Below are 44,835 nucleotides of genomic sequence, written 5' to 3'. Positions count from 1 at the left end.
CACCCCAACCCTCCCCTTGAAGGGGAGGGAGTGACCGTGCCGCCTCCAACGTGCTACTCAATCTGACCGAATCCCAATTGGAGATCCGCCCGTGAATATGAGACTCGAATCGCCGGCCCTCGACCCGGCCGCCCTCGACGCCCAGTGTGCCAACGCGTTGCGCTTTCTCGCGATCGACGCGGTCGAGCAGGCCAATTCCGGCCACCCCGGCATGCCGATGGGCATGGCGGAGATCGCCGTCGCGCTGTGGCGCCGGCACCTGCGCCACGACCCGGCCGACCCGCAGTGGCCCGACCGCGACCGCTTCGTGCTGTCGAACGGTCACGGCTCGATGCTGTTGTACGCGCTGCTGCACCTGACCGGCTATGACCTGCCGCTCGACGAGTTGAAGCGCTTCCGTCAGCTGCACTCGAAGACGCCCGGCCACCCCGAACACGGGCTGACGCCGGGTGTCGAGACCACGACCGGCCCGCTCGGACAGGGGCTGACCAACGCCGTCGGCATGGCGTTGGCCGAGAAGCTGCTGGCGCACACCTTCAACCGGCCCGGACACGACATCGTCGACCACCGCACCTGGGTGTTTCTCGGTGACGGCTGCCTGATGGAGGGCGTGAGCCACGAGGCGGCGTCGTTCGCGGGTGTGCAGCGCCTGTCGAAGCTCGTCGCGTTGTGGGACGACAACCGCATCTCGATCGACGGCGATGTCGGCGGCTGGTTCGGCGACGATACGCCGCAGCGCTTCCGCGCCTACGGCTGGAACGTGATCGAGGGCGTCGAGGGGCACGAGGTCGAGGCGGTCGACCGTGCGATCCGCGAGGCACTCGCGAACGCCGAGAACGACGTTGGCCCGACGCTGATCTGCTGCCGCACGACAATCGGCCACGGCAGCCCAGCGCGTGCCGGTACCGCGGCGGTGCACGGTGCGCCGCTCGGCAGGGACGAAGTCGCCGCGACGCGTGCCGCGCTCGGCTGGCCGCATGCGCCGTTCGACGTGCCGGCGGAGGTGCGCGCGGCGTTCGACGCCCGCGACGCCGGGGCGGCCCGGCGCTGCGAATGGAACGCCCGCTTCGCTGCCTACCGCTCGCAATGGCCCGACGCGGCGAAGGAGTTCGAGCGCCGGGTCGCGGGCGATCTGCCGGCGGATTTCGCGGAGCAGGCCGACGCGTTCCTCGCCGAGGTGCAGGGCGAGCGCCCCAACGTCGCGACGCGCAAGGCGAGCCAGCAGGCCATCGGACGACTCGCGCAGGCGTTGCCCGAGCTGCTCGGCGGCTCGGCGGATCTGACGCATTCCAACCTTACCGACTGGCCGGGCTGCGGCGCGGTGCGCGCAGACGCGGGCGGGCGCCACATCAACTGGGGCGTGCGCGAGTTCGGCATGGCTGCGGCGCTCAACGGTGTCGCGCTGCACGGCGGCTTCGTGCCCTTCGGCGCGACCTTCCTGGTGTTCTCGGACTACGCGCGCAACGCGATCCGCATGAGCGCGCTGCTTCGGCAGCGGGTCGTTCATGTGATGACGCACGACTCGATCGGCCTCGGAGAGGACGGCCCCACGCACCAGCCGGTCGAGCATATCCCGTCGCTGCGCCTGATTCCGGGGCTGGACGTCTGGCGTCCGTGCGACGCCGCCGAGACGCAGGCCGCGTGGAATGCCGCGGTGATGCGCACGGACGGCCCGAGCCTGCTCGCGCTGTCGCGCCAGAACCTGCCGACCCAGGCGCGCAGCGCCGGGCAGCTCGCGGCGATCGCGCGCGGCGGCTATGTGCTCGCAGAGGCCGGGAACGGCAAGCCGGCCGTCGTGCTGATCGCGACCGGCTCCGAAGTCGAACTGGCGATGGCAGCCCGCGCGCGTCTCGCGGACGACGGCATCCACGCACGTGTCGTGTCGATGCCGTGCACGAGCCGCTTCGACGCGCAGGACGCCGACTGGCGCGACGCGGTGCTGCCGCCGGGCGTGCCGCGCGTCGCGGTCGAGGCGGCCCGGCCCGACGGCTGGTGGAAATACGTCGCCGGCCGCGACGGACGCACGCGCGGCGAGGTCGTCGGCATCGAGCGCTTCGGCGAATCGGCCCCCGCGGCCGAGCTCGCGGCGCTCTTCGGGCTGACGCCGGAGCGGGTTGCCGACGCCGCGCGGCGCTTGATCGCCGGCTGAAGGGAATCGCCGACGCGACGACGTGAGAAGGAGTAGGGCGGAAAAGCGCAGCGCCTTCCGCCGAATGCCGGCTTTCGGCCTTTGCCCATGCGGCGGAAGGCGCCCTCGGCTTTTCCGCCCTACGAAAACCGTGCTCCGCGCGTCGCACCCATGAATTCGTAACACCATCGAGGAGACCGCATTGACCATCCGAGTCGCAATCAATGGCTACGGCCGCATCGGGCGCAACGTGCTGCGCGCCCATTACGAAGGAGGGCGACGCCACCCGATCAGCATCGTCGCGGTGAACGCCCCGCGCGGCACGCCCGAGGCGAACGCCCACCTCACGCGCTACGACAGCCTGCAGGGCCCGTTCCCGCACGCGATCGACGTGGACGGCGACAACTGGATCGTCGGCGACGACCGCATCCGCGTCATCAGCGAGCGCGACCCGGCGAAGCTGCCGTGGCGCGACATGGGCATCGACGTCGTGCTCGAATGCACCGGCCGCTTCCGCTCGAAGGCGGGCGCGCAGCCGCATCTCGACGCCGGCGCCGGCAAGGTGCTGATCTCGGCGCCGGGCGGTACCGACGTCGATGCGACGGTCGTCTACGGCGTCAATCACCGCACGCTGCGCCGCGAGCATCGCGTCGTGTCGAACGCGAGCTGCACGACCAACTGCCTTGCGCCCATCGTCTACGCGCTGCACCGCCCGCTCGGCATCGTGCGCGGAAAGATGACGACCGTGCATTCCTACACCAACGACCAGGTGCTGCTCGACGTCTATCACGAGGACGCCCGCCGCGCCCGCAGCGCGACGCAGTCGATGATCCCGACCAAGACCGGCGCCGCCGCCGCGGTCGGCCTCGTGCTGCCCGAGCTCGCCGGCCGGCTCGACGGCTACGCGATCCGCGTGCCGACGCCGAACGTGTCCTTCACCGACTTCACCTTCGTCGCCGCGCGCGAGACCACCAAGAACGAGGTGAACAACCTCGTCCGCGAAGCCGCGCACGGCGCGCTGAAAGGCATCCTCGCGGTCAACGACCTGCCGCTGGTGTCCTGCGACTTCAACCACAACCCGCATTCGAGCATCTTCGACGCCACGCTGACGCGGGTCGACCACGACCTCGTCACCGTCACCGCGTGGTACGACAACGAATGGGGGTTTTCGCACCGCATGCTCGACACGACCGTCGCGATGATGGAGGCCGACTGACATGATGATGAACGAGTCCTCAGCCTTGCGCTGCCCGTCGCTCTCCGCCTGGCCGGCCGCCGCGCGTGACGCGACCTTGCGCGCCCCCGACGACTTCCTGCGCCTCGAACAGGTGCCGCTGATGGGGCGCCGCGTGTTCATCCGCGCCGACTTCAACGTGCCGCTCACGCCGGACGGCCGCGTCGCCGACGACACGCGCATCCGCGCGACGCTGCCCGGCATCCGCCAGTGTCTCGACGCCGGCGCGACGGTCGCGATCGCCTCGCATCTGGGGCGGCCGAAGGAAGGTGCGCTCGGGCCCGCCGACTCGCTCGCGCCGGTCGCCGACTGCCTGTCGCGGCTGCTCGGCCGGCCCGTGCCGCTCATCCGCGAATGGGTCGACGGCCGCTTTGCGATGCGCGCCGGCGAGCTCGTGCTGCTCGAGAACTGCCGCGCCAATCCGGGCGAGAAGGCCGACGCCCCCGCACTCGCGGCGCGCATCGCGAGCTGGATCGACGTCTACGTGAACGAAGCCTTCGGCACGGCGCATCGCAGGGAATGCACGCTGCATGCCCTCGCGCTCGCCGCGCCGGTCGCCTGCGCCGGACCGCTGCTCGCGGCGGAACTCGACGCCCTCGGGCGCGCGCTCACGCAGCCCGCCCACCCGCTGGTGGCGATCGTGGGCGGCTCGAAGGTATCGACCAAGCTGACGATCCTCGAGAGCCTCGCCGACCAGGTCGATGCGCTCGTCGTCGGCGGCGGCATCGCGAACACCTTTCTCGCGGCGCGCGGGCACGCGGTCGGCACCTCGCTGTACGAGCCCGATCTCCTCGATGCCGCGCGCGCCGTCGAACTGCGCCTCGCCGCGCGCGGTGCGCGACTGTGGCTGCCCGAGGACGTCGTCGTCGCCGACCGTTTCAGCGCCGACGCGCGCGTCGCGGTGCGTTCGGCCTGCGACGTGCAGCCCGGCGAGATGATCCTCGACATCGGCCCGCGCGCGCAGGCGGGCCTCGCCGACGAGCTCGCCAACGCCGGCACGATTGTCTGGAACGGCCCGATCGGCGTGTTCGAACTCGCGCCCTTCGCGGCCGGCACGCAAGCGCTCGCGGCGGCAGTCGCCGCGAGCCGCGGGTATTCGATCGCCGGCGGCGGCGACACGCTCGCGGCGATCGCCGCCTTCGGCGTCGGCGCGCGCATCGACTACATCTCCACCGGCGGCGGCGCCTTCCTCGAGTTCCTCGAAGGGCGCGAGCTGCCCGCGGTAGCGGCGCTGCGCGCCCGCGCGCATCTGAACAGCCGCCGCATCGTGCCGGTGCCGGCCTACGAGCACGAGCCGGAGCCGGGCTGATCCATTCCTCCACCACCGAATCCCCACCCCTACGAGGAGACAGCGATGGCAATGATCGCCCTGAGACAACTGCTCGACCACGCCGCCGAACACGGCTACGGCGTGCCCGCATTCAACATCAACAACATGGAACAGATCCAGGCCATCATGGCCGCGGCCGAGCGCACCGACAGCCCGGTCATCCTGCAGGCCTCGGCCGGCGCGCGCGGCTACGCCGGTGAGGCCTTCCTGCGCAAGATGGTCGAGGCCGCCGCCGAACAGTGGCCGGACATCCCGATCTGCCTGCACCAGGACCATGGCGCGAGCCCCGCGGTGTGCCAGCAGTCGATCCGCTCCGGCTTCACGAGCGTGATGATGGACGGCTCGCTGAAGGAAGACATGAAGACGCCGGCGAGCTACGACTACAACGTCGCCGTCACGCGCCGCGTCGTCGAGATGGCGCATGCGGTCGGCGTGTCGGTCGAGGGCGAGCTCGGCTGCCTCGGCTCGCTCGAAACCGGCCAGGCGGGCGAGGAGGACGGCGTCGGCGCCGAAGGCACGCTGGACCACGCGCAACTGCTCACCGATCCGGCCGAGGCCGCCGACTTCGTCGCCGCGACCGGCGTCGACGCACTCGCGGTCGCGATCGGCACCAGCCACGGCGCCTACAAGTTCACGCGCCCGCCGACCGGTGACATCCTCGCGATCGAGCGCATCGCCGCGATCCACCGCCGCATCCCCGGCACCCACCTCGTGATGCACGGATCGAGCAGCGTGCCGCAGGAATGGCTCGCGATCTTCCGCGAGTTCGGCGGCGAGATCGGCGAAACCTACGGCGTGCCGGTCGAGGCGATCGTCGCCGGCATCCGCAACGGCGTGCGCAAGGTCAATATCGACACCGACCTGCGCCTCGCGATGAGCGCCGCGATCCGCCGGCTCGCGGTGAAAGCGCCGGGCGAATTCGACCCGCGCAAGTTCTTCAAGGTCGCGAAGGAAGGGGCCGAGGCGATCTGCGTCGCGCGCTTCGAAGCCTTCGGCACCGCGGGAAATGCATCGCGGATCAAGCCGCTGCCGCTCTCGATGATCGCGAAGCGCTACGCCTGACGACGGGCCACGTGCGTCGCGAAGCGTACTGCCGCCTCCGACGCACGGTCATTTTCGACGATCGCTGGGTCGTATCGGCCAACGGCGGCCGCCTCTATGCGACGGCGGCGGCCACCCCCCGCGGAAGGTTTCCCAGCGCCTGCAGCGCGCCCTCCGCGGTCGCGTAGCGGCCTCGATAGAACAGCAGCGGCGGGCGCTCGTCGGTCGCGAAGCGCTGCACGCGGCCGACGAGGATCAAGTGGTCGCCGCCCATCGGGTGCCACAGAAAGTGAAAACAGCGTCAAGTAAGCGAAAAATTGGTGACACAGATGAAAAAGGCTCCTTTCGGAGCTTTTTTTTGTCATTCTGGTTGTTCAGGGGCACGCATCTCAGCTTCTGAGGAGCCGAACGCCTGCTCTCGACCCGATGCCGCCCTTCGTCGTCTCGCTCGTGCAACGGCAGGCATCCGAGTGGAGCAGTCACCCGGCGCGGTCACTCATGGACAGCAACTCAGCCGAAGCAATCGGCCAAAAAGAAAGCGCCGGCGAGGCTGCCAGCCGCAGGCTTTGCAGTCGCCACATCCACTTGCGGCTTCAGTCGAATGCCGTTATGGCATATTGATCACGTTTAGCCTGCAGGCCAAGAACAAGAGCTGATGCCCCACTAACTTGCTTCTGCCCAAAATTCTCCAAACGACTCCGCTCTATGACCAGCTCTCTGGACGAATTCATTCAACTCGATCGCACCTTCCATGAGCTCGCCCTCGAGAAAGGCGCGGGCGACGACGTCGATCTGACTCGATTACTTGGACAGCGGGACGCGCTTCGGTGGCCTAGTCTATTGAACGAATATCGTGTCATCTTGCTGTCCGAGGCGGGGTCGGGAAAGACGGAGGAAATCCGCAATATCGCGCGCACGCTTCGGCAAGAAGGCAAGTCTGCTTTCTTCGTGAGAATCGAGCATGTTAGCCAGGATTTCGAGGATGCATTCGAGGAGGGCAGCTTCGAGGAATTCAGAGCCTGGGCAGCGTCGGGCGAGGAAGGTTGGTTGCTTCTCGACTCGGTCGACGAAGCGCGTCTACGCGATCCCAAAGATTTTGAGCGTGCGATCAGGAAGCTGGGGAGATTGTTGGCGCCGGTCCTCCAGCAAGCGCATATTGTCATCACCGGCCGAACGACAGCCTGGCGGGCAAAGACCGATCTGTTGCTATGCCGGACCGCGCTTCCATATCGCCACGCCGAGAAAACCGCCGACGAGGATACGTCAGCGGATGAAACGCTGGACATCGTTACCAAAAAAACAGATACCCGTCCGAACCCAGCCGCGCCATTTAGGATCGTTGCGCTCGATGATCTTCATGGTGCTCAAATTGACGCCTTCCTGCGTGGCAAGAAGGTCCACGATCCAAAGGCATTCCGCGACGGGGTAGATCGCAAGGAGGCTTGGTCGCTGACAACACGCCCGCAAGATCTGGCTGAGCTCGTCGAGTTCTGGAACGACCATCAGCGGATCGGCTCGCGTCTCGAACTCATGCAGAGCAGTATCGCGCGGCGCCTGGAGGAACGTGACCAAAATCGCTCGGAAGCGCGTCCCATCGCTATCGAGAAGCTGCGTCTGGGGGTTCGCCTAGTCGCGGCGGCGACCACTCTCGCCCAGGAATCGGCGATTCGGGTGCCCGATGGTGCCAACAATGCGAAGGGCATTGCGATCCGGGAGGTGCTCACAGACTGGGACGACATCGATTGTGCGACGCTACTAAGCCGGCCGATCTTCGATGAGGGCATCTACGGCACAGTCCGCTTCCACCATAGGTCGGTGCGTGAATATCTGACCGCCGAATGGCTGCATGCGCTAATCGTGGACGAAGGCTCGCGCGCGCGGATTGAAAGCCTGTTCTTCCGCTCGCAATATGGAATCGAGGTGATCGTCCCGACAATGCGTTCGGTGCTGCCTTGGCTCGCCATTCTTGACGAGCGTATTCTGGCCCGCGTTTGCCGTCTGGCACCCGAGGTCGTTTTCGAGGGCGGTGATCCGAGCCAACTACCCCTGGAGACCCGAAGAAATATCCTGCGCCAAGCTTGCGAACAGCTGGCGCAGCCCGCGTACGGCCGATCACTTACCGACTACGCCGCTGTCCAGCGTTTCGCGAATGTCGATCTCTCTGACGAGATCAAGGCGTTGCTCGCACAATATGGAGAGGACGACGACATCGCGTGGTTCCTACTCCGGATGGTGTGGCAGGGCGAGATCGCAGGCGCCGCCGCCGAAGCCAAGAGCTTCGCACTCACCTCGCGCGCAAAATACACGAGGATCGCAGCGTTCCGTGCGCTGGCGGCAGTCGGCTCCGCAGCGGATCAGGCAGAGGTGCATCGGGCTTTCTTAGACGAGGATGGAGAGCTCAACCGCCATTGGCTTGCGGAGCTGATTCCTGGGCTACCAAAGGACGGCGAGGCCGTCACATGGCTACTCGAGGCGCTTGCGCGAACTCCCGCTAAGGAGCAGTACGAGGTCGACGACCTCTTGGGGGCCTTGTCGCAGCTAATCGCCGACTGGCCCCTGCCGGTGCCGCCCAGGCTCATCACCGGGTTCCATACACTGCTGGAAACGCCACCCGTCATTGAGCGGCGCCATTGCGAGATTTCGAAGCGCTACAGCTGGCTAACTCAGGCCGCGGCCCAGTCTGTCCTCCGCCTCATCGAGGCGCGCGATCCGAGCGCGCTCGAGCGAGCATCGCTATCGATTCTCCGCAAGCTCCCGCTCGCCGAGGCGCATGGCGAACACGAATTTCGCGATATTAAGGGCGACCTGTCGAAGCACATCGGAGAATGGCGGGAACTCAACTATGCTCTCTTCTGGCAGGATGCGGTCGAGACACGCGTGGGCCAAGACGTTAGCAAAGGGGAACGCCTCACTCATTATTGGCAGGTCGGCACCTTCGGCCATTTTTGGAGGTTCGGTGCCGACAGCTTCGACCCCATCTGCCAAGACATTGCTAGTCGAACACTGCTCGATGACAGGCTAGTGGCGCTCACCTTGGCCTTCGCTATCTATCGGGAAAATGGCCGCCCCGCAATTTGGCGCAGGCGGCTTAGACACTTGGCCTCCAGCGAGCCCGAGCTCAAATCAGCGCTTGACGGCCTATTTCGTCCGCAAACAAAGGACCTGCAAAGGTGGCGGCAGCAGGAAGCGCGCTGGAAAAAGCGGGCAGCACGAGAGGCCGCACGCCAGGAGGCAAACAAGCGCGAGTGGAAGGAGTATCTCGACGCGAACGTTAAGGCGCTGCGTGATCCGGGCAAGCCAGGCGTTGTCACAAACGCCCAATATTATTTGCACGATCGAATGCGTGATGCCGCCGAGCGTTCGGACAAGTGGAGCGACGGTCGCTGGCGCTCACTGATCCCCGAGTTCGGCGAGCCGATCGCCCGCGCGTTCCGCGACGGCGCCGTCCGCTTTTGGCGCGATCATCGGCCCCAGTTGCTTTCCGAGGGGGCTCAAGCCAACACAACTCCGTTCAGCGTTATTTTCGGACTGGCGGGTCTGGCAATCGAGGCACGAGAGGCAGACGGCTGGCCCAAAGGGCTCTTAAAGGCAGAGGTGGAGGTCGCAACCCGCTATGCGCTTCGTGAACTCAACGGTTTTCCTAGCTGGCTGCCAAGCCTTTACGTCGTCTATCCGGAAACCGTAATTGATCTTGTGATCAACGAGATCGACCATGAGCTCGCAACTGAGGATCCCGAGCGCGAGAGCCACTATGTGCTCTATGACGCAAGCTGGAGCGGCGACTGGATGTGGGACCGGCTCGCGCCGCTCGTCCTCGCACGGCTCCGAAAGCCACCAAAGAGCATCGGTAATCTGCGCTACATGCTCAACATCGTCCAAGGCTCATCGCTTGACGATTCAACTATCGCGAAGCTGGCAGCGCAAAAGGCTAAAGCGACCAAGAACCTCGCAGCAGCGCCGATGTGGTTCGCGATGTGGGCAGGTGTCGATCCGGCAGTCGCGATTCCGGCGCTTGCGGCGAGGCTTGCTGAAATCGAGGAAGACGGCAACAAGACGCTCTTCGCGATGCGATTCATCACTGCGCTCGTAGGCGGTCGGCGCGAAAGCCGGAGTGCGCGCCAAGCCTATCGCACTGTCGAGCATATGAAGACGCTCTACCTACTAATGCACGACTATGTGCGAAAGAAGGACGATATTGATCGCGCCGGAACGGGCGTCTTTTCGCCGGGGCTGCGCGACGATGCTCAGGACGCGCGCAATGCGCTGTTCTCTTTCATTCGCGAGACACCGGGTAAGGAGGCTTTCCTCGCACTGACGGAAATGTCACGCATTCATCCCGCTGAAACAGACCGGCCATGGTTGGCGTTCCATGCCAAGGAAAAGGCGGCGCTCGAGGCGGACTTGTCGGCTTGGTCGCCGCGACAAGTGCGCGATTTCCACGACCGGCTAGAACGTACGCCGGCCAACCATCGTGATCTCTGGTATCTCGCAGTCGACCGACTGCTCGATCTCAAGCACGATCTCGAGGAGGGTGATGCGAGCATCGCGTCGATCCTTAAGCCGGTCGATCGGGAAGTCGAAATCCGCAAATATATCGGCAACTGGTGCCGCGAGCGCTCGGGTGGCCGATATGTGATTCCGCAAGAGGAAGAACTTGCCGACGCCAAGCGACCCGACCTGCGCTTTCATGGCGTCGGCTTCGACGGTCCCGTGCCTGCCGAGCTCAAGCTCGCAGACAAATGGACCGGACCGCATCTCTTTGAGCGCCTCGAGATACAGCTCTGCGGCGATTATTTGCGTGATAGGCGGTCGAGCCGCGGGATCTTCGGGCTCGTTTATCATGGGACCAAGCCTAGTTGGGACCTGCCGAATGGCAAACGCGCTGAGAGCTTCGACGCACTGATCGAAGCGCTTCAAGATCATTGGGCGATCCTCGCGCCGCAATTTCCCGCTGTAGAGGACATCAGGGTGATCGGAATCGACCTGACTAAGCGCGGCGTGGATGCGAAAACGGCGTCCACGAGAAAGACGGCCAAGAAGTAGGAAAGGCACGCGCTACCCAAGGGACTAGATTTCCGCGGCCGGCTTCCGGGTAAGCGGTCTCTCCGGTAGCCCTGGCTGCTGGCTTACGGCCATCCGCGTTGGCCACGTCGTGTGGAATGAACCAGCGGCTGGTTTCCGAGTGAAGTTGCCGTTCCTATGGCTGCTATGTGGCGAGCACGAGATTCCGCTTCTGGCCGGGTGCAGTCAGCAGACCCCCCACGCAAGCTTCGCAAGCGCCTGCGGCTCGCCGTCCGCGGTCGCGTAGCGGCCTCGGTAGAACAGCAATGGCGGCCGCTCGTCGGTCGCGAAGCGCTGCACGCGGCCGACGAGGATCAAGTGGTCGCCGCCGTCATAACAGTGCTCGACCGAGCATTGAAAAACCGCGGCGCAGTGCGGCAGCAGGGGCACGTCCCCGAGTCCGCTCGACGGCCTGACGTCGGCAAACTTGTCGCCGCCGCTGCGCGCGAACCGGTCCGACAGCGCCCGCTGGTCGGCCGCGAGCACATGCACCGCGAATTGCGCTGCACCCTCGAACGCGGCGAGGCTGTGCGACTTCTTCGCGAGACTCCAGAGAATCAGCGGTGGGTCGAGCGACAGCGATGAGAAGCTGTTGATGGTGACGCCGATCGGCGCGCCGGCTGCGTTGCGCGTCGTGACAACGGTGACACCGGTCGCGAAATGGCCCAGTGCGTTGCGAAGCTCGCGGGAGTCGATCACGTTGGTCTCCTTGGGCGACTCTGAACACGCGCCGATGCTAGCCCTCCCGCATAGGACGCCTCGATACCAACTAGGGAGTAGCGCCAAGTAGAAATTTTCCCCCCGGGTACACCTGTCCATACTCGGCTTCGCGATCACAAACCGAAGCGGAGAATTTCCGATGACACGAAATTCGATTCTGAACCCTCGCCATCGCGAGCAGGGTTCGAGTCTGGACGGCGCGACCTGGAACGAAATGCCGATTCCCTGGCGCTATCGGCGCGACCCGCACGACGAGGTCGTCGCGGTACGTACCGCCGCTGGCCTTTATGACATCAGTGCGCTGAACATCGTCCGCGTGTCGGGCGCCGATGCGGCGTCCGTGATAGACCGGATGGTGCCGATCGACGTCCATCGCCTGCGTCCAGGCACCGCGCGCCTCGCAGCCCTGGTCGACGAGCGCGGCGCGATCAGCGACGACCTGATGGTGATCTGCGATGGCGAGTCCTCCTACCGCCTGTCCCACGGCAGCGGCAGCACGCAGGCGCAGCTCGCCGCCTTGTGCGACGGGCGCCGGGTGAGCTGGGAGCAGGACCTCGACATCCACATGCTTTCCCTGCAGGGCCCGCGCTCAGCCGCCGTGCTGCAGCCCCACATCGGCATCGAGCTCGCCTCGCTGCCGTATTTCGAGCATCGCGAAACCACGGTCTGCGGACTGCCGGTGACCGTCTCGCGCGGCGGCTATTCGGGCGAGCAGGGCTTCGAGCTCGCCTGCGCCTCGAAGCACGCGGTGGCCCTGTGGGATGCGATCCTCGAAGTGGGCGCGGCCCACGGCGTGATTCCCTGCTCGTGGGATTCGCTCGACGTGGCGCGCATCGAGGCCGGGCTGCTGTTCTTCCCCTTCGACATGCCCGAGGGCGACACCACACCGTGGGAGGTGAACCTCGGCTGGGCGATCGACGCGGATAAGGCCGCCGACTACGTCGGCAAGGCGCCGCTGCTCGCCGCACGCGGCGAGGAACGCTTCTTCCAGGCGGGCGTCGCCGTGCGTCACGACGCCGCGGTCGAGGCCGGTGCGCCGATCCTGGTCGATGGCAACGAGGCCGGCGTCGTGACCAGCGCCACCTTCAGCCGCTACCTGATGCAATCGCTCGCGCTGGTCCACCTCAAGCCCGAATACAAGGCGCTCGGCACCAAGGTCGAGATCCGCGACGGCAACGGCAATCACGCCGGCGTCGTCGTGCGGACGCCGTTCTACGACCCGCAGCGCCTGCGCGCCCGGGTGCAGGCGGCCTGATTTCAGGCGGCGCAGACCGCCATGCATGTGGAGCTGCCCCGTAGCGGCCCGGTACGACACCGGACGCCGGACGGCGCAGCGCTGCAAACCGACGCCCTGCCACCGCTCCGATAGACGAGCAGGGCGCTTATTCATCACCGGTTGGAGACTTGGAGACTACAAGATGGCCCGCGATCCCCGTTACGACATCCTCTTCGAACCGATCCAGATCGGCCCGAAAACGCTGCGCAACCGCTTCTACCAGGTTCCGCATTGCATCGGCGCCGGCTCGACCCTGCCCGGATTCCAGGCCGCGCACCGCTCGATGAAGGCCGAAGGCGGCTGGGCGGCGATGAACACCGAATACTGCTCGATCCACCCCGAGTCCGATGACACGCACCGCCTGTCGGCGCGCATCTGGGACGAAGGCGACGTGCGCAACCTGCGCGCGATGACGGACGAGGTGCACAAGTACGGCGCGCTCGCCGGCATCGAGATGTGGTACGGCGGCGCCCATGCGCCTTGCATGGAAAGCCGCGCCACGCCGCGCGGGCCCAGCCAGTACGCGTCCGAGTTCGAGACGCTGACCTACTGCAAGGAGATGGACCTCGACGACATCGCCCAGGTGCAGCAGTACTACGTCGATGCGGCACTGCGCGCGCGCGATGCCGGCTTCGACATCGTCTACGTGTATGGCGCGCACTCCTACCTGCCGCTGCAGTTCCTGTCGCCCTACTACAACAAGCGCACCGACAAGTACGGCGGCTCGGTGCAGAACCGCGCCCGTTTCTGGATCGAAACGCTGGAGAAGGTGCGCCGCGCGGTCGGCGACGACTGTGCGATCGCCACGCGCTTCGCGGTCGACTCGCTGTACGGGCAGGCCGGCATCGAGGTCGAAAGGGACGGCATGGCCTTCGTCGAGATGGCCGATTCGCTGCTCGACCTGTGGGACGTCGATGTCGGCGACATCGCCGAGTGGGGCGAGGACGCCGGTCCGTCGCGCTTCTACCAGCAGGGCCACCAGGTGCCCTGGACCAAGTTCATCAAGCAGGTGTCGCGGAAGCCGGTGCTGGGCGTGGGCCGCTACACCGATCCGGAGAAGATGGCCGAGATCGTAACCAAGGGCTATGCAGACATCATCGGCGCCGCGCGCCCCTCGATCGCCGACCCCTTCCTGCCGAAGAAGATCGAGGAGGGGCGCGTCGACGACATCCGCGTATGCATCGGCTGCAACGTGTGCATCTCGCGCTGGGAGATCGGCGGGCCGCCGATGATCTGCACGCAGAACGCGACGGCCGGCGAGGAATACCGCCGCGGCTGGCACCCCGAGAAGTTCGCCAGAGCCAAATCGGATGACGCGGTGCTCGTGGTCGGCGCCGGCCCGTCCGGTTCGGAGTGCGCGCGGGTGCTGATGGAGCGCGGCCACACGGTGCACCTCTACGACACTGCCGAGAAGATCGGCGGCCACCTCAATCAGGTCGTCACGCTGCCCGGCCTGGGCGAGTGGGGCTATCACCGCGACTACCGCGAGACGCAGATCGGCAAGCTGCTGAAAAAGAACAAGCAGAACCAGCTCGCGCTGGGCCAGAAGCCGATGAGCGCGGCCGACATCCTCGACTACGGCGCTGAGAAGATCGTGATCGCGACCGGCGCGCACTGGGTCGGCGACGGCACGAACTGCCTCTCGCACGACATCATCCCGGGCGCGGACGCGAGCCGCGACGACCAGCTCACGCCCGAGCAGGTGATCGCCGGCAAGAAGCGGATCGGCAAGCGTGTCGTGATCCTCAACGCCGACACCTACTTCATGGCGCCCAGCCTCGCCGAGAAGCTCGCGGTGGCGGGACACGAGGTGACGATCGTCAGCGGGGTGCATCTGGCGAACTACATGCACTTCACCCTAGAGTACCCGAACATGATGCGGCGGCTGCACGAGCTCGGGGTCAAGGAGATGGGCGACCACTTCTGCAGCCAGATCAAGCCGGGAGCGCTGGAGGTGTACAACATCTGGGGCGACGGTTCGAAGCGCACCTACCGCGGTCCCGGCAACCTGCCGCGCGATACCAACAAGACGCACCGCTGGGTGGAGTTCGACTCGCTCGTGCTGGTCACCGGGCGGCGCTCCAACGACGGCCTGTTCCGCGAGCTCAAGGCAGCGCAGGACCAGTGGGCGGCGAAGGGCATCAAGGACGTGTATCTCATCGGTGACGCCGAAGCGCCGCGCCTGATCGCCGACGCGACCTTCAGCGGCCACCGTCTCGCGCGCGAGATCGAGGAGGGCAACGCCCAGCTGCCGCTGCCGTACCGCCGCGAGGTGGCGGTGTGGGGGACGCCGCACAAGCCGGGCGGCACCTTCGAGATCCAGTACAAGGTGTAAGCGCCCCCGCCCCCTAGGGGCGGTCCGGTGCCCCGCACCCCCCGCCCGTCCGGCGGGGGGAGGGGAGGGCTTGCCTTCCCCCATGCCGCGGCCCGGCCGTTCCCTGCTAGCGCCGCGCCCCCTTTCCCCGTCCCTCTCCTTGCGGGGAGAGGGGGCACACGCGGCGCCGGCCGCCCGCCCGGCCGGCATTCATCACATCAGACGGACGACCGCCCATGTTCGCTACAGAGAGATTCGATCCGCAACACGTGACGCGCATCCTCTTCGAGGGGTTCTCGTCGCCGGCCATCGCCCTGTTCTATCTCGTCGGCTTTGCCGCCATCGGTGTCTTCTGCTGGGGCACCTGGGTGCAGATCCGCAAGTACCGCCGCGGCCAGCCGCAGGGCGCCGCGCTCGCGCTCGTCCCGCGCTTCATCGACATGTGCCGCACGGTGCTGACCCACCGCACCCTCGTGCGCCGCGACCCGGCCGCCGGGCGCGCGCACCGGCTGATCTTCTTCGGCTTCGCACTGCTCTTCCTCGGCACTTCGACGATCGCGCTCGACTACGACGTCATCGCCCGCGTCATGGGCCGGAGTATCTGGACCGGCAACTTCTACCTGTGGTTTTCGCTGGTGCTCGATCTCGCCGGCGTCGCCCTCATCGGCGGCCTGCTCTACATGATGGCGCGCCGCGGCTGGATCAAGCCGCCCAAGCTCGACTACACGCGCCCCGACCGCCAGCCCGGCGACCCCGACTACGACCGCAGCTTCTATCGCCGCGAGGACTGGGCCTTCCTGTGGACGCTGATCGTCATCGGCGCGACCGGTTTCGTGCTCGAAGCCTCCCGCTTGGTGTGGCTGCAGGCTCGCCCGGAAGTGTGGGAGCTGCGCTGGTGGTCGCCGATCGGTGCCGGCGTCGCCGAGGCGATGCGCGGCGCGGGCCTGGACGCCGATGGAGCAGGGGCCTTGCGTAGCGGCCTGTGGTGGTTCCACGGCGCGCTGGCGCTCACGCTGATCGCGCTCATTCCCTTCACCAAGGTCAAGCACATCGTCACTGCGCCGGCCTCGCTGATGCTGCGCAACCCCCTTGCCGCGCAACGGCTCCCGCGCCAGTCGCCTGACAGCGAGCGCGTCGGCTACTCCACGATCACGGATTTCACCTGGAAGCATCTCCTCAACCTCGACGCCTGCACCAAGTGCGGCCGCTGTCACGAAGCCTGTCCCGCGCGGGCATCGGGCGCTCCGCTGTCGCCGCGCGACGTGATCCTGTCCTTGCGCGAGTTCGCCAACGAGGCGTTGCAGAAGAACGCGCTGCCCGACGAGGCGAAGCTCTCGGTGCATGGCAAGGATGTCGGCCAGGTCTTCATGGAGACGCTGTGGTCCTGCCGCACGTGCATGGCCTGCGTCGAGATCTGCCCGGTGGCGATCGAGCACGTACCCATCATCGTGCAGATGCGGAGAAAACTCGTCGAGGACGGCGCGATGGAGCCGCAGCTGCAGAAGACCCTGCAGACCATCCACAAGACCGGCAACTCGTTCGGCGAATCCAAGCGCAAGCGCGCAGGATGGACCAAGCCGCTCCCCTTCCAGATCAAGGATGCGCGCAAGGACCCGGTCGACGTGCTGTGGTTCGTCGGTGACTACGCCGCCTTCGATCCGCGCAACCAGAAGGTGAGCCAGGCCTTCGCCACGCTGCTGCACGACAAGGGCGTCGATTTCGGCCTGCTCTTCGAGGGCGAATCCAACGCCGGCAACGACGTGCGCCGCGTGGGCGAGGAGGGCCTCTACGAGCTCCTCGCCGAGAACAACATCGCCATGCTCGGCGCCTCGACCTTCAAGCGCATCGTCACCACCGACCCCCATTCATTCAACACGATCCGGAACGAATACCCGGAGTTCGGCGGCAAGTACGAGATCGAGCACTACACCAGCTTCGTGCAGCGCATGCTGGAAGAGGGCACGCTGAAGGTACGGCGCCCGCTCGGGTATCGCGTCACGCTGCACGACCCCTGCCACCTCGGTCGCTACAACAAGGGTTACGACGCTCCCCGCCGGATTCTGCAGGCGCTTGGCTGCGAGCTGGTCGAGATGGCGCGGAACCGCGACAACTCCTTCTGCTGCGGTGCCGGTGGCGGCCGTATCTGGATGCCCGATCCGGTGGGCGCGGAGAAGCCCTCGCAGATACGCATGCGCGAGGCCGGCGACATCGAGGGGCTGGAGGTCTTCGTCGTGTGCTGCCCGAAGGACCTCACGATGTTCGAGGACGCATTGAAGACCAGCGGCTTCGAAGGACGCTTCGTCGTGCGCGAGCTCATCGAGCTCATCACCGAGGCGCTCGCCGAGCCCGCGTCGGTAGCCGGCATGGCGCGCGAGCCTGCAGAAGATGCGCTCCTCGCCTGATCGGAGCGGCACGGCGCGACGCCACTGGCGCGAGCTGGCTGAGCGCGCCTGCACGGACGAGGCGCCCTTCGCTGCAGCCGCGCTCTACCCCTACGCCGCGCCGCGCGAGCGCGCCGGCCTCGAGGCGCGGATGTTCGGGGAGCGCCGCGACCGCCTGCTGCTCGCCTCCGCACCCTTTGTCGCGCCGGCAGTGCTCGCGCGGCTCGCCGCGCTCGATGACGGCGGTGCCGTGCAGTTGCGCCTCGCGCGCAACCCGGCGACGTCTGCGGCGGCCCTCGGCGCGCTGTGGCGCGCGGATGCGAGCCCGCGCCTGCGCCAGCTCATCGCACGCCACGCCCGCACGCCCCGCGCCGTCCTCGGGCAGATCGCCGCAGCCGCCGGCGAGATCGAAACGCTGCGTGCGCTGTGCGAGAACGGCGGGGTGGCGGCCGAGGTGCTGGCGACGGTGAGCGAGCGCCGCATCGGCGTGCTTCAGCGCCTCCTGGCGGTAAACATTGCCACCGCCGAAGACACGCTCCTCGCCTTGTGGGCCGAGGCGGACGACGAGGCGGTGCGCGCCCAGATCCTGTTGCATCCGCACTGCCCGGACGTACTCCTTGCAACGGTTCCGGCATCGCTTCTGGAGCGCCGCTGCCTCGCCCGGCAGCAGCGCGCCCCCCGGGCGCTGCTCGCCGAACTCGCCAACGACCGCGACGCGGCGGTGCGCCGCGCAGCCGCCGAAAACCCCGGCACGCCGCTGGCGGCGCTGGTGGCGAACTGCTTCGACGCCGATGCAACCGTGCGTCACGCCGTCGCTGCCCGTCGCGACCTCCCGCCCGCGCTTGCCGGCTGCCTCGTCGACGACGCCGACGCCCGGGTGCGCCGCGCGCTTGCGCGCAACCCCGCCTGCCCACCGGAACTCCTCGTGCGCCCAGCTACCGATGCCGACGCCGAGGTGCGCCGCGCGGCCGCCCGCCACCCGCACTGCCCACACGAACTGCTCGATCGCCTGAGCCGCGACGAGGTCACGTGGGTGCAGGCAGCGGTGGCCTATCGCGACGAGCTCCCGTACGCCGTCCTGCGGCGCCTCGCCCGCAGCAGCGACGTGGACGTGCTCGCCGGCGTTGCGCGTCACCCCGCCACGGCGCCCTCGCGGCTTGCCCGCCTGGCCATCCACGACTGCCCGGACGTGCGCCGCGCCGTGATCCTGAACCCGCGAACGCCGCGCATGGTGCTGCGACTGTTGCGCCAGGACGGCTACGCCCTGCATCGCGCGATGGCGGTCGACCACCCGCGGTTTGCCGATACTGACCGGTGGCGCATGCGTGACGACCCAGACGTGCAGGTGCGGTTCCGGGTTTTCCAGCACTTCGCGCGGCGCGACGCAATGCCGGCCGCTCACGAGGCGTCCGTCCACGTCACACAGCTGTCGCATTACCAGCCCCACCCACCCAAGGAGCACATGGAGACGACATGAAAATACTAGTGCCGATCAAGCAGGTGGCCACGCTCGACGAGGACTTCGAGTTCCGCGAGGACGGCCGCGACATCGACCCCGACTTTCTCATCCACGACCTCAACGAGTGGGACAACTACACGCTGGAGGAGGCGATGCGCCTGAAGGAGGGGCCCGGCGGCGAGGGCATCGAGGTGGTGGTTGCCACCGTCGGCCCGGAGAGTGCCGACGAGGAACTGCGCAAATGCCTCGCCAAGGGGGCCGACCGCGCCCTGCGGGTGTGGAGCGACGCCCTCGAGGACGCCGATGCGATCGGCGTGGCACGCGTGCTCGCCGCCCTCGCGCGGCGCGAGTCGCCCGACCTCATCTTCGCCGGCGTGCAGGCCACGGACCACGCCTGCGGCGCAACGGGAATGGCACTCGCGGGCCTTCTCGACCTCCCGCACGCCGCCGTGGTGGCGGCGCTGGACTACACGCCGGGCAGCAACAGTGCGACGGTCCGGCGCGAGCTCGAAGGCGGCAGCTACGCCTCGGTGCGCATCGATTGCCCGGCGGTGCTGACCCTGCAGCTGGGTATCAACACGCCGCGCTACGCGTCGCTGCGCGGCATCAAGCAGGCCGCCCAGCGCCCGATCGAGGTGCTCGACGCCGAGGCGCTCGGCGTGACGGCCGACGCCCTCGGCGCCGCGGGCTCGGCATCGCGCGTGCGCCGCATGTATGTGCCGGAGAAGGGGCGCGCACAGATGATCGAGGGAACGCCGGCCGAGCAGGCGGCACGTCTGGCGCAAATCATCAAGGAATTCGGGGGGGCGGCATGATGAGCGGAATTCTCGTAATCAGCGAGCATCGCAATGGCGAACTGCGACCGGTGAGCCGTGAGCTGGTCGGTGCCGCAGTAGCCCTGAAGGACGCGACCGGAGAACCGCTGCGGGTCGCGGTCATCGGTGAGGCGCCCGAGCGCTACGTCGCCGAGCTGAAGCTCGCCGGCGTCGACGAGGTCCTTACGGTGCAGGCCGTCGTAGACGCCTTCGATCCGGAAATCTACGAGGCTTCGGTGCGGGCGCTGATCGAAGCGCGCCAACCCTCGCTCGTGCTGCTCGCCCATTCGGTGGACAGCCTGGGCTACGCAGCGCCGCTCGCGGTGAAGAACGGCTACGGATTCGCCACCGACGTCTTCGGCATCGAACGCGACGCGGACGGCTGGGTGGCGACGCGCGCCGGCTACGGCCAGAAGGTGAACATCGAAGTGGACTTCCCGGGTCGGTCCGTCGTGGTGCTGACGGTCCGCCCCGGCGCCTACAAACCCGTGGAGACTTTCGGCGAGCCCTCGGTTTCAGCCGTCCCGGCACCCGCGGTCACGCCGCGCAGCCAGCATCTCGGTTTCGAGGAGCCGGCCGGGGGCGATGACGTCAACATTCCCGGGGCCGAGTTCATCGTCTCGATCGGCCGCGGCGTGGGCGAGGAGGACAACGTCGAGGAGTTCAAGGAGCTCGCGGACAGCGTCGGCGCGACGCTCGGCTGCTCGCGCCCGATCGCCGACGCCGGCTGGCTGCCGAAGGCCCGGCAGGTGGGCCAGTCCGGCAAGACGGCCGCCGCCTGCAAGCTCTACGTCGCGATGGGCATCTCCGGCTCGGTGCAGCACATGGCGGGGATGAAGCACGTCGAGACCATTGTCGCGGTCAACACCGACCCCGAGGCGTCGATCTTCACGATCGCGCGGTACGGCATCGTCGGCGACATCTTCGACATCGGCCGCGAACTGCGCAACCACTTCTGAGCATGGCGGGGGCGGCAGCCCCCGCAGGGAGATTCCAATGAAAATTCCGCATTCGCCGCGGCGCGTGGCCGGCTGTCTCGCCCTCTGCGCCGCAAGCCTCGCCCCGGCCAGCCGGGCGGACGAGGGCGCGAGCCCGCACACCGTGACGAGCAACGTCGGCTTCTTCAGCAACTACGTGTTCCGCGGCATCACCTATACCCAGAACCGCCCCGCGCTGCAGGGCGGTTTCGACTACGCGCATGCCGGCGGCCTCTACGCGGGGGTCTGGGGCACCAACGTGAGCAGCGACGCCATCAACGACGCGAGCCTGGAGCTCGACTTCTACGGAGGCTACACCGGTACCGCGGATGACTGGAGCTATGACGTGGGCCTGCTCCAGTTCTACTACCCGGAGCACCCGAAGCTCCCCGGCACCAGGGAGAGCTACAACACGCTGGAGGCCTACGGGGCCGTCGGCTGGCGCTGGCTCACGCTGAAGTACTCCCACACCCTGACCGACTATTTCGGTTTCAATCGCGATTCGCTGGGCGGCGGCAGTTCGCGCGGCAGCGGATACCTGGAGCTCAACGCCAAGCTGCCACTGCCGGGCGAAGTGGTCCTGGGGCTGCACGCCGGCCGCCAACGCGTGCGCAACTACAGCCAATTCAGCTACACCGACTGGCGCGCGAGCCTCGCGAAGTCGTTCGGCGCCGGGTGGACCGCGTCGGTGGCGTATACCCGAACGAACGCCGACGACAGCCTGTGGGTGGCCGACGGCAAGGACCTTGGCGAAGGGCACTGGATCGTGGGGCTGTCGCGCTCGTTCTAAGCGCCACGGAAGAGGGGGGCCGCCGCCGGCGCCCCGCTAGCATTCCCGCGCGGCACGCCCCTGGTCGCACATCTGGTCGCTGATGTCGGAAATGAACCCTTCGATCGCGAGCAGCGTGCCGTTGCCGGCAAACACGCCGCGGCTGCGTTCCTCGACCCAGCGCTCGCGGCCTTCACGCGTGCGGATGCGGTAGCGCAGATGAAAGGCATTGCGGCGGGCGAGCTGGCTCTGCACGTAATCCCACACGTAGCTGCGGTCCGCGGGGTGGATCAGCTGGTCGTAGGACGCGTGGTGGTCGAGGAGATCGACCGCCTCGTGGCCGGTCAGCTCGAAGCAGCCTTCGCTGACGAACTCCATTGTCCACGAGCGGTCGTTGCGGCAGCGGAAGGCCATGCCCGGCAGGTGGTCGAGCAGGGTGGAGAGGCTGCGGTCGCGGGCGCGCAGCACCTCCTCGGCGCGCTTGCGCGAGTTGATGTCGGTCATGATCCCGGTGGCACCGTTGAACTCGCCGTGCCGCCCGCGGCGCGGCTTGAGGCGCACGTCCACCCAGCACTGCCGTCCGTCGCGGCAGATCAGGCGGGTCTCGAAGCGGCAGGCGGCCTGGCCGGGCTGCAACACCTTGAGCAACTGCTCGCGGTTGAGCGCCTGGTCGTCCGGATGGACGTAATCGAAGAACGAGTGCCCCACGCAGTCGCGTGCGTCGAGCGCGGTGACGTCCTTCCAGGAGCGGTTGAGAAAGGTGAGCGTGGCCTCGGTGTCGGTCTGGAAGACGATGTCGTCGATGCCGTCGACCAGCGAGTGATCGTCCTGAGCAAGGGGGGGCGGTGAGACGGGCGTGCGGCCGGCAGCCTGCGCCAGCGCGCGGCGGTGGCACAGTTCCGCAGCAAGAATGAGCACCGACGCGATCGTCAGGCTCACCACCGCGAGCGCGGGCGAGGCGGGTATCCACGCCATGCTCGCGCCGAGCGCATATGCACAGGCGGTGGCGGCACCGATAAGATACAGCCATAGGCTCAACATGAGCGGTCCTCCAGAACTCTCCGGTGGCTGCCTGGAATGTCGCGCCGGGTGCAGCGACGTCAGAAGAAACAGGTGGAACGATGACGCACGATCAAACGGATTCCAGCCGCGCCTGGCCATCATACTGGCTTCGATCGACGCGGCAAGGCGTACGGTCGCTGCCCTGGGCCGTCGTGATGACGGTGGCCGCGGGCGCGGCCCTGCTCCTGCTCGCGCAGCCGATCCTCACCGCCGCGTGGACCAACCACGCCGTACGCTTCATTGCGGGTGCCGCGGAGCTGCAGGAACGCGCCGCCATGCTGCCGCCGCAGCCGCAGGACGCGACGACGCACGAATGGCTGGAGGAAAGCCGCAGCTTGCTCGCGGACCTTCCGTTTCGCATCAATCTGCCCGACGCGGTGCCGCCCGACGCATTCGACAGCGTCTCCAGCGCCCTGCCGCTCGTCGAGACGGCGACGCTCGTGGTGGCCGAGGCCTTGCGCCGTCACCTGCGTGTGGACATCGCGGTGCGCATGGCGCTCCTGATCGTCGCCGTGGGCGGCGCCTGGCTCGGCATCCGCCTGCGTCGCAGCGCCGCCGCGCAGGCCGCCCGTGAAGCCGCCGGCAACGGCCAGGCGCCGGCCCCGCCCCCCGACCACTGGCTGCTGCTGCTCGACCGCGTCATGTCCGAACTCACCGGCCCAGCGCCGGGACAGCAGGCACTGACCAAGTTGTCGCAGATCGTGCAGGAGGCGCTCGATGCGAAGGCCTGCGGGGTGTGCCTGAACGAGGAGGTGCGAGAGTCCATGCAGCTGCCGGCGGTCATCCACAGCGGCGAGCTCGGCTGGGCCCAGCTCGAGCAGCTGCGTGCCCTGCCGGTCGCCGGGCGCTACCAGACCTTCGAGCTGCCGCCGGCCGGCCCGGGGCTGGCGGTACCGCTGGGGGACGGCAAGACGCGCTACGGACATCTGTTCGTCGTCGGCCGCGAGGAGCCGGAAGGTCTGTTGCCCCTGTTGCAGGTAGTGGAGCTCGTGAGCCGACACCTCGCCATGGCGATCGGCCATTGCCGGCGCGATCAGGAAGGCCGGCGCATCGCCCTCATCGAAGAGCGCACGTCGATGGCGCGCGAGCTGCACGACTCGCTCGCCCAATCGCTGTCCTACATGAAGATCCAGGTCACCCGCATGCAGAAGCTGCTCCAGCGCGGCGCCCCGCCGGAGGAGGTGACCGGCGCCGCGGAGGAAGTCCGCGAGGGCCTGAACGGCGCCTATCGCAAGTTGCGCGAACTGCTCAACACCTTCCGCATGCAGATCGATTCCGGCGGTCTCGTCGTGGCGCTGGAAGAAGCGCTGGAGGAGTACGGCGCCCGCAGCAGCGTCGCGATGACGCTGGACAACCGCGTCGGCGCGTGCCGGCTCGACGCCAACCAGGAATTCCACGTGGTGCAGATCGTGCGCGAGGCCTTGTCGAACGTCGTGCGCCACGCCGGTGCCACTCAGGCCACGGTGCGGCTGTCGCTGCTCGACGGTGGCCTGACCGCGGTGACGGTCGAGGACGACGGGCAGGGCTTCGAGCCGGTAACCGACAGCCGCAACCATCATGGCACGACGATCATGCGCGAGCGCGCGTCGAGCCTGGGCGGGACACTGTCGATCGAGCGTCGGGAGGAGGGCGGCAGCCGCGTCACGGTGTGTTTCAAGCCGACGGTCCTCGAACGATAGCGGCGCGACGGACAGAGCGGCGAAGAGGGAGTACCATCGCCGGGCACCAACAAAGTCGCCGGCACAGGCGACGACAATGACAATTGGAGACCAAGTGATGGAGACAAGTCACACCGTCCTGATCGTGGACGACCATGCGCTTTTCCGTAAAGGCATTGCGCAGTTGATCGAGATGGAATCCGACTTCCGCGTCGTCGGCGAGGTCGGTTCCGGCGTCGCGGGGGTGGAGATGGCAGAACGGCTCAAGCCGGACGTCATTCTCGTCGACCTCAACATGCCGGGCATGAACGGTATCGACACCCTCACACTGCTGCGCGAGCGCGGTGTCGAAGCCCGCTTCATCATGCTCACGGTGTCCGACAATCACCGCGACGTGGTTGCCGCACTGCGGGCCGGCGCCCACGGCTACCTGCTCAAGGACATGGAGCCGGACGACCTCTGCATTTCGCTGAAGAAGGCGCTCAGCGGCGCCGCGGTGCTGAGCGAGGCGGTCACCGGCAGCCTGGTCGAGGCGGTAACCACCAGGCAGCCGATGCCGACGACCGAGGCCAACCTCACGGCACGCGAGGTGGAAGTGCTCGATTTCCTCGCCGAAGGCATGTGCAACAAGACCATCGCACGCCAACTGGGGATCAGCGTCGGCACGGTCAAGGTGCACGTCAAGCACGTGCTGTACAAGCTCAACCTCCACTCCCGCCTGGAAGCCGTGGTCTGGCGGCACCAGTGCGAGGACGCCCCCCTGCGCCCGGCCTCCTGACCGGCGCGACACCCGGCGGCGGCTTGCGCGTCCTGCGCCGCCGCCGTTTTTCATTTCTGCATCAAGCACGCCCACGCCATGCCTACTTGTGGGTATGCCCCTTTTGAGCATTGCCGCGCCCTCCGGGCCTTCCAATAATTCCGTCACACGTTCCCGCCGCACGTCGCGGGGGCGGACGGAGACGAAGGCCAACGTGCCGCCGGTTCGGGGTACATCAAACAACAAGGAGGAATCATGACGTCGGCAATCTATGCGAAGGCCGCCTTTCGCGCCCGGAGCATCCGCTGGGGTTTCATCTGGGCGCTGTGGTGTGCGGTGCTTTGGGGGGCGTGGTACGTGCCCGGGGCGGCGATCTGGCAGGAACAGCCGTTCGTCGCGATGGACATGAACGATACGCGGCAATTCCTGACCGCAGCCGCGGTCATCACCACCTTCAACGCTTTCGCCGTGCTGATCTTCCTCTTTGTCTGGCTGATCGTGCTGGAGAAGTTCGGCGACTTCGTCAGGACCGCGACGCGGGTGCGCAAGATCTCCAAGTGGTACTTCGCGGCCGCGATCTTCGGCGGGCCGATGGCGATCTTCGGCTCCTTCCTCGCGATGGGCTATATCGGCGCGGTGTTTGCCGCGATTTCCGGCTTGCTCTATCCCATCGTCGGGGCCGCGATTGCACGCGCCTGGTACAACGAAAAGATCACCATGCGCGCCGCGTTCGGCATCCTGGTGATCGTCGGAGGCGGGGTCGCCATCTACGCCCCGGGCATCCTCGGCGAGTTGTCCAGCGCCTCGGCGAACAAGGTGTCGTGGCTCGGCTATCTCGGCGGCGCCATGGCCGCGCTCGGTTGGGGCATCGAAGGGGCGCTGGCGGGGAGGGCGCTCGACGTCACCGACCCGGACTGCGGCATCACCGTCCGTTTCGCCGCCGAAGTCTTCTACTGGTCATGCCTGGTATTGCCCGCGCTGGCCCTGTTCGGCGACGTCGACGTCATCCACCTGATCCTCGGTGCGCTCAATCTCAAGGCAATCACGTGGCTGCTGCTCGCCGGCATCACCTTCGGTTTCTGCTACGTGTCGTGGTACAAGTCCTTCCCCCTGATCGGCGTCGGGCGGGGCCAGGCGATCGCCGCCCTCTACGGCGCCTTCGCGGTGGTCTTCCTGGCCGTCTTCACCCTGCAGTTTCCCGCCTGGAACTTCCTGGTCGGCCTCGTCCTGGTCGTGGCCGGCGCCTTCCTGATGTACACCGAAAAGAGCGACGTGCTCGAAGTCGTGCGCGCCCTGTGATCACGCAAGCAATCCACGCGAGGAGACGACAGATGGCAAGGGTTCACATCAAAGGCTACATCCTTCAGCTCATCGCCCAGGCCGAGGGCATCTGGGACAACGAAATCGCCACCGCGGTCTGTGCGGAATACGGCAAGGACGGCGCCTATTGGCACGGGACGGTACGTGTCATCCTCACCGACCTCTATTCCGGAGGGCTGGTGAAGAGCCTCGAGGAACGCTTCGACGCGTATGGCGACAAGATGCGCTTCCGCTTCGCCCTGAGCGATTTCGGCCGCCAGCGGATGGCCGACACGGGGCTGCTTTGAGCTTTTTCCACCGCACGATGAGGAGACGCACCATGTCGCAATTCTGGGGATATCCGGGAGCGGACACGCTCGCATTGATCGTCATTTTCGCGCTGAGCCTGATCCCGCTCTACCATGCGCGCACCTTCGTGAACAAGATCTAGGCGGCTCCTGCCGGATCTGCGAGGCGCCGCCCCTGCGGGGGCGCGCCCGCAACACGAACGCGATTTCCATTCCTGCAAAACCATCGCGGAAACTTCCCGGCGTCGCGGTACTCGAACCGTTACAAAATGCCGACTGCGGCGCGGTCGCCCATTCCGGGTGATGCGGATTCGGTGGCGCGTCTTGTCGGATGTCGAATAAAGCGTTCGAGGAGACAGCCGTGGCCACGAAAATGCCCGCCAGGGAACGTCGGACTCCCATTCAGGATTCATCCGACGGCGTCAGCCGTCGCCGTTTCATCGAAGCGGCCGGCGCGATCGGTGCGGCAGCGGCGCTGTCGCCCTTCATCATGCCGCGGCGCGCATCCGCGGCCGCGAAAACGCTCAAGATCCTGCAGTGGAACCACTTCGTGCCCGGCTACGACAAGTGGTTCGACGGCACCTACGTGAAGGAGTGGGGCGCGAAGAACGACACCGAGGTGATCGTCGACCACGTCGGCATTCCCGCGCTGGCCACCCGTGCCGCGGCGGAAGTCTCGGCGCAGCAGGGGCACGACCTCTTCATGTTCCTTTCGCCGCCGCCGGCCTACGAGGAGCAGGTCATCGACCACCGCGAGATCTACGACGAGTGCATCCGCAAGCACGGCAAGCCGGTCGACCTCGCGGTGCGCAGCACCTTCAACCCGAAGACGAAGAAGTACTTCGCCTTCTCCGACAGCTACGTGCCGGACCCGGTGAATTACCGCAAGGACCTGTGGGACGACGTCGGCATGACGCCGAGCACTTGGGACGACATCCGTGTCGGCGGGCGCAAGATCAAGGAGAAGCACAACATCCCGGTAGGCGTCGGCCTGTCCGCCGAGCTCGACACCGCGATGGCGGTGCGCGCGCTGCTGTTCTCCTTCGGCGGATCGGAGCAGGACGAGCAGGGCAACATCGTGCTCAACTCGAAGAACACGCTCGAAGCGGTGAAGTTCGCGCGGGCGCTGTACCAGGAGGCGATGACGCCGCAGGTGATGGCGTGGGACGCGTCGTCGAACAACCGCGCGATGCTCGCCGGGCAGGTCTCCCTGGCGCTCAACGCGATCTCGATCACGCGCGAAGGCGAGAACAAGAACATCCCGGGCACCGACAACATCTGGCTCGCCAAGGCGGCGGCCGGTCCGGTGCGGCGGATCGGCCTCGAACACGTGATGGACTGCTACGTCATCTGGAAATTCGCCGCGAACATCGAAGGCGCGAAGAAGTTCCTGATCGACTACATCGACAACTTCCACACCGGCTTCATGGCGAGCGAGTTCTACAACTTCCCGTGCTTCGCCGCGACGGTGCCGGACCTGCAACAACAGATCGCCAAGGACAGCAAGGCCAGGCCGGCCGACAAGTACAAGGTCCTCGGCGATGTGCTCGACTGGGCGACCAACGTCGGCTACCCCGGCTACGCCAACGCCGCGATCGACGAGATCTTCAACACCTGGGTCATCAACACGATGTTCGCGAAGGCCGCGAGCGGCGCCGACACGCCGGAGAACGCCATCAAGGAGGCGGAAGCGCAGTGCAAGCGCATCGTCCAGAAGTGGCGCGCGAAGGGTCTGGTCTAGGCGGACCGCCGCCATGGCGACGGTAGAAACCCGGGCGCTGCGCAAGCGCTTCGACGGCGTGGCCGCGGTGGACGGCATCGACCTGCCGGTGCGCGAGGGCGAGTTCCTGGTCCTGCTGGGCCCGTCCGGCTGCGGCAAGACGACGCTGCTGCGGATGATCGCCGGGCTGGAGACGCCGTCGTCGGGCGACGTGCTGATCGACGGGCGCGTCGTGACGCCGCTGCCGCCGCGCGAGCGCAACATGGCGATGGTGTTCCAGAGCTATGCGCTGTACCCGCACCTCACGGTCGCGGACAACATCGCCTTTCCGCTCAAGGCGCACGGCATGCGCGGCGCGGAAGCCGCCGAGCGCGTGCAGCGGGCGGCGGCGATGTTTTCCATCGAACGGCTCCTCAAGCGCAAGCCGCGCCAGCTCTCCGGCGGCGAACGCCAGCGCGTGGCCCTTGCCCGGGCCGTCGTGCGCGAGCCGGTGGTCTTCCTCCTCGACGAGCCGCTCTCCAACCTCGACGCCCAGCTGCGCAGCGCCGCGCGCGACGAGCTGCAGCAGTTCCAGAGGCGCCTCGGCACCACCACGATCTACGTCACGCACGACCAGATCGAGGCGATGGGTCTGGGCGACCGCATCGCCGTGCTCGATCACGGCCGCATCCACCATCTCGGCACGCCACGCGAAATCTACGCCGATCCGGCCGACACCTTCGTCGCCACCTTCATCGGCTCGCCGCCGATGAACCTCGTCGAAACGGACGACATCATCACCGGATTCCGCCCCGAGCAGTTCATGCCGATCGAGGCGCTGCCGGCGGACGAGCCCGTGCGCCGCTTCACCCTCGACGTCGGACGGGTCGAATACCTGGGCGCCGACCGCCTGGTGTACGGCACCCTGGCGCCGCCGCTGCCCCCGAGCCGCGTCATCGCACGCCTGCCGGCCGGCCCGGAACTGCCGGTGTCCACGGGCGAACGCCACGAGTTCGCCGTCCGCGAGCGCGACCTGCGCCATTTCGACCGCGCCAGCGGCCGGCGGGTGAATTGAGATGCGCGCGCCCGCCGCCCGGCACGGCCCGACGCTCCTCGACGACGAGCGCTGGCTCGGGCGGCTGCTGCTCGCGCCGGCGATCCTCTACATCGTCCTGCTGGTCGGCTTCCCGTTCGCGATCGGCCTCTACTACAGCGTCAGCGATGCCACGGTGGGCACGCGCACCTTGCACTTCGTCGGCCTCGACAACTTCCGCCTCGCACTGGAGAACGCGACCTTCTGGCAATCGCTGCGCAACGCCGTGGTGTTCACGCTGGTCTCGCAGGCCTTCGTCGTCGTGCTCGGCAAGATCCTCGCGATGGCGCTGTACCGCGACTTCCGCGGCAAGTGGCTGGTGCGCTTCCTGATCCTGCTGCCGTGGGTCGCGCCGATCTCGCTCGGCAGCATCGGCTGGCTGTGGATCTTCGACCCGGTCTACAGCATCATCAACTGGATGGCGCGGGGCCTGGGCCTGCTGGCCCCGAACGCATGGCCGATCTGGCTGGGCCAGCCGGACCTCGCGATGGCCTCGGTGATCATGGTGAACGTCTGGCGCCTGCTGCCGCTCGCGACGGTCATCATCCTCGGGGGCCTGTGCTCCATCCCGCAGGACATCCACGATGCGGCGGCGATGGACGGCGCAGGCTTCTGGCGCCACCTGTTCCTCATCAACATCCCGCTGGTCATGCCGATCATGCTCGTCGCGCTGCTCTTCGGCATCGTGTTCACCTTCACCGACATGATCGTCATCTACGTGCTGACCCGCGGCGGCCCCTACGACACCACGCAGGTGATCGCCAGCCTCGCGTTCTTCACCGGCATCCAGGGCGGCGACCTCGCGGGCGGCGCCGCGATCGCGCTGTTCCTGTTCCCGGTGCTGGTCGCCGTCGCCATCCTGTTCCTGACGCTGGCGCGGCGCGCGGAGGTCACCTGAGATGAGCACATCCGCCATCACCATCAAACGCTGGGCCGCGCGCGGCGGGCATTTCGGCCTGCTCGCCGCCTTCGTCGCCTTCTCGGCCTTCCCGTTCTACTGGATGCTGATCACGACCTTCAAGGAGACCAACGACCTCCTCGCCACCGCGAACAACCCCTTCCTCTTCAACCATCCGCCCACGCTCGAACACCTGCGCGTGCTGGTCGTCGATACGCAATTCGTCCGCTGGCTCGGGAACACCACGCTGGTCGGCGTCTCGGTCGTCGCGATCACGCTGCTGCTCGCCGTCCCGGCCGGCTACGCACTGGCACGCCTCGCCGGGCGCTGGGGCCAACAGATGGCGATCGGCATCTTCCTCACCTACCTCATCCCGCCGACCATCCTGTTCATTCCCTTCTCGCGCATCATCGCGTCGCTCGGGCTGCAGGACTCGCTGTGGTCGCTGGTGCTGGTCTATCCGAGCTTCACCGTGCCGTTCTGCACCTGGCTGCTGATGGGCTTCTTCAAGGCCATCCCGCGCGACATCGAGGAAGCCGCGATGATGGACGGCTACTCCCGCTTCGGCGCCTTCCTCAAGGTCGTGGTGCCGAACTGCTCGGCCGGGATCCTGACCGCGGTAATCTTCGCCTTCACCCTGGTGCTGCAGGAATTCGTCTACGCGCTGACCTTCATCACCAGCTCGTCGCAATACACCGTCAGCGTCGGCGTACCGACCTTCCTCGTGCGCGGCGACGTCTACTTCTGGGGCTCGATGATGGGCGCCTGCCTCATCGTCAGCGTCCCGATCGCCATCGTCTTCAACCTGTTCGTCGACCGCTTCGTCGCGGGCTTCACCGTGGGGGCGATCAAGTAGCGGCATCACCGGGAACGCACGGCGCCCGCGTGCCGTGACTGGAAAAAGCGGCAGGGCTCTCCCATAATTCCCTGTCATGAAACAGACACTCCAGCCCATCGCCCAGGCCTACAAGAGCGACCGCGAATCGGTTTACAACACGTGGTTTGTCAGCAGCGAGGATCGCCTCAAGGCGTTCCGCAGCATCCGCCGCGGCGTCGGCGCGGTCGTCGAGGACATCCGGCAGCACCGTTTTCCGAACGACTTCAAAGGCTCATCGCTGGAGTTCGTGCTGAGCTGCATCGCCGAGCAGAAGCAGGTGTTCGAAGGCGCCGCGCATCCCTTCTACTGGAAACCCAAGCTTCGCATCCCGGACATCTACGAGAACGACGCCAACAAGCAGGCTTTCGGCGAATTCCTGCATGCCTGCCTCAAGACCACCGACGTAGGGGCCCTGGAGAAGGAGGTCCTGAAGCTCGCCGGCCGCGGTATCAAGGGACTCGGGCCGGCGGTCGCCAACATCCTCTACTTTCTCCATCCCGAGCTGTTTCCGCCCTTCAACACGGCAATGCTCAACGGCTTCAACGCACTTTTCCAGGCCAAAAAAAAACTGGGCTCCTGGGAGAGCTATCTGGAAATGCGCGAGACGATCATTCAGGCCAATTCGACGCTGGGCACACTCTCCAGGGATCTCGGCGCATTCAGCGGAATGTTGTTCGAGATCGGGGTAGGGCGGCTCGCACCCGACGCCAGCGGGCAGGGAACCCTGATTGCCGCGCAGGAAAAGCTCGAACAGCTTCGCCGCAAACGCCACACACAGGTCGAGCAGGATCTCGCGGAAGAACGCCTCCACACCAAGGTGCAGTACCAGCTATCCGAACTCGGGCGCGCACTCGGGTATGACATCCTCGTCGCACGCAACGATCGTAGCGCTCAATACCAGGGCCGCATGCTCGGATACCACAGTCTGGAAGGGCTCCCGGACCTGGGACTCCCCCCGGAGGTGCATGCGACGGCAGAGCTGATCGATGTCCTTTGGCTGTACAAGGGGAAAGCGCAAATCGCCGCCGCCTTCGAGGTCGAGAAAAGCACCTCCATCTATTCCGGCATACTGCGGCTGACCGACATGGCGCTCTCCATCCCCGGCAAGGAAGAGCATCTCTACCTCGTGGCACCGGCCATGCGGGAAAGGGAAATCATCGAGCAGTTGAAGCGCCCCATGTTCCGGCGGCCGGACGAGTTTTCCCTCGGGTACATCCTGTTCGAGGACCTCGATCGCCATTTCGAATCACTCTGCAAGCTCGGCGACGATCACCGCATCCTGGACAAATTGGCCTGCCGCTGCTGTTTTTGACCGGGGTGATTCCCAAACTGGCAAATCCGCGAAGGGGGAGGGCCGATAGATTAGCCCTCAGTCAGGCAGCGACCGGATAACGACTGGCGATGGCAATTCGGTTCCAGGTATTGATGACGATGGAAAGCCATTCGATCGCCGCGATTTCTTCCCTGGAAAGTGTCGCCGCGGCTTGCTCATAGACGGAATCCGGCACTTGCCCGTCCGCGACCAGCGTAATGGCCTCCACCAATGCCAGTGCAGCACGTTCTTTCTCCGTAAAGTATCCGGTTTCTCGCCATGCGGGCAGAACACTGATACGGTCACTGGATTCGCCACTGGCCAACGCATCACGGGTATGTAGCCGGACACAAAAAGCGCACTGGTTAATCTGCGATGCGCGGAGCCGTATGAGATGTGAAAATCCTTCGGCTATCCCGCTAGATGCAATGGCTTGGGAAGCCAGCTTATCAAGGTTGATAACTGCTTGATATAGTTGCGGTTGAGTCTTTCCGAGGTTAATTCTTTCTTTCATTGAAAATTCCTTTTGTGTGAGCGGATAACGACAGCCTTCAGTGGACGTGAAAATGCGCAGCATTTTGACGGGTCCGCTGCAAGCACTGGTTGGGCCACTAACATTTTTGTGCGATCTCAGGATTGATGGTGCCTGAGCCTGCATCAAACCGAATGCAAAGATATTGGCCCATTGCCTTCGCTCTGCATGCCTCGTCGGATAGGGGCTTCCGATCGATGGCCCCCCTCACGATCTCGGATCTCGCCATGTCAGAGAGGAAGTAATTGCCACATGCGCTGTTCGAGCACCTATAGAGCGCCCCCTGCTCCCATAGCTTCTCGCTCCGCTCGGCATTGCTCCCACAAAGAAAGCATGGCTCATGACTTGTTGATGTATGCACGATCAACCTCCGACTCTAAGATGCCAAACCTTTTATGTGACCGACCGCCAATGTGGCGAAAGCCGATGGGACATGAATTAATTGAGCCTGCCCCGTTTTCTTCCTCAATTTCTCCTGCTCGCTTTTTTCAAAGCGTTCACAGCCATGATCGCGCTAGCGACGCAGCAGTGAGAGCAAAGAGAATGGCGAAGCCGCTCAAGATACAATCATATAGAATATGCGGTGACTTTGGAAGCAAAGGAACCCGTCCGGCGAAAGGCTCTAGAAACGAAAGCACAAGAATGCCAACAAAAGCACCAACAATCCCACCAATTACTGAAATCAGTCCAACAAGAATCGATTCCAATCTTCAATCCCCAAACTGAATTCTATGTTCGTAAGTTCGCCGCCCCCGTGTGTTGTTACTCGTCGATATTCCGCTGGGTTGGGCGACATTACTCTCCCCTTATCTCTGAAACAGAATAGCTCCACTGCAAATGACCTTTCGGGTTGAGCCCCCTCCCGGCGAAGTAAACGGGCTCTTCAAAGTCGCGGGCTTGGACGGGGGGGATACCTAGATACAGATACTCACTGCTCTCTCCAATGGTGATGCAATTCTGCGAACCTGTCGCGCCAGTGCAGTCTTGCATGGTCACCACAAGTTTGACCTGCTTGAGGGTGTAGTTCGTCGAATTGTTCATAATGCGGCCCGACAACTTGTATCCGCTGTACTCAGGTTTCAGGGCCACATTCTCAAAAGCGAGTTCCGAGATTGCGATACGGGAGAGGGAACGACTCTGTTCGAGTTCGCTTTGGATATAGAGAAGGCCGCCCCCGGCCACAGTAAGGGCGACTAGGCCCAGTGCGAATTTTCTGAACCCTGAAGAAACAACAAGTAGGACCAGAACAGCGATGCCGAGTAACCAAGCCATGACCGATTTTCCGTCCGCTCGATAATGAGGAAGTGCATGATACTGGCTAGAGTCGATAACAGCGTAGCCGTGAGTTGACCACAGATGCCGCAGCGTCGTACAGGCTGTTGGATTGCGAGCGGAGAGGAATAAGCTTCTCTGCTTTCAAGTGATTGCGTGAAAATTCCTCTGAAAGCTTGGCATCACGCTCGGCGCTGTCGAGAATGCGTCTGGCGGCCTCGCTTTGGTCGAGCCCCCGATTAAAGGTCTCGACGTGGTTAAAGAACGCAAGCAAGTCCCGTGTGTGCGCCTCGTTGAGGCCGCCATCCGCTAACAACGCAGGTAGAGAATGCGCATACGCAATGGTCGGGAGGCGATATAACGGCGCCGGTATGCCGTCGGTGAGGTAGGTCTGCGCCAATGTTCGACAGTGTTCAATTTCTGCGCGCAATGCTGCGAAGTGAGCGCGGCGACGTCTCCGTGACTTAAGCCAGTCGTAGAGAACAATGAGAGCAAAGGCAAGCGTAGCGCCGACAAAGGCGGCTATCACCTCCTTGGTTTCGTACCAGGCGCCGGTGGCTACGGAAAGTGTGTCCATGTCGCCCAAAAGTTGTGTAGACGGAATCGGCCAATATCGTGATAGGCCGACGCGGCCTATTTTTGGCTAGTAAAAATTACGATAGCAACCTAACGGGTTTTCGTGGACCTTTTCTTACGGCACAACATAGCCGCCTCACCGACTGGAACTGGGAAATGCGTGAGACAAGATACCCCCCGCGGAGGCCCATGAACGCGGTACTCTTTAACAGTCCGCTGAATTCCTGCGTTCAGGTCGCGGTGAGCGCTGACTGGAGGCCCAGGTGCTCTACAAACGGATCAAAATCCCTGTCGCTGTACAGCAATGCCATCCCGCTTTCAATGCAGCGGGTAGCAATCACAGTATCAATGGTCTTCCGTACCGTTACACCCAACGACCGCAACGAACGAAAATTTCTGGCCGCTTGAATGGCAATTTCTTGCCCACCCAGTTCAACAATTACCAGCGAGGTCATAAGCGTTCTGGCCTGGTTGAAGTCACGCTCGCTTGCAAAGCCTTGCAGTACCTCAGTCAGAATCAAATCGCCTGTAACAATGGGCTCTGTTCCAAGCAGCGAGTCCAGCTTTTCAGCCTGCGAGGTCACCGTTCCGCGGAAGTAGTCGATCCAGACACTGAATCGACCAGGATCATTTGTCGGGCCTCATCGCGTCGAGATCGCCTTGCCAGTCGAGCTTGCCACGAAACCGGCGGATCTCTTCCTGCTGCCGAAGGCGAAGCAGCGTCGTGAGGGCGAGTTCAACCGCTTCACGCTTGGTCTTCAAGCCGGTTACGCGGAGCGTGTCGTTCATGAGCTTGTCGTCGATGACGATGTTGGTGCGCATGACGTGTCTCCCTTCATTCCGATATACACACCCTAGTCCCTGCCGGCCAAACCGCGCAACCTGACAACGCCCCAGGACGTCCCCCCACTGAAGCTCAGGCCCGTTGATACCAAACCTTCGAAGCGTTCACGATCCTGACCACCAGCAACATCACCGGCACCTCGATCAGGACGCCAACCACCGTCGCCAATGCCGCGCCGGACTCGAAGCCGAAGAGGCTGATCGCCGCCGCCACGGCCAGTTCGAAGAAGTTGGAGGCACCGATCAGCGCCGACGGGCACGCGACATCGTGCTTCTCGCCCACGGCACGATTCAGCCAGTAGGCGAGCGCCGAGTTGAAGAACACCTGGATCAGGATGGGCACGGCGAGCAGGCCGATCACGAGGGGCTGCTTCAGGATCGCCTCGCCCTGAAACGCGAAGAGCAGCACCAGGGTCGCCAGTAGCGCCGAAATCGACCACGGCCCGACCTTCGCCATTGCCGCGTCGAAGGCGGCCTGTCCCTTTGCGAGCAGGGAGCGGCGCCACAATTGGGCTAGGATGACGGGGATGACGATGTAGAGCACCACCGAGGTGATCAGCGTGCCCCAGGGCACCGTGATGGCCGAGATGCCCAGCAGGAAGCCGACGATGGGGGCGAAGGCGAACACCATGATGGTGTCGTTGAGCGCGACCTGGGACAGGGTGAAGAGCGGATCGCCGTTGGAGAGCCGGCTCCACACGAACACCATCGCCGTGCAGGGCGCGGCGGCCAGCAGAATGAGCCCGGCGATGTAGCTGTCGAGCTGGTCGGCCGGCAGCATCGGCGCGAACAGGTTGCGCACGAAGAACCACGCGAGGAAGGCCATCGAGAAGGGCTTCACGAGCCAGTTCACGAAGAGCGTCACGCCGATGCCGCGGACGTGCTGCTTCACCTCGTGCAGCGCACCGAAATCGACCTTCACCAGCATCGGGATGATCATGACCCAGATGAGCAGGCCGACCGGGATATTGACCTGCGCGATCTCCATGCGACCGATGGCCTGGAACAGGCCGGGTGCCACCTGGCCGACCACGATGCCGGTGACGATGCACAGAAACACCCAGACGGTCAGGAAGCGTTCGAAGACGCTCATCGGGACGCCGCTCGCGGCCTTGGCAGTGACTTCACATTGGGCGGACATATCGGCGCTCCTCACAGACCCAGGGCCTGGCGAACCGCCGGGACCAGGCGGGCGCGGATGTCGTCGCGCACCGCAACGAAGCTCTCCAGCGGCTCGCCGTGCGGGTCATGGAAGGGGACGTGAAGGCGCTTGACCGCGCCGGGGAAGACTGGGCAGGTCGCTTGCGCGTTGTCGCAGACGCTCACCACCAGATCGATCGGATCGCCCATCACGGCGGCAACATCTTTCGGGTACAGCCCCTCGGTCGGCAGGCCGGCCAGCTTCAGGGCTGCGATCGCGCCGTCCGCTACCTTCGCCTGCGGCCGGGTGCCGGCGGAAATTCCCCGCACGAGGCCGGCGAGGTCGTGATTGAGGATCGCTTCGCCCATCTGCGAGCGACAGGAATTCCCGGTGCACAACACGAGGACCGTCTTGAGCTTGTTCATGGTTTTCAGTCTTGCGGATTGGATGTCGGGCGGCGACGCTTCTGCACCGTGCCGCAGGTCGTGGCCGCGGGCAGGCAGGCCTTGCCCTGGCAGCAGTTCCTCGTCAGGAAGGCAATCAGCTCATCCATCGTCTCGTACGCGGCCGAGTAGTGGATGAACCGGCTTTCCCGCTCGCCCTTGATGAGACCGACGCACGTCAGGTGCGAAAGATGAAAGGAAAGCGTCGCGCCGGGGAGTCCGAGGTTCTCGCCGATGGCGCTGGCGTTCATGCCTTCAGGGCCGGCTTCGACCAATAGGCGGAAGATGGCAAGACGGGATTCGTGCCCGAGGGCAGCGAGAAGTTCGGCGGCGTTTAGCGTTTCCATATTTCCAAATTTATGGAAATATGGAAACAGGTCAAGATGACGGCCTCGCCCGCGTCTTCTTGTGCGGGTTCAGTTCCCGGTATTCGGGGCGAGCTTGTCCTGCGTGCGCAGCTCGAAGTCGCTGGCATCGTGCCGCTCGTGGAGTTGCCCGGCCGGTTCGCCCCAGGTGCGGTTCACCTTGCGGCCGCGCTGCACCGCCGGTCTTCGTGCGATCTCGTGGGCCCACCGCAGGACGTGCGCGTAGGTTTGGGCGTCGAGGAACTCGGCAGCGTCGTACGCCTGGTTCAGCACGAGGCCGCCGTACCACGGCCAGATCGCGATGTCGGCGATGGTGTACTCGTCGCCGGCGATGTACGGGCGCTCGGCAAGCAGGCGATTCAGCACGTCCAGCTGCCGCTTGACCTCCATCGCGTAGCGGTTGATCGGGTACTCGTACTTTTCCGGGGCGTAAGCGTAGAAATGGCCGAAGCCGCCGCCGACAAACGGGGCACTGCCCATCTGCCAGAAGAGCCACGACAGGCATTCGGTGCGCGCCGCGAGCTCGCGCGGCAGGAAGGCGCCGAACTTTTCCGCGAGGTACAGCAGGATCGCGCCGGACTCGAACACGCGGAGCGGCGGCGTGACGCTGCGGTCGAGCAGGGCGGGGATCTTGGAGTTGGGGTTGATCGCGACGAAGCCGCTGCCGAACTGTTCGCCGTCGTTGATGCGGATCAGGTGGGCGTCGTATTCCGCTCCGGCGAAGCCGCGCGCGAGCAGCTCCTCAAGCATGATCGTGACCTTCACGCCGTTCGGCGTTGCCAGCGAATAGAGCTGCAGCGGGTGCTTGCCGATCGGCAGCGCCTTGTCGTGCGTGGCGCCGGCGACGGGACGGTTGATGTTGGCGAACTTGCCGCCGCTGGGGGCCTCCCATTTCCAGACCTTGGGCGGTGTATACGTGGTGTCGCTCATGACTGCTCCGTTGTACTTGTCGGGGGCGGGCTCGGCATCCGCCATGGCAAGCATAGCAAAGCGGGATCGATGGGTCGCCGCGTCGCGGAGGGTGCCGGTCGATCGGGCGGGGCTACCTGCCGACCCGCGGTCCGATCGATTAGCATTGCCTCCTACCGGAACCGGATCGCGAGGGTGAATGTTCATGAGAGTCTTCCAGGTCGATACAGCGTGGTCGGACGAGAACCTGCGGATTGGCGAACGCCCGGAACCGACCGCCGGGCCGGGCGAGGTCAGGCTGAAGATGACCGCGTCCGCACTCAACTACCGTGATCTGCTGGTTCCGCGGCGCGGCTACGGGTCGCGGATGAAGGCACTGCCGCTCATCATGCTGTGCGATGGAGTGGGGCGGATCGATCAGGTCGGCGAGGGCGTCGATTCGTATCGGGTCGGCGATCGCGTCTGTCCGCTGTTCTTTTCGAGCTGGCCCGCGGGCGAGCCGAGCGCCGAGCATCTGGCGCACAGCCTGGGGTGCGAGATCGACGGCACGATGGCCGAGTACATGGTCGTTCCTGCGTCCAAGGTTGCAGCGGTTCCCGCCCACCTGGACGACGTCGAGGCCGCGACCTTGCCAACGGCCGCAGTCACCGCATGGCGGGCGCTCGTCACGGAAGGGCGGGTGAAGGCGGGCGACACGGTGCTCGTGCAGGGCACGGGCGGCGTATCGCTGTTTGCCCTGCAGTTCGCGAAGATGCTCGGCGCGACGGTGATCTGCACCTCATCGAGCGACGAGAAGCTTACGCGTGTCCGGGCGATGGGAGCAGACGAGACCATCAACTATCGGACCACGCCGGAATGGGGTCGCGTCGCCCGCGACATGGCGGGCGGAAGCGGCGTCGATCACGTCGTGGAGGTCGGCGGACAGGGCACGCTGCCGCAATCGCTGCGCGCGGTACGGCCCGGCGGCACGATCAGCATGATCGGCGTGCTGGCGGGGTCGGTGATGGACGCGCCTTTGGGGATGATCGTCACACGGCACGTGCGCCTGCAGGGCATCACGGTGGGCAGCGGCGAGGATTTCAGGGCGATGGCGCGTGCGATTGCACACCACGGCATGCGGCCGGTCGTGGATCGCGTGTTCGAGTTCGAGCAGTTGCGCGAAGCGATGCAGTACCTCGCCAGCGGCCGCCATTTCGGGAAGGTCTGCATCCGGCACTGAGGAACGCGATCCGGGAACCTTCTGAGGTGCCGGCCGGCACACGGGCCAAGCTATTTTTCCCCGAATTTGATTTCTGTCACCGCAACTGCCCTCCGGAACCGTTATACAGGCAGGGAGGTCTTTCGCGGGGTGAGGAAATCATGAAAAGCCACGTTGCCGAGCAGGTGCTTCCTGCCAATCCGCGCTTTCATCTGCGCCGCCACGACGGGTTGTTCCTGCCGATTTCCTTCTTTCTCGTGACCGAGCGGATGCGGACGGATATCGAGCAGGAACGCGAGCTGATCATCGAGGCGCTTCCGCCGGCGCAGCGTGCGAAGCAGGAGATGCTCTTCAGGCGCTACGATCCGCGCAAGAGCGTGCGCGTCTTCGAGGACATCCTGCGGCTGTTCGGAATTCCGCGCCGCTCCTGAATCGCTACGCTGCACGTCCCCTTTTCGGGGACGCTCCACGGATTCAACCGTCGAGGGCGGCGTGCAGCTCCTGCGCCATCGACTCCACCTCGTCCGTCAGCGCCAGATAGGTTTCGCCGAGTTTTGCGCGTTCCTGCGCGGCGGCGTCGTAGTCCTTCTTCATCCACTCGAAATGGCCGCCCGCCATGACGTTGCCGATATAGATGATGTCGGCGAGGTTGCGCGGGTATTCCGGCACGGGGCGCGGATGGTCGTGGTCGCGCGTGGCGATGGCGATGTCCTCGGGGATGCCGAGCGAGAAGAGCAGGGATTCGCCGATGCTCTCGTGCCACTGGTACACGAGGTGGCGCACGGTGTCCGGCCGTTCGCGCAGCTCCTCGTACTGCGTGGCGCGGTACAGCATGTAGCTTGCGCCGAGATCATGAACGAGCCCGGCGAACATTGCCTGGTCGGGCGTCACGCGGCCGAATTTCTGCGCGAGGACGGCGCAGGCGGCCGCACTTCTGACCGAATGCTCCCAGAGGCGCTTCGAAATGCCGTCGAAATCGGTGAGGCCCTTGCCAAGCAGGATCTGCTTCATCGCGACCGCGAGCGCGAGGGTACGGACCGATTTGGTGCCGATGCGCATGACCGCCCCTTGCAGATCCTTGACGGGCGGTCCGCCGCGCCGGTTGAGCACGGAATTGGCGACGCTCAGCAGACGGCTGCTGATCAGCGGGTCGAGGCTGACGGCGGCGCTGATCTTCTCGATCGGGACGTCCGGGTCATCGAGCAGTTCGCGCAGGCGAATGGTGAGGTCGAAGCAGGTCGGGAAAATGAGTTTGCGCGACAGTTCACTGGCGATGTCTTCCAGCATCTGGAAACGCTGGGCCTTCAGGGCGTCGCCGGTCTTGTCGTCTTCGCGTGTGGTGGGCATTGCGGTGTAACTGCGTTGAGGTAATTGATCGGGACTGCGCCGATTCGGATTTTTATGAGTCTATCTGTACGGGCGTCTTCGGAGCATGGCGGATTATGGGCTGCGTGTCAGCCGCAAGTCTGTGACCAAATCCTGCGCCTCGCCGATGGCGATCCTCGCAAAGGCGGGGTGCTGGGGGTTGAGCAGGTAGTTCGTTTCCGACGGGATCACCGCGCTCGGCACTGCAAGCACGGCGGCAGAGTTTCCCTTCGCCCAGTCGCTTCCCAGGGTCTGCAGGTGTTCGCGCGCTTCGAGGTTGCGCCAGTCGCCGGGCAGTTCGTCGGGCGTGATGCGGTCGATGCGCAGGCCGGTCGGCACGGTTGCCGGAATGGCCACGTAGCGGGCGCGCAGTGGCTGGTCCTGCACGAGCATTTCGAGCATCGCGAGGGATTGCGTCGCGGACGTATAGACGAGCGGGACGCCCTTGCGATTCCAGCGTCCGCCGTACAGGCGCGCGCCTTCCCCCGAAAATGCGGAATCCGCGAAGCGCGCCGTCACCAGGCGCCACACGGTCAGCATCAGGCGAACACGCCGTGCTCGATGCGGCCGAGCGTGTCCAGCACGCTCTCTGCGCCGATGTCGGTATCCATCAGCGACAAGGGGACCGCACCCGCGAGTGCGGTGTTGGGGGACTTCAGCCAGTGCATGGCGATGTCCGCGTCCTCGAAGACCTCCTGGGCGCGTTCGGCGACGCGCGCGAGGCGCACGAGCTTCGCCGACTCTTCGCTGTTGAGGGTGCCTTCCCGCTTGCGCCGGGCGAGCGTGCGCTCGGGAATCCCGAGGGCGTCGGCGAGTTCGGCCTGCGTCACGTGCAGGGTCTTGGTTGCCGAATCGACCGCCGCCGAGGAAATGCCGCGGCGGATCACCGATACCCAGTCGAGCGCCGTCCGCGGTGCCGCGCGCAGCACGCCCTGGCCACCGAGTACGGACTCGATCGAGAGCGAAGGGGTACGCGAAAGTGCCGCAGCGGTCGTGCTCATGGTGACTCCATCAATGCCATCTGGCGTTAATTATAGGCAAATTTGGCACAAATGGTCGTTCAGCGCAGCTCGTCCGGTTGGGGCGAAAGGATGTGCTCGATGAAGTCCCGCAAGGGCATGCGGAATCCCGCCGCGTTGGGATGGCCGCCCCCGCCGTAGTGTTCGGCAAGGCGCGCGACGTTCACGACGTTGCAGCCGCGCAGCGACGCCTTGACCGCACCGTCGCCGGACAACTGCCACACGAGGCCGAAGGTCTGCGCGCGTTCCGCGAGGCGCCCGCCGAGTTCGGAGGCGAAGGCCGCGCTCGCATTGATCGCGAGGCCGCGAACCGGCGTATCGGACGCGGACGCCGCTTCGCCCGGTGCAGCGGTCGCCCGCAGGGTGACCGGCATCACCAGCGCGCTCGACGCGAGCCGCTCGACTTCGATGGCGAGGAAGCGGTCCACGGCCTCGCCTTCGTCGAGCAGCGCGCGGTGTGCGGGCGCGGCGGGATCCTCGCTGGCGCGCACGATCGCATCCCACGCCGCGAAGGTGAAATCGCGCATGCGCAGGGCGCGGCAGAACGGGCGCGTGCCGGCAAGGCGAAAGCGCCACATGTCCTGGTCCTCGATGTGCGCGAGCGCAGCCGGGACCGGGCTTTCGGGGTGGAAATGTTCCCAGGCGAGCCGAGCGCCGGAGTGCTCCAGATCGAAGATCACCGTGAGCCTGCGGGCGGGATCATCGAAGCGGGCGCGGCTGCCGCTGCCATCTGCGCGCAGCAGGTCGGCCCAGGCCGCGCGGGCGCTGGCGTGGTGGTCGATCAGGCACACCGAGCGGGCGTGCGCGGCCATCTGTTCGAGTTCTGCGCGCGGAAACGAGAAGTCGAGGATGAACACGTCGCGGTCGGCGACGTCGGCGACCGTCCAGCGGTTTCCGTAATGCACGGGCAGGTAGCGCGCGGCGTCGCCGTAGTGGCGCCACGCGGCATAGGCGGCGCCGAAACCGTCGAGGCAGTCGGCGTGGTAGAAGATGGTGGCGTGTGTCGTCATGATCCGTCCGATCATGCCACAGCGCGCGAAGGGCGCGCCGTCCGGGTTTCAGGCGATGCCGGTTTCCGGCTTGCGGAAGGGCAGATGGCTGCGCGCGTCATCCTGCCAGGCCGCGACGCCGGCCTTCTGGCGTTCGAGGTGCGGGGCGATCAGGCGCCGCATCTCCGGATCCGGAATCCAGTGCGCGGAACACACGACCTGCGGCGTGAAGCCGCGCGAGATCTTGTGTTCGCCGCCCGCGCCGGGCTCGAAGCGGGTCAGGCCGTGGCGCAGGCAGTAGTCGATGCCCTGATAGAAGCACAGCTCGAAATGCAGGCTGTCGATGTGCCGGCTTGCCCCCCAGTAGCGGCCGTACAGCGTGTCGTTGCTGCGAAAGCACAGCGACACCGCGACCGGCACATTGCCGTCATTGGCCGTGAACACCACCATGCGATCGCCGAGGGTCGCGGCGAGGGCGGCGAAGCATTCGGTGCCGAAGGCGGCATGGTTGCCGAAGCGGTCGAAGGTCGACTTGTAAAGCGCATGCAGCGCCGGCCACTCGTGCGCGCCGATCTCGCCGCCGTGGCGCACGGCAATGCGCAGCCCGGATTCCGCCGCACGTCGCCGCTCGGCGCGCACCTTGCGGCGCTTCTCGGCCGAGAAGGATTGCAGGTAGCCGCCGAAGTCGCCGAAACCCGCGTCCGACCAGTGGTACTGCACGTCGTGGCTCACGAGCAGTCCGGCGGTCTGCAGCGCCTCGACGTCCGCGGGCGAGGCGAGGGCGACATGCCAGGTGGAAAAGCCGTTCTCCTCGACGATGCCCTTCGCGACTCCGATCAGCGCGTTGCGCACCGCGGCGCCGTCTGCGGCATCGCGCGCGACCAGCAGTCGCGGCCCGCCGACCGGCGTGTAGGGCAGACCGGAGATCAGGCGCGGGTAGTAGCGGTGGCCGAAGCGTTCCCACACCGCTTTCCAGCTCCAGTCGTAGATGAAATCCCCGTGCGAGTGACTCTTCAGGTAGAGCGGCAGCAGGCCGACGATCGCATCGTCTTCGCTCGCGACGAGGTGCAGGGGCTGCCAGCCGGCCTCGGGGATGGCGACCCCCTGTTCCTCGACGATGCGCAGGAAATCGCCGTTCAGGAAGGGGTGGCCCGGTTCGGCGAATGCGCTCCAGGCTGCGTGGGGGATGTCGGCGGCGCGTTCTGCGATGCGGATCTTCAGGTTGCTCATGCGTCGGGCTGATACTGCTGAGTGGGGGCGCGGGCAGTTGGACAACAGCGCGGGTAATCGTTCGGGCGCAGCATGAGTCGGACTCTCCGCGGGTTGCGTCATGCCGTATGATGGAACCATGCAAATCCATCGCATCAGCCTGCACCGCCTCGTGCAGACGTCGCACGACTTCGATGCCGTCGTCGCGATCGACGTATTGCGTTCCTTTTCCACCGCAGCTTACGCGTTCGCGGCGGGCGCGTCGGAAATCCATCCGGTCGGGACCGCAGGCGAAGCCGATCTCCTGCTCGAACACCTGCCCGATGCGCTGACGGTGGGGGCCTTGCCCGGCGGGCGCCCCATGCCCGGCTTCGACCTGGGCAACTCGCCCTCGCGCGTGCAGCCGCTGGACCTGGCGAAACGGCCGGTGATCCTGTCGACCGCCGCAGGCGTGCAGGCGCTCCTGCGTTTTCGCACGGCGCCGCGCCTGTTCGCGGCGAGCCTCG

General features: G+C 65.8%; 41 protein-coding genes (1 of these 41 only partly in view). 24 read left to right on the top strand and 17 right to left on the bottom strand.

Features of this window, described 5'->3' with window-relative positions; genetic code table 11:
* The first annotated feature begins 97 nt into the window (after positions 1 to 97).
* From tkt to fba, 4 genes are all read left to right on the top strand, one after another.
* A complete protein-coding gene (gene tkt, locus GPA22_RS03970; protein ID WP_169254810.1) occupies positions 98 to 2,149 on the top strand; it encodes a transketolase in 2,052 nt (683 codons plus the stop codon).
* A gap of 181 nt (positions 2,150 to 2,330) precedes the next feature.
* Complete coding sequence (gene gap / locus GPA22_RS03965) at positions 2,331 to 3,344, top strand: type I glyceraldehyde-3-phosphate dehydrogenase (protein ID WP_169254791.1); 1,014 nt, start codon at positions 2,331 to 2,333, stop codon at positions 3,342 to 3,344.
* A 7-nt stretch (positions 3,345 to 3,351) separates the two neighbouring features.
* Entirely contained in the window at positions 3,352 to 4,671 is a 1,320-nt protein-coding gene (locus tag GPA22_RS03960) for a phosphoglycerate kinase (protein ID WP_169254809.1), read from the top strand.
* Positions 4,672 to 4,716: 45 nt separating this feature from the next.
* On the top strand, positions 4,717 to 5,754 hold the full coding sequence (fba, locus tag GPA22_RS03955; protein ID WP_169254790.1) for a class II fructose-bisphosphate aldolase: 1,038 nt from the start codon (positions 4,717 to 4,719) through the stop codon (positions 5,752 to 5,754).
* A gap of 94 nt (positions 5,755 to 5,848) precedes the next feature.
* Here the strand turns inward: fba and GPA22_RS03950 are convergent, their stop codons facing one another.
* Positions 5,849 to 6,007 carry a flavin reductase family protein gene (locus tag GPA22_RS03950; RefSeq protein WP_246264048.1) on the bottom strand — a complete coding sequence of 53 codons (159 nt, stop codon included), beginning with the start codon at positions 6,005 to 6,007 and terminating at the stop codon, positions 5,849 to 5,851.
* A 431-nt stretch (positions 6,008 to 6,438) separates the two neighbouring features.
* Between GPA22_RS03950 and GPA22_RS03945 the strand changes: the two genes are divergently transcribed.
* On the top strand, positions 6,439 to 10,776 hold the full coding sequence (locus GPA22_RS03945; protein WP_169254789.1) for an NACHT domain-containing protein: 4,338 nt from the start codon (positions 6,439 to 6,441) through the stop codon (positions 10,774 to 10,776).
* A gap of 204 nt (positions 10,777 to 10,980) precedes the next feature.
* On the opposite strand, the gene GPA22_RS03940 is transcribed toward GPA22_RS03945, so the two are convergent.
* Positions 10,981 to 11,493, bottom strand: coding sequence for a flavin reductase (locus GPA22_RS03940; protein WP_169254788.1), 513 nt, complete (start codon positions 11,491 to 11,493; stop codon positions 10,981 to 10,983).
* Between the two features lie 160 nt (positions 11,494 to 11,653).
* On the opposite strand from GPA22_RS03940, the gene GPA22_RS03935 reads away from it, so the two are divergent.
* From GPA22_RS03935 to GPA22_RS03905, 7 genes are all read left to right on the top strand, one after another.
* The gene (locus GPA22_RS03935; RefSeq protein ID WP_169254787.1) at positions 11,654 to 12,769 is read left to right on the top strand and encodes an aminomethyl transferase family protein; all 1,116 of its coding nucleotides are present in this window, start codon (positions 11,654 to 11,656) and stop codon (positions 12,767 to 12,769) included.
* 163 nt (positions 12,770 to 12,932) lie between these two features.
* Complete coding sequence (locus GPA22_RS03930) at positions 12,933 to 15,125, top strand: oxidoreductase (protein ID WP_169254786.1); 2,193 nt, start codon at positions 12,933 to 12,935, stop codon at positions 15,123 to 15,125.
* 215 nt (positions 15,126 to 15,340) lie between these two features.
* Entirely contained in the window at positions 15,341 to 17,506 is a 2,166-nt protein-coding gene (locus GPA22_RS03925) for a heterodisulfide reductase-related iron-sulfur binding cluster (protein ID WP_169254785.1), read from the top strand.
* Positions 17,490 to 18,962, top strand: a complete 1,473-nt coding sequence (locus tag GPA22_RS03920; protein ID WP_169254784.1) for a hypothetical protein — start codon at positions 17,490 to 17,492, stop codon at positions 18,960 to 18,962. Before GPA22_RS03925 ends, GPA22_RS03920 begins: the two co-directional genes overlap by 17 nt.
* Positions 18,959 to 19,759, top strand: a complete 801-nt coding sequence (locus tag GPA22_RS03915; protein WP_169254783.1) for an electron transfer flavoprotein subunit beta/FixA family protein — start codon at positions 18,959 to 18,961, stop codon at positions 19,757 to 19,759. Before GPA22_RS03920 ends, GPA22_RS03915 begins: the two co-directional genes overlap by 4 nt.
* Complete coding sequence (locus GPA22_RS03910) at positions 19,756 to 20,718, top strand: electron transfer flavoprotein subunit alpha/FixB family protein (protein WP_246264047.1); 963 nt, start codon at positions 19,756 to 19,758, stop codon at positions 20,716 to 20,718. Before GPA22_RS03915 ends, GPA22_RS03910 begins: the two co-directional genes overlap by 4 nt.
* Before the next feature lie 37 nt (positions 20,719 to 20,755).
* On the top strand, positions 20,756 to 21,526 hold the full coding sequence (locus tag GPA22_RS03905) for a TorF family putative porin (protein ID WP_169254782.1): 771 nt from the start codon (positions 20,756 to 20,758) through the stop codon (positions 21,524 to 21,526).
* A 36-nt stretch (positions 21,527 to 21,562) separates the two neighbouring features.
* Here GPA22_RS03905 and GPA22_RS03900 read toward each other — a convergent pair whose 3' ends face one another.
* Positions 21,563 to 22,546, bottom strand: a complete 984-nt coding sequence (locus GPA22_RS03900; RefSeq protein ID WP_246264045.1) for a PAS domain-containing protein — start codon at positions 22,544 to 22,546, stop codon at positions 21,563 to 21,565.
* An 80-nt stretch (positions 22,547 to 22,626) separates the two neighbouring features.
* On the opposite strand from GPA22_RS03900, the gene GPA22_RS03895 reads away from it, so the two are divergent.
* The 9 genes from GPA22_RS03895 to GPA22_RS03855 all read left to right on the top strand — a co-directional run bounded on the left by GPA22_RS03895 (position 22,627) and on the right by GPA22_RS03855 (position 32,468).
* Positions 22,627 to 24,246, top strand: a complete 1,620-nt coding sequence (locus GPA22_RS03895) for a histidine kinase (protein WP_246264043.1) — start codon at positions 22,627 to 22,629, stop codon at positions 24,244 to 24,246.
* A gap of 97 nt (positions 24,247 to 24,343) precedes the next feature.
* On the top strand, positions 24,344 to 25,003 hold the full coding sequence (gene narL / locus GPA22_RS03890; protein ID WP_169254781.1) for a two-component system response regulator NarL: 660 nt from the start codon (positions 24,344 to 24,346) through the stop codon (positions 25,001 to 25,003).
* A gap of 234 nt (positions 25,004 to 25,237) precedes the next feature.
* A complete protein-coding gene (locus GPA22_RS03885) occupies positions 25,238 to 26,281 on the top strand; it encodes a DMT family transporter (protein WP_169254780.1) in 1,044 nt (347 codons plus the stop codon).
* 32 nt (positions 26,282 to 26,313) lie between these two features.
* A complete protein-coding gene (locus GPA22_RS03880) occupies positions 26,314 to 26,589 on the top strand; it encodes a hypothetical protein (RefSeq protein ID WP_169254779.1) in 276 nt (91 codons plus the stop codon).
* A 361-nt stretch (positions 26,590 to 26,950) separates the two neighbouring features.
* Complete coding sequence (locus GPA22_RS03875; protein ID WP_211168911.1) at positions 26,951 to 28,330, top strand: ABC transporter substrate-binding protein; 1,380 nt, start codon at positions 26,951 to 26,953, stop codon at positions 28,328 to 28,330.
* 13 nt (positions 28,331 to 28,343) lie between these two features.
* Positions 28,344 to 29,363, top strand: a complete 1,020-nt coding sequence (locus GPA22_RS03870; protein WP_169254778.1) for an ABC transporter ATP-binding protein — start codon at positions 28,344 to 28,346, stop codon at positions 29,361 to 29,363.
* Between the two features lies 1 nt (position 29,364).
* Positions 29,365 to 30,279 carry a carbohydrate ABC transporter permease gene (locus GPA22_RS03865; protein WP_169254777.1) on the top strand — a complete coding sequence of 305 codons (915 nt, stop codon included), beginning with the start codon at positions 29,365 to 29,367 and terminating at the stop codon, positions 30,277 to 30,279.
* A gap of 1 nt (position 30,280) precedes the next feature.
* The gene (locus GPA22_RS03860; RefSeq protein WP_169254776.1) at positions 30,281 to 31,135 is read left to right on the top strand and encodes a carbohydrate ABC transporter permease; all 855 of its coding nucleotides are present in this window, start codon (positions 30,281 to 30,283) and stop codon (positions 31,133 to 31,135) included.
* Positions 31,136 to 31,211: 76 nt separating this feature from the next.
* A complete protein-coding gene (locus GPA22_RS03855; RefSeq protein WP_169254775.1) occupies positions 31,212 to 32,468 on the top strand; it encodes a hypothetical protein in 1,257 nt (418 codons plus the stop codon).
* 61 nt (positions 32,469 to 32,529) lie between these two features.
* Here the strand turns inward: GPA22_RS03855 and GPA22_RS03850 are convergent, their stop codons facing one another.
* From GPA22_RS03850 to yghU, 9 genes are all read right to left on the bottom strand, one after another.
* A complete protein-coding gene (locus GPA22_RS03850) occupies positions 32,530 to 33,045 on the bottom strand; it encodes a carboxymuconolactone decarboxylase family protein (protein ID WP_211168910.1) in 516 nt (171 codons plus the stop codon).
* 750 nt (positions 33,046 to 33,795) lie between these two features.
* Positions 33,796 to 34,272 carry a hypothetical protein gene (locus GPA22_RS03845; protein WP_169254774.1) on the bottom strand — a complete coding sequence of 159 codons (477 nt, stop codon included), beginning with the start codon at positions 34,270 to 34,272 and terminating at the stop codon, positions 33,796 to 33,798.
* A 46-nt stretch (positions 34,273 to 34,318) separates the two neighbouring features.
* Positions 34,319 to 34,849 (bottom strand): hypothetical protein, encoded by a 531-nt coding sequence (locus tag GPA22_RS03840; protein WP_169254773.1) that lies wholly within the window; start codon positions 34,847 to 34,849, stop codon positions 34,319 to 34,321.
* Between the two features lie 229 nt (positions 34,850 to 35,078).
* Positions 35,079 to 35,432, bottom strand: coding sequence for a type II toxin-antitoxin system VapC family toxin (gene vapC, locus GPA22_RS03835; RefSeq protein WP_343035941.1), 354 nt, complete (start codon positions 35,430 to 35,432; stop codon positions 35,079 to 35,081).
* Between the two features lie 43 nt (positions 35,433 to 35,475).
* The gene (locus GPA22_RS03830) at positions 35,476 to 35,670 is read right to left on the bottom strand and encodes a type II toxin-antitoxin system VapB family antitoxin (protein ID WP_169254772.1); all 195 of its coding nucleotides are present in this window, start codon (positions 35,668 to 35,670) and stop codon (positions 35,476 to 35,478) included.
* A 94-nt stretch (positions 35,671 to 35,764) separates the two neighbouring features.
* Positions 35,765 to 36,832: an ACR3 family arsenite efflux transporter gene (arsB, locus tag GPA22_RS03825; protein WP_211168909.1), complete on the bottom strand. Its 1,068-nt coding sequence runs from the start codon at positions 36,830 to 36,832 to the stop codon at positions 35,765 to 35,767.
* Between the two features lie 11 nt (positions 36,833 to 36,843).
* Positions 36,844 to 37,257: an arsenate reductase ArsC gene (locus GPA22_RS03820; protein ID WP_169254771.1), complete on the bottom strand. Its 414-nt coding sequence runs from the start codon at positions 37,255 to 37,257 to the stop codon at positions 36,844 to 36,846.
* 5 nt (positions 37,258 to 37,262) lie between these two features.
* Positions 37,263 to 37,622, bottom strand: a complete 360-nt coding sequence (locus tag GPA22_RS03815; protein WP_169254770.1) for an ArsR/SmtB family transcription factor — start codon at positions 37,620 to 37,622, stop codon at positions 37,263 to 37,265.
* A gap of 69 nt (positions 37,623 to 37,691) precedes the next feature.
* The gene (yghU, locus tag GPA22_RS03810) at positions 37,692 to 38,570 is read right to left on the bottom strand and encodes a glutathione-dependent disulfide-bond oxidoreductase (protein WP_169254769.1); all 879 of its coding nucleotides are present in this window, start codon (positions 38,568 to 38,570) and stop codon (positions 37,692 to 37,694) included.
* Between the two features lie 178 nt (positions 38,571 to 38,748).
* Between yghU and GPA22_RS03805 the strand changes: the two genes are divergently transcribed.
* Positions 38,749 to 39,768 carry a zinc-dependent alcohol dehydrogenase family protein gene (locus GPA22_RS03805; RefSeq protein ID WP_246264041.1) on the top strand — a complete coding sequence of 340 codons (1,020 nt, stop codon included), beginning with the start codon at positions 38,749 to 38,751 and terminating at the stop codon, positions 39,766 to 39,768.
* A gap of 140 nt (positions 39,769 to 39,908) precedes the next feature.
* Positions 39,909 to 40,178, top strand: a complete 270-nt coding sequence (locus GPA22_RS03800; protein WP_169254768.1) for a hypothetical protein — start codon at positions 39,909 to 39,911, stop codon at positions 40,176 to 40,178.
* Between the two features lie 43 nt (positions 40,179 to 40,221).
* Here GPA22_RS03800 and GPA22_RS03795 read toward each other — a convergent pair whose 3' ends face one another.
* From GPA22_RS03795 to GPA22_RS03775, 5 genes are all read right to left on the bottom strand, one after another.
* On the bottom strand, positions 40,222 to 41,094 hold the full coding sequence (locus GPA22_RS03795; protein ID WP_169254767.1) for an HDOD domain-containing protein: 873 nt from the start codon (positions 41,092 to 41,094) through the stop codon (positions 40,222 to 40,224).
* A gap of 93 nt (positions 41,095 to 41,187) precedes the next feature.
* Positions 41,188 to 41,652 (bottom strand): RES family NAD+ phosphorylase, encoded by a 465-nt coding sequence (locus tag GPA22_RS03790; RefSeq protein WP_169254766.1) that lies wholly within the window; start codon positions 41,650 to 41,652, stop codon positions 41,188 to 41,190.
* On the bottom strand, positions 41,652 to 42,113 hold the full coding sequence (parS, locus tag GPA22_RS03785) for a type II RES/Xre toxin-antitoxin system antitoxin (RefSeq protein ID WP_169254765.1): 462 nt from the start codon (positions 42,111 to 42,113) through the stop codon (positions 41,652 to 41,654). Before parS ends, GPA22_RS03790 begins: the two co-directional genes overlap by 1 nt.
* 59 nt (positions 42,114 to 42,172) lie before the next feature.
* Entirely contained in the window at positions 42,173 to 43,141 is a 969-nt protein-coding gene (locus GPA22_RS03780; RefSeq protein ID WP_169254764.1) for a DHH family phosphoesterase, read from the bottom strand.
* Positions 43,142 to 43,189: 48 nt separating this feature from the next.
* Positions 43,190 to 44,350 carry a GNAT family N-acetyltransferase gene (locus GPA22_RS03775; RefSeq protein WP_169254763.1) on the bottom strand — a complete coding sequence of 387 codons (1,161 nt, stop codon included), beginning with the start codon at positions 44,348 to 44,350 and terminating at the stop codon, positions 43,190 to 43,192.
* 118 nt (positions 44,351 to 44,468) lie between these two features.
* Here GPA22_RS03775 and GPA22_RS03770 point away from each other — a divergent pair, with 118 nt between their 5' ends.
* Positions 44,469 to 44,835 carry the 5' portion of a 2-phosphosulfolactate phosphatase gene (locus tag GPA22_RS03770; RefSeq protein ID WP_169254762.1) on the top strand. Its footprint extends 338 nt past the window's final position, so 367 of the gene's 705 nt are visible here — the first part of the coding sequence; the start codon lies at positions 44,469 to 44,471; its stop codon lies beyond the right edge, outside the window.

This window comes from Aromatoleum toluvorans, from assembly GCF_012910905.1.
GTDB classification, from domain to species: domain Bacteria; phylum Pseudomonadota; class Gammaproteobacteria; order Burkholderiales; family Rhodocyclaceae; genus Aromatoleum; species Aromatoleum toluvorans.
Note: the sequence above shows the minus strand (reverse complement) of the source record. Positions and strands in the feature narration are given on the sequence as shown.

Excerpts from the sequence above, each read along its gene's own strand:
- tkt (WP_169254810.1), top strand. The coding sequence starts at position 98 with ATGAGACTCGAATCGCCGGCCCTCGACCCGGCCGCCCTCGACGCCCAG.
- GPA22_RS03960 (WP_169254809.1), top strand. The coding sequence starts at position 3,352 with ATGAACGAGTCCTCAGCCTTGCGCTGCCCGTCGCTCTCCGCCTGGCCG.
- fba (WP_169254790.1), top strand. The coding sequence starts at position 4,717 with ATGGCAATGATCGCCCTGAGACAACTGCTCGACCACGCCGCCGAACAC.
- GPA22_RS03950 (WP_246264048.1), bottom strand. The coding sequence starts at position 6,007 with ATGGGCGGCGACCACTTGATCCTCGTCGGCCGCGTGCAGCGCTTCGCG.
- GPA22_RS03945 (WP_169254789.1), top strand. The coding sequence starts at position 6,439 with ATGACCAGCTCTCTGGACGAATTCATTCAACTCGATCGCACCTTCCAT.
- GPA22_RS03935 (WP_169254787.1), top strand. The coding sequence starts at position 11,654 with ATGACACGAAATTCGATTCTGAACCCTCGCCATCGCGAGCAGGGTTCG.
- GPA22_RS03930 (WP_169254786.1), top strand. The coding sequence starts at position 12,933 with ATGGCCCGCGATCCCCGTTACGACATCCTCTTCGAACCGATCCAGATC.
- GPA22_RS03925 (WP_169254785.1), top strand. The coding sequence starts at position 15,341 with ATGTTCGCTACAGAGAGATTCGATCCGCAACACGTGACGCGCATCCTC.
- GPA22_RS03920 (WP_169254784.1), top strand. The coding sequence starts at position 17,490 with ATGCGCTCCTCGCCTGATCGGAGCGGCACGGCGCGACGCCACTGGCGC.
- GPA22_RS03915 (WP_169254783.1), top strand. The coding sequence starts at position 18,959 with ATGAAAATACTAGTGCCGATCAAGCAGGTGGCCACGCTCGACGAGGAC.
- GPA22_RS03910 (WP_246264047.1), top strand. The coding sequence starts at position 19,756 with ATGATGAGCGGAATTCTCGTAATCAGCGAGCATCGCAATGGCGAACTG.
- GPA22_RS03905 (WP_169254782.1), top strand. The coding sequence starts at position 20,756 with ATGAAAATTCCGCATTCGCCGCGGCGCGTGGCCGGCTGTCTCGCCCTC.
- GPA22_RS03900 (WP_246264045.1), bottom strand. The coding sequence starts at position 22,546 with ATGTTGAGCCTATGGCTGTATCTTATCGGTGCCGCCACCGCCTGTGCA.
- GPA22_RS03895 (WP_246264043.1), top strand. The coding sequence starts at position 22,627 with ATGACGCACGATCAAACGGATTCCAGCCGCGCCTGGCCATCATACTGG.
- narL (WP_169254781.1), top strand. The coding sequence starts at position 24,344 with ATGGAGACAAGTCACACCGTCCTGATCGTGGACGACCATGCGCTTTTC.
- GPA22_RS03885 (WP_169254780.1), top strand. The coding sequence starts at position 25,238 with ATGACGTCGGCAATCTATGCGAAGGCCGCCTTTCGCGCCCGGAGCATC.
- GPA22_RS03880 (WP_169254779.1), top strand. The coding sequence starts at position 26,314 with ATGGCAAGGGTTCACATCAAAGGCTACATCCTTCAGCTCATCGCCCAG.
- GPA22_RS03870 (WP_169254778.1), top strand. The coding sequence starts at position 28,344 with ATGGCGACGGTAGAAACCCGGGCGCTGCGCAAGCGCTTCGACGGCGTG.
- GPA22_RS03865 (WP_169254777.1), top strand. The coding sequence starts at position 29,365 with ATGCGCGCGCCCGCCGCCCGGCACGGCCCGACGCTCCTCGACGACGAG.
- GPA22_RS03860 (WP_169254776.1), top strand. The coding sequence starts at position 30,281 with ATGAGCACATCCGCCATCACCATCAAACGCTGGGCCGCGCGCGGCGGG.
- GPA22_RS03855 (WP_169254775.1), top strand. The coding sequence starts at position 31,212 with ATGAAACAGACACTCCAGCCCATCGCCCAGGCCTACAAGAGCGACCGC.
- GPA22_RS03850 (WP_211168910.1), bottom strand. The coding sequence starts at position 33,045 with ATGCTGCGCATTTTCACGTCCACTGAAGGCTGTCGTTATCCGCTCACA.
- GPA22_RS03845 (WP_169254774.1), bottom strand. The coding sequence starts at position 34,272 with ATGGCTTGGTTACTCGGCATCGCTGTTCTGGTCCTACTTGTTGTTTCT.
- GPA22_RS03840 (WP_169254773.1), bottom strand. The coding sequence starts at position 34,849 with ATGGACACACTTTCCGTAGCCACCGGCGCCTGGTACGAAACCAAGGAG.
- GPA22_RS03830 (WP_169254772.1), bottom strand. The coding sequence starts at position 35,670 with ATGCGCACCAACATCGTCATCGACGACAAGCTCATGAACGACACGCTC.
- arsB (WP_211168909.1), bottom strand. The coding sequence starts at position 36,832 with ATGTCCGCCCAATGTGAAGTCACTGCCAAGGCCGCGAGCGGCGTCCCG.
- GPA22_RS03820 (WP_169254771.1), bottom strand. The coding sequence starts at position 37,257 with ATGAACAAGCTCAAGACGGTCCTCGTGTTGTGCACCGGGAATTCCTGT.
- GPA22_RS03815 (WP_169254770.1), bottom strand. The coding sequence starts at position 37,622 with ATGGAAACGCTAAACGCCGCCGAACTTCTCGCTGCCCTCGGGCACGAA.
- yghU (WP_169254769.1), bottom strand. The coding sequence starts at position 38,570 with ATGAGCGACACCACGTATACACCGCCCAAGGTCTGGAAATGGGAGGCC.
- GPA22_RS03805 (WP_246264041.1), top strand. The coding sequence starts at position 38,749 with ATGTTCATGAGAGTCTTCCAGGTCGATACAGCGTGGTCGGACGAGAAC.
- GPA22_RS03800 (WP_169254768.1), top strand. The coding sequence starts at position 39,909 with ATGAAAAGCCACGTTGCCGAGCAGGTGCTTCCTGCCAATCCGCGCTTT.
- GPA22_RS03795 (WP_169254767.1), bottom strand. The coding sequence starts at position 41,094 with ATGCCCACCACACGCGAAGACGACAAGACCGGCGACGCCCTGAAGGCC.
- GPA22_RS03790 (WP_169254766.1), bottom strand. The coding sequence starts at position 41,652 with ATGCTGACCGTGTGGCGCCTGGTGACGGCGCGCTTCGCGGATTCCGCA.
- parS (WP_169254765.1), bottom strand. The coding sequence starts at position 42,113 with ATGAGCACGACCGCTGCGGCACTTTCGCGTACCCCTTCGCTCTCGATC.
- GPA22_RS03780 (WP_169254764.1), bottom strand. The coding sequence starts at position 43,141 with ATGACGACACACGCCACCATCTTCTACCACGCCGACTGCCTCGACGGT.
- GPA22_RS03775 (WP_169254763.1), bottom strand. The coding sequence starts at position 44,350 with ATGAGCAACCTGAAGATCCGCATCGCAGAACGCGCCGCCGACATCCCC.